This window comes from Bifidobacterium cebidarum, from assembly GCF_009193305.1.
Classification (GTDB): Bacteria; Actinomycetota; Actinomycetes; order Actinomycetales; family Bifidobacteriaceae; genus Bifidobacterium; species Bifidobacterium cebidarum.
This window is the reverse complement of record NZ_WBVS01000008.1, coordinates 1-57,671: the sequence shown is the minus strand read 5'-3', so window position 1 is coordinate 57,671 and position 57,671 is coordinate 1. Positions and strand designations below refer to the sequence as shown.

The 57,671-nt window shown below is 57.5% G+C and carries 33 protein-coding genes and 3 pseudogenes (1 of these 36 running past the window's edge); 27 read left to right on the top strand and 9 right to left on the bottom strand.

Annotation, left to right across the window (positions count from 1 at the left end):
- A protein-coding gene (rpoB, locus tag F7D08_RS07910; RefSeq protein ID WP_152210103.1) for a DNA-directed RNA polymerase subunit beta crosses the window boundary here: on the top strand, positions 1-1,641 show its 3' portion. 1,923 nt of this gene lie to the left of the window's left edge; only the last 1,641 of its 3,564 coding nucleotides appear in the window; its start codon lies off the left edge, out of view; it ends in the stop codon at positions 1,639-1,641.
- A gap of 158 nt (positions 1,642-1,799) precedes the next feature.
- Complete coding sequence (locus tag F7D08_RS07905; RefSeq protein ID WP_152210102.1) at positions 1,800-5,843, top strand: DNA-directed RNA polymerase subunit beta'; 4,044 nt, start codon at positions 1,800-1,802, stop codon at positions 5,841-5,843.
- A gap of 102 nt (positions 5,844-5,945) precedes the next feature.
- Here F7D08_RS07905 and F7D08_RS07900 read toward each other — a convergent pair whose 3' ends face one another.
- The 8 genes and pseudogenes from F7D08_RS07900 to F7D08_RS07865 all read right to left on the bottom strand — a co-directional run bounded on the left by F7D08_RS07900 (position 5,946) and on the right by F7D08_RS07865 (position 20,467).
- A complete protein-coding gene (locus F7D08_RS07900; protein ID WP_152210101.1) occupies positions 5,946-6,560 on the bottom strand; it encodes an FHA domain-containing protein in 615 nt (204 codons plus the stop codon).
- Between the two features lie 24 nt (positions 6,561-6,584).
- Positions 6,585-7,184 carry a variant leucine-rich repeat-containing protein gene (locus F7D08_RS07895; protein WP_152210100.1) on the bottom strand — a complete coding sequence of 200 codons (600 nt, stop codon included), beginning with the start codon at positions 7,182-7,184 and terminating at the stop codon, positions 6,585-6,587.
- Between the two features lie 39 nt (positions 7,185-7,223).
- Positions 7,224-8,162 (bottom strand): PP2C family protein-serine/threonine phosphatase, encoded by a 939-nt coding sequence (locus tag F7D08_RS07890; RefSeq protein ID WP_152210099.1) that lies wholly within the window; start codon positions 8,160-8,162, stop codon positions 7,224-7,226.
- Complete coding sequence (locus tag F7D08_RS07885; RefSeq protein ID WP_152210098.1) at positions 8,159-10,633, bottom strand: transglutaminase family protein; 2,475 nt, start codon at positions 10,631-10,633, stop codon at positions 8,159-8,161. The genes F7D08_RS07890 and F7D08_RS07885 overlap by 4 nt, the downstream gene beginning before the upstream one ends.
- Positions 10,630-11,856 carry a DUF58 domain-containing protein gene (locus tag F7D08_RS07880; protein ID WP_152210097.1) on the bottom strand — a complete coding sequence of 409 codons (1,227 nt, stop codon included), beginning with the start codon at positions 11,854-11,856 and terminating at the stop codon, positions 10,630-10,632. Before F7D08_RS07880 ends, F7D08_RS07885 begins: the two co-directional genes overlap by 4 nt.
- A 13-nt stretch (positions 11,857-11,869) precedes the next feature.
- Positions 11,870-12,985, bottom strand: a pseudogene (locus F7D08_RS09975) (AAA family ATPase).
- Positions 12,986-13,050: 65 nt separating this feature from the next.
- A pseudogene (locus F7D08_RS07870) lies at positions 13,051-19,003 on the bottom strand (Ig-like domain-containing protein).
- Positions 19,004-19,051: 48 nt separating this feature from the next.
- Complete coding sequence (locus tag F7D08_RS07865; RefSeq protein WP_404979665.1) at positions 19,052-20,467, bottom strand: serine/threonine-protein kinase; 1,416 nt, start codon at positions 20,465-20,467, stop codon at positions 19,052-19,054.
- 122 nt (positions 20,468-20,589) lie between these two features.
- Here F7D08_RS07865 and F7D08_RS07860 point away from each other — a divergent pair, with 122 nt between their 5' ends.
- The 24 genes from F7D08_RS07860 (at position 20,590) to F7D08_RS07750 (ending at position 56,271) form a co-directional block, all read left to right on the top strand.
- Entirely contained in the window at positions 20,590-24,771 is a 4,182-nt protein-coding gene (locus F7D08_RS07860; RefSeq protein ID WP_152210096.1) for a PD-(D/E)XK nuclease family protein, read from the top strand.
- Positions 24,768-28,781: an ATP-dependent DNA helicase gene (locus F7D08_RS07855; RefSeq protein WP_152210095.1), complete on the top strand. Its 4,014-nt coding sequence runs from the start codon at positions 24,768-24,770 to the stop codon at positions 28,779-28,781. Before F7D08_RS07860 ends, F7D08_RS07855 begins: the two co-directional genes overlap by 4 nt.
- A 203-nt stretch (positions 28,782-28,984) precedes the next feature.
- Positions 28,985-30,337 carry an MFS transporter gene (locus F7D08_RS07850; protein WP_152210094.1) on the top strand — a complete coding sequence of 451 codons (1,353 nt, stop codon included), beginning with the start codon at positions 28,985-28,987 and terminating at the stop codon, positions 30,335-30,337.
- Positions 30,338-30,479: 142 nt separating this feature from the next.
- Complete coding sequence (gene dapB, locus F7D08_RS07845; RefSeq protein ID WP_152210093.1) at positions 30,480-31,235, top strand: 4-hydroxy-tetrahydrodipicolinate reductase; 756 nt, start codon at positions 30,480-30,482, stop codon at positions 31,233-31,235.
- Between the two features lie 121 nt (positions 31,236-31,356).
- Entirely contained in the window at positions 31,357-32,262 is a 906-nt protein-coding gene (dapA, locus tag F7D08_RS07840; protein WP_152210092.1) for a 4-hydroxy-tetrahydrodipicolinate synthase, read from the top strand.
- Between the two features lie 81 nt (positions 32,263-32,343).
- Entirely contained in the window at positions 32,344-34,188 is a 1,845-nt protein-coding gene (locus F7D08_RS07835; protein WP_152210091.1) for a ribonuclease J, read from the top strand.
- A gap of 149 nt (positions 34,189-34,337) precedes the next feature.
- Positions 34,338-36,947 carry an aminopeptidase N gene (gene pepN, locus F7D08_RS07830; protein ID WP_152210090.1) on the top strand — a complete coding sequence of 870 codons (2,610 nt, stop codon included), beginning with the start codon at positions 34,338-34,340 and terminating at the stop codon, positions 36,945-36,947.
- A 99-nt stretch (positions 36,948-37,046) separates the two neighbouring features.
- Positions 37,047-37,940, top strand: coding sequence for a sulfite exporter TauE/SafE family protein (locus F7D08_RS07825; protein WP_152210089.1), 894 nt, complete (start codon positions 37,047-37,049; stop codon positions 37,938-37,940).
- A gap of 308 nt (positions 37,941-38,248) precedes the next feature.
- Positions 38,249-39,637, top strand: a complete 1,389-nt coding sequence (gene glmM / locus F7D08_RS07820) for a phosphoglucosamine mutase (RefSeq protein WP_152210088.1) — start codon at positions 38,249-38,251, stop codon at positions 39,635-39,637.
- A gap of 36 nt (positions 39,638-39,673) precedes the next feature.
- Positions 39,674-40,327, top strand: coding sequence for a peptide deformylase (locus tag F7D08_RS07815; protein WP_152210087.1), 654 nt, complete (start codon positions 39,674-39,676; stop codon positions 40,325-40,327).
- A 293-nt stretch (positions 40,328-40,620) separates the two neighbouring features.
- Complete coding sequence (locus tag F7D08_RS09900) at positions 40,621-40,752, top strand: hypothetical protein (protein WP_264371455.1); 132 nt, start codon at positions 40,621-40,623, stop codon at positions 40,750-40,752.
- A 253-nt stretch (positions 40,753-41,005) separates the two neighbouring features.
- Positions 41,006-42,130, top strand: a complete 1,125-nt coding sequence (prfB, locus tag F7D08_RS07810; RefSeq protein ID WP_152210086.1) for a peptide chain release factor 2 — start codon at positions 41,006-41,008, stop codon at positions 42,128-42,130.
- Between the two features lie 90 nt (positions 42,131-42,220).
- Positions 42,221-43,432, top strand: a complete 1,212-nt coding sequence (gene ftsE / locus F7D08_RS07805; protein ID WP_152210085.1) for a cell division ATP-binding protein FtsE — start codon at positions 42,221-42,223, stop codon at positions 43,430-43,432.
- A gap of 6 nt (positions 43,433-43,438) precedes the next feature.
- Positions 43,439-44,362 carry a permease-like cell division protein FtsX gene (ftsX, locus tag F7D08_RS07800; protein WP_152210084.1) on the top strand — a complete coding sequence of 308 codons (924 nt, stop codon included), beginning with the start codon at positions 43,439-43,441 and terminating at the stop codon, positions 44,360-44,362.
- A gap of 79 nt (positions 44,363-44,441) precedes the next feature.
- Positions 44,442-45,788, top strand: a complete 1,347-nt coding sequence (locus F7D08_RS07795) for a CHAP domain-containing protein (protein WP_152210083.1) — start codon at positions 44,442-44,444, stop codon at positions 45,786-45,788.
- A gap of 107 nt (positions 45,789-45,895) precedes the next feature.
- Positions 45,896-46,372: an SsrA-binding protein SmpB gene (gene smpB / locus F7D08_RS07790; RefSeq protein WP_152210082.1), complete on the top strand. Its 477-nt coding sequence runs from the start codon at positions 45,896-45,898 to the stop codon at positions 46,370-46,372.
- Between the two features lie 207 nt (positions 46,373-46,579).
- Positions 46,580-47,533, top strand: coding sequence for an ABC transporter substrate-binding protein (locus tag F7D08_RS07785; protein ID WP_193316248.1), 954 nt, complete (start codon positions 46,580-46,582; stop codon positions 47,531-47,533).
- A 141-nt stretch (positions 47,534-47,674) separates the two neighbouring features.
- Positions 47,675-48,619: an ABC transporter substrate-binding protein gene (locus tag F7D08_RS07780; RefSeq protein ID WP_152210080.1), complete on the top strand. Its 945-nt coding sequence runs from the start codon at positions 47,675-47,677 to the stop codon at positions 48,617-48,619.
- 166 nt (positions 48,620-48,785) lie between these two features.
- Entirely contained in the window at positions 48,786-49,769 is a 984-nt protein-coding gene (locus F7D08_RS07775; RefSeq protein WP_152210079.1) for an amino acid ABC transporter permease, read from the top strand.
- A gap of 19 nt (positions 49,770-49,788) precedes the next feature.
- The gene (locus F7D08_RS07770) at positions 49,789-50,586 is read left to right on the top strand and encodes an amino acid ABC transporter ATP-binding protein (protein WP_152210078.1); all 798 of its coding nucleotides are present in this window, start codon (positions 49,789-49,791) and stop codon (positions 50,584-50,586) included.
- 312 nt (positions 50,587-50,898) lie between these two features.
- A complete protein-coding gene (locus F7D08_RS07765) occupies positions 50,899-52,248 on the top strand; it encodes a hypothetical protein (RefSeq protein WP_152210077.1) in 1,350 nt (449 codons plus the stop codon).
- Between the two features lie 2 nt (positions 52,249-52,250).
- Entirely contained in the window at positions 52,251-53,399 is a 1,149-nt protein-coding gene (locus F7D08_RS07760) for a hypothetical protein (protein ID WP_152210076.1), read from the top strand.
- 120 nt (positions 53,400-53,519) lie between these two features.
- Entirely contained in the window at positions 53,520-55,412 is a 1,893-nt protein-coding gene (gene glmS / locus F7D08_RS07755) for a glutamine--fructose-6-phosphate transaminase (isomerizing) (protein ID WP_152210075.1), read from the top strand.
- A gap of 133 nt (positions 55,413-55,545) precedes the next feature.
- Positions 55,546-56,271 (top strand): pseudouridine synthase, encoded by a 726-nt coding sequence (locus F7D08_RS07750; protein ID WP_193316247.1) that lies wholly within the window; start codon positions 55,546-55,548, stop codon positions 56,269-56,271.
- Here the strand turns inward: F7D08_RS07750 and F7D08_RS07745 are convergent.
- Positions 56,264-57,250, bottom strand: coding sequence for a LacI family DNA-binding transcriptional regulator (locus tag F7D08_RS07745; RefSeq protein WP_193316253.1), 987 nt, complete (start codon positions 57,248-57,250; stop codon positions 56,264-56,266). The genes F7D08_RS07750 and F7D08_RS07745 overlap by 8 nt on opposite strands.
- 240 nt (positions 57,251-57,490) lie before the next feature.
- On the opposite strand from F7D08_RS07745, the pseudogene F7D08_RS07740 reads away from it, so the two are divergent.
- Positions 57,491-57,671, top strand: a pseudogene (locus tag F7D08_RS07740) (carbohydrate ABC transporter permease); the annotation flags it as partial.

Genomic DNA, 57,671 nt, shown 5'->3' with positions numbered 1-57,671 from the left:
GAGAAGGACGGCGTGGTGACCTATGTCTCCGCCGACCTGATCCGCGTGATGAACGACGATGGCACCACCAGCTCCTACAAGCTGGCCAAGTTCCAGCGCTCCAACCAGACCACCTGCTACAACCAGCGCCCGATCGTGCACGACGGCGAGCGTGTGGAGGCCGGCTCGGTCATGGCTGACGGCCCCGCCATCCAGAACGGCGACCTGGCCCTGGGCAAGAACCTGCTCATCGCCTTCATGCCTTGGAACGGCTACAACTACGAGGATGCTGTGATCATCTCCCAGCGCCTCGTGCAGGACGACACCCTCTCCTCCATCCACATCGAGGAGTACGAGATCGACGCCCGCGAAACCAAGCTTGGCGCCGAGGAAATCACCCGCGACCTGCCGAACGTCGGCGAGGACGCTGTGGCCAACCTCGATGAGCGCGGCATCATCCGCATCGGTGCCGAAGTCGAAGCTGGCGACATCCTGGTCGGCAAGGTCACCCCGAAGGGCGAGACCGAGCTGACTCCGGAAGAGCGACTGCTGCGCGCCATCTTCGGCGAGAAGTCCCGTGAGGTGCGCGACACCTCCCTGCGTGTGCCCCATGGCGAGACCGGTACCGTCATCGGCGTCAAGGAAATCACCCGTGAGGATGCCGAGGAGGATGGTGACGAGCTGCCCAACGGCGTGAACCAGATGATTCGTGTCTACATCGCCCAGCACCGTAAGATCACCGTGGGCGATAAGCTCTCCGGCCGCCACGGCAACAAGGGCTGCATCTCCCGCATCCTGCCGGAAGAGGATATGCCGTTCCTCGCCGACGGTACCCCGGTTGACATCATGCTCAACCCGCTGGGCGTGCCTTCCCGAATGAACCTTGGTCAGGTGCTCGAACTGCACCTCGGCTGGATCGCCCACTCCGGTTGGGACATCTCCCTCGATCCGAACCTGGAAGCCGAGTGGAAGAGGCTGGTTCCGTCCGGCGCTGAGAAGGCCGAGCCGGGCACCCCGGTGGCAACCCCGGTGTTCGACGGCGTCAAGCCGGAGGTCTTGAAGGGCCTGCTGTCCACCACGCTGCCGAACCGCGATGGCGATCGTCTCGTGGGCCCCGACGGCAAGGCAACCCTGTTCGACGGCCGTACCGGCGAACCGTACACCAAGCCGATCTCCGTTGGCTACATGTACATGCTGAAGCTGCACCACCTGGTCGACGACAAGATCCACGCCCGCTCCACCGGTCCGTACTCCATGATCACCCAGCAGCCGCTCGGCGGTAAGGCCCAGTTCGGTGGCCAGCGCTTCGGCGAGATGGAGGTGTGGGCCCTCGAGGCCTACGGTGCCGCCTACACGCTGCACGAGATGATGACCACCAAGTCCGATGACGTCGACGGCCGCGTGCGCGTCTACGGCGCCATCGTGAAGGGCGAGAACCTGCCGCCGGCAGGCATCCCGGAGTCCTTCAAGGTGCTTCTCAAGGAAATGCAGTCCCTGTCCCTGAACGTCGAAGTGCTGAACGCCGAAGGCGTGGCCATCGACATGAAGGACGAGGAAGACGATCCGGTGAGCTCCGCCGACGATCTGGGCTTCAACATCGGTGCCCGCCCTGATGCGGCCGCCAAGGAAGACCAGAAGGCAGAAGAGCCCGAATACCAGTGATCCCACGGGTCGTAAGCCCATTTGATTGCGAGCCGGTCTCAAGTCTCAAGAAATGAGCTGTTGAGACCGGCCCCGATCAGGCACTATGCAAAGGCATACGAAGGCTTATGACTCCACACAGCGTGAACGAAATTTTTTCAATAGAAACGGATTAATAAGTGCTGGACGTCAACGCATTTGACAAGCTTCGCATCGGCCTGGCCACCGCGGATGACATTCGCGGCTGGAGCCACGGCGAAGTCAAGAAGCCCGAAACCATCAATTACCGTACTCTGAAGCCCGAGAAGGACGGTCTGTTCGGCGAGCAGATCTTCGGTCCGACCCGCGACTGGGAGTGCGCCTGCGGTAAGTACAAGCGTGTGCGCTTCAAGGGCATCGTCTGCGAGCGATGCGGCGTCGAAGTGACCCGTTCCCGCGTTCGTCGTGAGCGCATGGGCCACATCGAGCTGGCAGCTCCGGTCACCCACATCTGGTTCTTCAAGGGTGTGCCCTCCCGTCTGGGTTACCTGCTGAACGTCACCCCGAAGGACCTGGAGCGCGTCATCTACTTCGCCTCCTACATGGTCACCGAAGTCGACGATGAGCAGCGCCACAACGATCTGCCCGGCCTGCAGGACGAGTTCGATTCCGAGATCTCCCGCCTCGAGCAGCGCCGTGACTCCGACATCGAAGCCCGTGCCAAGAAGGTGGAAGAGGACCTCGCCGCGCTCGAAGAGGCCGGCGAAGCCAAGGGCCCGGCCCGCGCCAAGCTGCGCAACGGCGCCGAGCGCGATATGGCTGCCATCCGTACCCGCTACAACGACCAGATCGCCCGCGTGGACGCCGTCTTCGATAAGTTCAAGAAGCTCAAGCCCGGCGACATGGTCGACGATGTGGACCTGTGGCGTGAGATGCAGGATCGCTACGGCGACTACTTCGACGGCTGCATGGGTGCCGAGGCCATCAAGAAGCGCCTGCAGTCCCTCGACCTCGAAGCCATCTCCAAGGAACTGCGCGAAGAGATCAAGGATGCTTCCGAGCAGCGCAAGACCAAGGCTTTGAAGCGTCTGAAGGTCGTCAACGCCTTCCTGACCACCGGCAACAAGCCGGAGGCCATGGTGCTCGATGTGATTCCGGTCATCCCGCCGGACCTGCGCCCGATGGTTCAGCTCGACGGTGGCCGTTTCGCCACCTCCGATCTCAACGATCTGTACCGTCGTGTGATCAACCGTAACAACCGTTTGAAGCGACTGATCGAGCTCGGCGCTCCGGAGATCATGCTCAACAACGAAAAGCGCATGCTCCAGGAAGCCGTCGACTCCCTGTTCGATAACGGTCGTCGTGGACGCCCGGTCACCGGTGCCTCCAACCGTCCGCTCAAGTCCCTGTCCGACATGCTCAAGGGTAAGCAGGGTCGTTTCCGCCAGAACCTGCTCGGTAAGCGAGTTGATTACTCCGGCCGTTCCGTGATCGTCGTCGGCCCGTCCCTGCGCATGCACCAGTGCGGTCTGCCGAAGCCGATGGCCCTTGAGCTGTTCAAGCCGTTCGTCATCAAGCGTCTTGTGGACCTGAACTACGCTCAGAACATGAAGTCCGCCAAGCGTCTTGTGGACCGTGGCGACTCCGAGGTGTGGGGCGTGCTCGAAGAGGTCATTTCCGAGCATCCGGTGCTCCTCAACCGTGCACCTACGCTGCACCGTCTGGGTATTCAGGCCTTCGAGCCGATTCTGGTGGAAGGCAAGGCCATCCACCTGCCGCCGCTGGCCTGCGCCGCATTCAACGCCGACTTCGATGGCGACCAGATGGCAGTCCACCTGCCGCTGTCCGCCGAAGCCCAGGCCGAAGCCCGCTCCCTGATGATGGCTTCCGACAACATCCTGAAGCCGGCAGATGGCCACACCGTGACCATGCCTTCCCAGGATATGATCCTCGGTCTGTACTACCTGTCCACCGTGCTGGAAGGCGCCAAGGGTCAGGGCCGCGTGTTCTCCTCCCTCGAGGAAGCCGAAATGGCTCTCGATCTCCACGAGATCGACATGCAGGCCAAGGTGCTCATCCGTCTGCCGGAGAGCTTCGTGCTGCCGAAGGACTGGGAGCCGGGCGAAGTCAAGGTGCTCGACCCGCGCGAAGGCGAGAGCGATGTCGCCAAGGAAGAGCGCTTCCACGACGGTAGCGTGCTGTTCGCCACCTCCTACGGCCGCATCCTGTTCAACCAGACCCTGCCGACCGACTACCCGTTCGTCAACGATCAGGTGGCCAAGGGCCGTCTGTCCAAGATCGTCGATGACATCGCTATGCGCTACTCCACCCAGCAGGTGGCCGTGACGCTGGACGCCCTGAAGGATCTCGGCTTCACCCGCGCACCGTGGTCCGGTGTGTCCTTCGCCTTCTCCGACGTGAACGAACCGCCGGAGCGTGACCAGAAGATCGCCGAGTATGAGGCCAAGGCCGACAAGGTCAACGCCAACTACGAGATGGGTCTTCTGACCGAGGAAGCTCGTCGTCAGGAACTCATCGACCTGTGGACCGAGTGCACCGCTGAGGTCTCCAAGGAAGTCGAGGATAAGTTCGATCCGACCTCCAACCTGGCCATCATCGTGCAGTCTGGTGCACGAGGCAACATGATGCAGATCAACCAGATCGCAGGTATGCGAGGCCTCGTGGCAAACCCGAAGGGTGAGATCATTCCTCGTCCTGTGAAGTCCAACTACCGCGACGGCCTGTCCGTGCTGGAGTACTTCATCTCCCAGCACGGTGCACGTAAGGGTCTGGCAGATACCGCACTGCGTACCGCAGAATCCGGTTACCTGACCCGTCGTCTGGTCGACGTCTCCCAGGATGTGATTGTCCGTGAGGAAGACTGCGGCACCAAGGCCGGCCTGATGATTCGCGTGGCCGATCGCGACGCCGACGGCAACCTGACTCTCGTCAAGGCCGCTGATGGTGGCCCGTACTCCCGTCTGCTCGCCGCCGACGTCATCGACCCGGCCGATGGCCAGACCGTGCTGTACAAGCGTGACGACGCCCTGTCCATGGACGTGCTGCACGACCTTGTTGCCCACGGTGTCGAGGAAGTCAAGTGCCGTTCCGTGCTGACCTGCGAGTCCAAGCGCGGCGTGTGCGCCAAGTGCTACGGCTGGTCCCTGGCCACCAACACCTTGGTCGATGTTGGCGAGACCGTCGGTATCGTCGCCGCCCAGTCCATCGGTGAGCCTGGTACCCAGCTGACGCTGCGTTCCTTCCACTCCGGTGGTGTGGCCGCCGCATCCGATATCACCCAGGGTCTTCCTCGTGTTACCGAGCTTTTCGAGGCTCGTACCCCGAAGGGCGAGGCTCCGATTACCGAATTCGCCGGCACCATCAAGATCGTGGAGAACGATCGCGGCCGCCAGATCATCCTGACCCCGGACGCCGATTCCGGCGCCCCGAAGGAGGACGGCGTCATCAAGCCGATCACCTACCAGGTGTCCAAGCGCGTGCCGCTGAAGGTTGCCGATGGCGACCACATCAAGGTCGGCACCCAGCTGGTCGAAGGTTCCGTGGATCCGAAGAAGATCCTCACCATCCTCGGCAAGCGCGCCGCCCAGGTGAACATCGTGGAGGAAGTGCACACCGTGTACCGCTCCCAGGGTGTGGACATCCACGACAAGCACATCGAGGTCATCGTGCACCAGATGACCCGCCGCGTCACCATCATCGACTCCGGCGACACCGATCTGCTGCCTGGCGAACTGGTGGACAACGCACGCTTCCGCGAGATCAACCGCAACGTGGTCAAGAACGGCGGCAAGCCTGCCGTCGGCCGTCCGGCGCTGATGGGTATCACCAAGGCCTCCCTGGCCACCGATTCCTGGCTGTCCGCCGCATCCTTCCAGGAGACCACCCGCGTGCTCACCGAAGCTGCGCTCTCCGAGAAGGTCGATGACCTCAAGGGTCTCAAGGAGAACGTCATCATCGGTAAGCTCATCCCGGCTGGTACCGGCCTCGCCCGTTACCGCAACGCTGTGGTGGAGCCCGACAAGGCCATCCGCGACACCATCTACCCGAACTTCGGCCTGGGCGGTGACGGTGATCTTGGCGATGCGAACTTCTCCGACGCCGACCTGTCTGACCTGAACTTCTCGAACCTCGAGTTCGGTGATCTGAAGCTCGGCGACGACTTCAACCCTGACGACTTCTACTCCGATCAGGGCGGTCTGACCGACGGCGACGACCAGCAGTGAGCTGGCGGTAGCCCAATAGCGTAAGAGGCTTGGAACGTATATCGTTCCAAGCCTCTTTTCGTTTACTGCTGCCGGTTATTTCCTGCCGGCTACTGCATTGATTTACTGCATGCGCGTCAGCTCGAAGAACAAATCTCCCAATCGTATCGTTGCAGGGACAGTAACCTTTACCGGCGTGCCTTTATGTACTTGGGTTTCCTGACCATCATGAAGCATATAGGTGCCGTTGAGCGAGCCATAATCCTCAATCCACAGTATTCCATTGGCATCGATGCTGATGGCTGCATGATTGCGCGACGTGGTGCGCGTGGGATCGTCGATGCGTGCGGCCTTGGCCCCTTCGGGCACATCCATCGAAGGTTTGCGGCCAAGGAGCGTGCTGGCGTCGATGACGATATCCTGACCGGTCACATCATTATGCAGCCGATAGATGGTGCGGGGTGCTTTGGCGATGAACGATGATGACAGTACGGTGCTGTCCCAGTCTTGAACAGTGGCATCCTGCCAGTCCTGATCATCGTCTGATGCTGAGGACGATTCCGAGGAAAGACTGGAGTCATATCCCGGGAAGGAGAGAAACTCCGGGAATCCGGAACTGGCATGTTCCAGGGATGCCGTTTCCTGTGCGAAGACCTCTGATTGTTTGGCGTTATCCGCCTGAGAATCATCGGCATACCAGCCGGGATCCGGAGCTGGAGGATATGGCACAACAGACATTACTGCTCCTATCGTTGCTTGCCGTTATTGGCGTGATTGACGAGTGGCCAATGCGGCGTCGATGGCCGGATCGCCGAGCTGACGCAGCCAATCCACCAGAGCCGGGTAGGTGTTGGGGTTCCGGGCAATGCAGACACGCAGCTCCGGAGCATATTGGGCGATTTGAGCGATCTGCATTTGATCGGTTGTGGTCAGTGCTTGCTCAACGGTGAATCCGTACGGGTTGGTTGGCGTGGGCTCCTGGAATATCGGTGTCTGCGATGTGGTCCGAGAATCAGCCTGTGCGTTGGCGGGCGCATCGGCGGTTTGTTGGGTCGGCGTATGGCGCTGTTGGGCGGCTTGCTCCTGCTGTTCAACGGTGTAAACCGGCTGGGTGTCAGGCCGTACGGTTTGCGGCTGGATTGGGCCGCCAATCGCATCGGCGGTGAAACCGATTTGCGCCAACGTCTCACGGGCGCGCGCGTCGCCGAATTCAGCCAGCCAACGTTTCAATCCAGGGTAGCAGCGAGGATGCACGGCAACGTTGGCGCCGAATTCCGGATTCTCGTAGGCGATTTTCGCGAGCAGAATAGGATCTGCATTCGGGTCCTGCACTGCGGCTACGGCAGTATCGTAATCAACCATGAGCTTGTCTCCTTGTGTGGTCTGTGATCTATAGCGCGTCTATGCCTGCATGGAACGAATAGTGCGTAATGTCTGCAATGTGGTGTCGTCGAAGGTTCCCAAATCTTCACCATCACCGAGCCGGAACACGTTGAAATCATGCTGTGCCGGTTCGTTTGCAGGCATATCCACCACGATTATGGTGATGTTGTCTCTGCCGCCGGCGTCCAGTGCCGTCTGTACCAATGCGCGTACCGCGTCTTGCGGATCTGCATACGCGGCGGCGATGCCGGCGATTGCCCGGTCGGGGACCTCTCCATACAGGCCATCGGAACAGATGATGTATCGGCCGGCAAGATCGGCGATATAGACATCGGCACTGATGCCGGCCGGATCCCCCAGACATTGCGTGATGATATTGCGTGGTATCAGGGCTTCGGCAGCATGAGGGGTGAGGAGCCCCGCATCAATGGCCTCCTGCCGTCGCGAATGGTCCCGGGTGATGCGGATGAGCGAGGTCGCGTCCCATGATGGGGCAGCGGGGTCAATATCCGCCTCGGAAGTGTTGCCGGGATTGTGGCGTTGCTGGCTGTGATGCCGTACGCGATGTTGCGGGCTGAGATGATAGGTGCGGGAATCGCCGATATTCACCACGTAGGTGTGTCGGTCGGCATTCGCAATGCCGGTAGGCATACTGGGCAGCACCAGACCACTGATCGTGGTTCCCGCCACACCGCCCAGCTGCTGACCTAGATTCAGAATCCGCTGATGCGCGTCCTGCAACGCATATTGAATGTCATGGCGGTTGCGAACCGGCATATCAGACAGGGAGGCGAACCGTTGAACGGCGAGTTGACTTGCCTGCTCGCCTCCGAGACCTCCGCCCATGCCATCGCATACCACGAAGACGCCGTGACGTGCCAAACAGGAGTCCTGGTTGTTCTTGCGCTTGAGACCGGGGTCACTGGTCATCGCTACGCGAATGGAACCGGTGATCATGATGTCTTCCCCTTATTGCGGCGGTCTAGGGCTGCGTTGAATGACGTGTTGCGCGGCATTGCTGCATGCGACTTGGTGCGTTTGTGTGCAAGTATACGCATGCCGCGCAAGGAAAGGCGCGTTTTCACCCGTCTCAAGCGGGGGAGTGCGTGCAGGAGCGTGTGACGGGTCTCGTCGATGCGGGACCAATATTGACTCGCCTGCTGCGAGTCAATTGGCTGACCGGAGAATGTTGCATAATCGGCTTCCCTGCTGAGATCGCGCAATGCGTCGGCTGAAGTAGTGAGCTGATTCGCGATTGCTTCAGCTTGATCGCGGCGAGTGCCAGCCATCGTTATGCCGCTTTGCACAGCCAGTGCACAGAGCGCGTTCCAGCCTGAAGCCACTCTGATTTGCGGTGCTCCATACCGGCGGGCGCGCGCCAGTAATATTGCCTTGCCTGCCAGTATGATGCCGCAGGCAATCATGATTGCCCAGAGCGGACTGCCATAGAGGGCCACGGCTTTGGCCGTACGCCAGAATCGAAGCCAGAGCAGATTGGGCACTTGGTCGTTGGCATCAGTACCGGAGAGTGAGCTTTGGCTTTTCGCCTGCGCCTGGTCACGCAACGGGTCGGTGAGCGGCACCGGTGGCTGCCGGACCAATGTTTGCGGATTCGGCGGCGTGAGATTCTGGTTATCGTCCGGAAGCTTGGTTTCTTTGGGGGTGGGGTAGAAGGCTACCCAGCCGAGATGCTCAAGCTTGATTTCCACCCAGGCGGCGATGTCGTTACCGGTGAATTCGATTGCGGTGGTATGCCCGGCCATAGTGGTTGTGCGCGCATCGGAAATGCTGCCATCGGCATCTTTGGGCAGGAATCCCATGACCACGCGGGAAGGCAGACCAAGCTCTCGCGCCATCAGCGCCATGGCCGAAGCGTATTGTTCGGAGTCTCCCACCATCGCAGTGCTGGCCAGCAGCTTGTTGATCCGGTAATTGCCATGCCCGGCTTGAGAGGGGTAATCCCCTTGCAAACCGTGGGAGAACCAGCCTGAATCCTTCAGGGTGCTGGCCAAAGCCTGTGCGGCGGCACCGCCGGTTGTCTGGCCGCCGGCGATTGCAGTGGCGAGTTTGCTTGCGGAATCGGGCACATCCTGTGCTGGAGGCTGGCTGATGTGCGCGACCGTCGTTTTGCTGATGGTTACGTCGCTGGGAGTTACGGGGATGACGCCGGATTCGGTGTATGTCATGCCATTGCGCATGCCAGCCGAGAAAATCGCCGAATCGGTGTCACTGTTGTAGTAGAACGTGTCGGCGTCGTTATGTTCGGTGAACCGTACGCTTGTCGCCGCTCCGGCCAGAGGCAGCCAAGTGTCGTTCAACCCCTGATGCACGATGAACACCGCGGTGAAATCCTTACCGTGTTCATTGGTGGCGATTGACGTGCCGACTCTGCGATAGTCCGAGGAATCCGCGGCCTCGGTGGAATCGGAAAGATTCCAGACCGAACCATCAAAGCGGTCCATAACCGCCAATCTGACTGGGGTGCCGGCGGGAAGGTTCTTGACGGTGAGCAGTACATCGTCCTTATGATCTTTGATGTAGGAGCGCATACCGCTTAAGGGACTGGTATAGTCATACGGACTGATTGGCGGATCATACCAATCTCGCAACACCAAGCGATGCTGCGGAATGAATACGGTTCCGGTGAAAGCCATCGCGGCGGCAAGCAGCACGATGAGAAGAGCGGACAGCCAACGTCCCCATTCCATGCATTTCAAGCGCCATGACATCCACACGATCAGCAATATCGTGAACACGATGCTGCTGACGACTCGGTGCCATCCGATATTCGTACCCAGCAATGCGCATACGGCCATCGCGGTGGCGAGCGGCAACGTGCTGAGCAATGGGATCCAGGCGTGCGCACTCACGGCGAACAGTCCGGCAAGGAACGAAAGCCATAGGCCTATGGTCCATACTGCCATGAGGCTGCCGTCTGCGGCACCGGTGGGAGGGTCGATGGAAATGAGGTATTTAAAGGATCCGAACGTCGCCTCCCACCCCTGATTCAAGGTTTCGATGGTGGGAATGCTGTGTGCGATGGTGGTGGAGTTCAGCGTTAGTACCGGTCCGATGATGAATTGCGACGCGGCGAGGAAAACAAGCTGCCACCACAAGGTGAGCGCTGGCTGAAGCCCGGCAAGGGCGATCAGCGTTCCCAAAACGGTAGAAGGGATTGCTGCCGCCATCCATGGGATCGGTGTGCCATACACATCAATAAGGTTGGATTGGGCGATCCACATAAGCAGTAGGATGACCATCATGCTGCTTATGTGTCTGATCCAAGATTGCTGAGTGTCTTTGAACTGATGCGGCATGCCTCCTTGCGTCATCCAGATTACCGAATGCGTGGAATCGGCCCATGAGCCGGTGCGCTGTTGCGCAATGTGCCGTGGACTGACGGCAGCCGCCGGAAAGGTCTTGGTCATGCGAGCACCCCCATGATAATGGGCAGATCGTCAAGTTCTCCAATGGTGGCCAGCGTAAAGTTGCTGAACTGTCTGATGGCACGATTGGCCCCGGAACGAACCTGTACAACAACGCATCGTGCTGAACGAGGAAGCGCCTTGACCATGCGTTTGATAGGGTCGATGGTTTTCAACGCGCCCACGGTGAAGTAATAGAATGAAGCATCAGGCGTATGCCTCAGTGTGCTGTCGGCAAGATTTGGAAGGTCCGTTCGACTAGGGCCAATGCCGCTGGCTTCATCGAGCAATTCCATGGCATTGCGAGGACGGTCATGCGATTGCCCCGCATGCATGCATACCGGTCTGTGCTGGATTAGGCATGCGACGCCGATTGAGGCATGGACGGATACGGCCATTTCGAATTCTTCGGCCGAGCCATAATCATCAGGATTGATGTCGATGGTCAACGATGTATCGGTACGCTTGGTGGCCTCGTATTGGCGAATCATCAGTGCACCGGTTTTTGCAGAGCTTAACCAATGCACATTGCGTACATCGTCGCCTGGCATGTATTCACGGAGTCCATAGAAATCGAGGTCGTCATCAACGATTTGACCTGATGGATGCCCTTCCAGATCTCTTGGAATGCCGGCGTTCAGCGTGCTGAGCCGAACGGTTTTAGGGTGAATGAACACGGTGAGTCGTTCGGCCAGCTGTTTTTCATGGCGAATCAGGCCGAATGGGTCGCCTTTGCGAATGCGTAGCGGGCCAATGGAAAGCACCGCTCTCGAGACCGTGCGGAACGTCAGTTTGGTTTGCTTGGCCTGCCCGGGGGCCAACATCGGAATGTTGAATCGCTCATGGTGCACTCCGATGGGAAGGTCGCCGTGGGCGCTGGTTGTTGCGGATTTGCCGGTGTTGCTGATATCGACGTCGATGTTGACGCAGTCGCCAACGGTTACGCGATGCTTTGAAGCGCTGATACGCGCTTCAAAGCGAGTGTTGCCCACGGACAATACGATGGCTGCGATTATCATGACTGCAGCCATGATGCCGAAGACCAGTAGTCCATGCCAGCCCAGAAGCGGGAACAACACAAAACAGGCCATTGATGCTACCGTGACCACCCATCCCCAAGGGGAGATGTATTCGCCGAAGGCATGCTTGGCGCGTTCGACGAAACGACTGAGCCCATGGTCATGCCGATGGCGTAGCCGTGACGGTACTACGGATGGAGTAGCCATATGCCTATACCTTTCAGGCTCCCATGGTGGGCGTGGGAACGTCTTCGAGGATTTGTTCGATAAGGTGTTCGGCGGTGGTACCGTCGAATGTGGCCTCAGGGGTGAGCATGATGCGATGGGCAAGAACCGCTACGGCAAGATCCTTGACATCGTCCGGGATCACATAGGCTCGACCATCCGCGGCCGCCCAAATTCTGGCGCAACGGGTGAGCGCCAGTGCTCCACGCATCGAAGCGCCTACGGTGATCCGTTCGTTATGCCGTGTTGCTTCGATGATGCGCACAATGTATTCGCGGATTGAGTCATCCACATATACGATGGCGGCGGTTTGGCGCAAGCGGAGCACATCATTGCCCGACAGCACGGGAGAAACGGTCTGTGCACGATCGGTGATATCCACCTGTTTGAGAATGTCCACTGACGCGTCGTGGCTCGGGTAGCCGATAGAGGTTTTTATGAGGAATCGGTCCATCTACGCTTCAGGCAACGCGTAGGTGCCAAGCTGCTCGATGGGATTCTGGGTCGCGATCACGATGAACGGTTGGGGTACATCATGTGTCTGGCCATCCACCGTAACCTTCTGCTCCTCCATGACTTCCAGCAGCGCGGACTGTGTTTTTGGCGAGGCTCGGTTGATTTCATCGGCCAGGACGATGGATGCGAATATCGGGCCATCGCGGAATTCGAATTCACCGCGCTTCTGGTCGTAATACGTGACTCCCACCACATCGGAAGGCAGCAGATCCGGAGTGAACTGAATGCGTTTGAAACTGGCGGCGATGGAATTTGCCAGGCCTCGGGCCAGCTGCGTCTTGCCGGTACCCGGATTGTCTTCGAGCAGCACATGCCCGCCGACCATCAACGCGGTGACGCATTGCTTGATGGGAACCGATTTGCCGATGACCACTTGCGAGATATTACGCACCAGGTTGCTGAAGGCTTGTTGGAACTCTTCTATCTGTGGTGAGGCTTGCGGTATGAAGCCGGCGTTGGTCGTTGCGGAGGCTGTGGGGGATATGGCTTCGCTGGCATGGTCGAGTGGTCCATGAGGCAGATGCGACAGAAGGGTGCTGTCTGACAATTGGGTGGCGTCGGACAGCTGCGTTGCGTCATCGATGTGCTCGCTCATATGTGCTCCTATGGTGTGATTCATAACAACTGAGGTGGATTGCTGTTGTGTCGCTTCGTTTGCGTTCATTGCGGTGTATTGGCCAGACCGAGTATCCAAGGATGTTCGGTGAGCGTGTCGACATTGGTCGATGATCTGAACGACATCGGAGCCGCTGATTGTGTGGAGGATCGCGCTCCCTGGACAGTACCGCCTTGCGCTGTGCTGTCGAGGGCTTGCAAGCCGCTATTGCCGGTTACTTTGACGCTCCAGGTATAGGACTCGGCGCTCGGCAATCCGGTAACATCCAATGATTGTCCGGGAATCCAGGTGAACGGCCTGTCGTTGATGATGATCTGAATGGTCGCATCCTTGCCATAGGTGTTGATCGATCCGCCGGTGACATTGATAACGTGCTCGTTGTCTGACCAGCGCAGTTCATTCGGTGCGATGATGTCCGCCGGCACTTCATACACGTATGGTTGTCCTGAGACTGGGCTGCCTATCCCTGGTGCACTGGACGTTCCATTGAACGTCTGCGTGACCGAGGCTCTATTGCATGTGGCCCAAGGAATCATGGTGAATGTGTGCGATGTCTCATCGCCGGGTACGGTGGTGGTGCCGATGCCATTTGCGTTTACTTTGAATGATTGTGCACGTCCTTGCTTGGACCAGCGGACGATACATTGGCCCGCATTACCAGAGGTGCTGACATTCGAAGGGGCTTTGACGCTGTACGTCGGCCTGATTTGTGCCTGTGCCGATTCCGGGGTGGCGTTACGCTCCGGTTGCACTGTGGCTTTTACGGTGAATTCATCCGTATTGAGCGCGCTTTCCGGCACCGTGAACGTGGTGGTACCGTTCGTGCATGCGACGTTGTCGCTCACCGCTCCGGTAATGGCTATGCTCGTGCATCCGGCATTGCGATTGTCATTGGACGTCGCGATGATCGTGACCGTGGTGTCGTCATTGGTCATCGTCATAGTAGGGGCATCAGGGTCTCCCCAAATGATTTGCGGATTGGATGCGGCGGATTCCGGACCCCAATTGGCCTTGTTATGTGCTTTTACCGTTGCCGTCACGGATGTGCCATCGGTAATGTCGTTGTTATTGAATACGAAGGTGGCCTGCGTGTCTGTTCCGCCTGTTTCCTTGCTTTGTGTGGATCCAGCGCCAGCAATGGTGACGGTGTAATTATCGACTGCGCTGAAATTTCCTTCAGGAGGATTCCACGTCACTGTTGCCTGCTTGTTGCCTCCTTCCACCTGAACATTGGTGGGAGCGGAAGGCGCGTTATCCGGCGTTGCGTTGACGGCGCTGGATGCTTTGGACCATCCGACCTCGTTTTTGGCGCTTACGGTAAAGGAATAGTTTTTACCATTGGCAAGTCCCGTGATTTGACATGCGGTCACCGCTCCACAGGACTTTTCCCCTCTTCCGGCACCGGTCCACTGCACTTTGTAATCAGTGATGGGGCTGCCATTGGCGGATCCTGGAGTCCAACTGAGATTCACCGCGCCATCTTGCGGGTCGCCGGCGACCGGGGATAGCAGTGGGGGCTCGGGCCTGTCTATGACGGAGACGGTAAGGTTTCCGGTGACTTCACGCTCTTTGGCTTTTGTGCCGTCCGATACATTTACCAACACCGTGTTGGAGGACGCGCCGATATCAGAGGCGGCGGCTATGACGATGATGCCTGATGATGCGCAACTGGTAACGGATAGTTTGGATGCATCATCGGTGCGGCAATTGGTAACATTTAAGGCCGATTCAGGGAATGGATTGTATGCGTCGGCTAGCATATTCACCGTTGCAGTGGAACCGGCTTTGACGGTAACCGATTGGTTGCCGATGCGCGCGAGCGGACGCGTGGATACCGTCACGCGCACGGTTATACCCGCATTCACGGTGCCTTTGCTGTATTTGATTGCTATGGGTATGGACGCGGTGGTGCCCGGTGCCGCATCGACTCGTGCCGACACCTTCAGGAGGCCGGCGGATGACAGGCTCGAGGCGATAGGACCGGAGGAATCCCCACCGGAATAGGAGTAATGCTTCTCATCGTCATACAAGCCGTTGGGGGAGTGGGTCAGCGCCGTTACATCAATGGTCTTGGCTTCAGCACCCGCCTCTATGTCGATGGTGGGCGAGGAGAATGTGGGAGGTGGCACATCTCGTCCGACAATCGTGATTTGGAGTGTGATGACCGCGGAATTGATGATTTTGGTTTTGAACGATTCAGGCTTGCCGTCCACCGCGGTAAAGGTGATTGATGCCGGTCCGGCGTAATCCTTATCTGCTGTGAACTTCAGCGTGGTGCTGTTCACGTAAAGGTCTGAGTTCGATGCTTTGGTGGCGCTCACTGAGCCAGCGCTTTCGATATAGGGCTCCTTTCCCGCACCGACACGAACATAATCATTGATATTGATCTGAATGGTTTCACGGGCGTTGACCTTGAGCTCAGGTGTCTTGGGACGCAGTGTTGGAGGGAACACGCCATAGGCTGGCACTTGGATGAACGCCGTGGACGTGCTGTGGTACGTCGTGTTCGTCACGGTATAGGGCACGGCTCGTGCCTGCGCGGTGAGATCCACGGTAATGATGGTCGAATGCTTTCCGCCTTTGACTCGCGCATGATCAGCGGCGGAGGGGTGCACGGCTACGCTGAGTTCGTCGGTTGTGCCGGAAGGATTGGCGATCCATGGGGATACATCAACGTCTACGGACTGCTTGTCGATGGTGGCGGCCGAAGGCACTCGATAGTCGTATGCCGTAGGAGGTTCGATTGGGGCATTGGGATCCACATTCACGCTGAGCGTGGCGGTGTCGGAAAGCCCGGCCCTGTCCTGAACGGTGTAGGCGATGTACGCGGTGGTGGCTTTTGGGGGAGTGGTGAACGCGATCATGTTGTCTTTTACGCTGACGCCATCGATGCCTTGAACCTCAACATGTTCGCCGACTGTGAGATCGGTGTTGTCCCCGGAAATATCGTTTTGTGTTACCGGCACAGTGGCCACTGTGTTTGGTCGTAATGTGATGGTGTCATCGCGCGCGTATACGCCGGAATCGGATGCGCCTTGGAAAACGCCGACACGTATCTGTGCCTGGGCTCGCTGGCCTGTCCAATCCTCCACTGCATAGGAGAATGTATCCGTACCGGAGGAATCCGGGTAAGCCTCATAGATGAGATAGTCCGCTCCCACTTCGACGATACGTCCCAGTAAAGGCGCCCTATTGCCGAGACCGAGCAGCTGATCGTCATCGCCATCCGTATCAATGCCTGTTAACGTGATGGGAATACGGACCTTTTGCCCTGCGGCGACCTGAGCTTCCGTGTTATGCGGGGTAGGTGGGGCTTTGCTCGCCGCATTGCTTGCATGGACGGTGATGGTGATGGTGGCGGACGCCACATTGCCGAGGTTGTCTTCCACCGTGTATGTGATAGGGAAGACACCCACTTCTTGCGAAGCCTGATAGCGTACTGTATCCGCAGAGACGAATATCAGTCCTTTGAATGTGCTCTTGTCGTATTGCAGGTTGTCTTTCAGTCGCACCGTGGTGCCATCGGAATAATCCACATGGTCCAGCACATCCACGGATGCGATGCCGCCTGTGCGCACTTGGGCGTTGACGTTGCTCGCTTTGGGGGCTGAATTGGCAGCGGTCAGTGCCGGTGGCTGTAGCACTATGGTTCCGGTGGATGTGCCTGCGGCATTGGCCACGGTGTAGCTGATTGGTGTTGGACTTGTTGGAATTTGGCGTGCGGTGATATACACGCGTTTGTGGCTCACCAGACCAACTTTGATGCCGGAATCAGCCGCGGTGCTTACGGTGGTTACGGACAGGATACCGCCCATTGGATCGACGTCATTGGTCAGAGGCTCCACAATCGCCGTGTTATCCGCTCCCAGAAGAGCGACATCGTTGGCGGCTATCGGTTTGGCGGATTCGCCGGTGACCGGCTGCACTTCGACCCGGGCCAGGCCGGTTGCGGGAATGGTGCCCTGGGTGATGGTGTATGGCACATAATAGGTGCCTGGTTTTGTGGCTTTGAACGATATCGACATATCTGTCGCGTTCGTTGTGATAACCACGCCGTTTGGCGTATCGACTTGGCTGAGCTGCGCCGGCTGCATGGAAGTGCCATGAACATAGGGCGCAAGATCGATGATGGTGTCCGTAGCCGGTGTTGTGGTTTTGGCGACTGGATCGATAGTCGCCGCCAGGGTATTGGCCGGCTTCACCGAAAAATAAAGCACACCGGTGCCGGTCGCTTCACCATCCGATACGATGACCTGCACGCTGACTCGTCCTGAAGTTTGGGAACCGGTATTGAACGTGAGCTGACCGTCCGCCCGTGTGGAGACCTGGACCTGATCGGTGTTTTGCGCCGCGGCGGAAACGAGCGTCAATGGGTCACCGTCCGGATCGGTGAAACTGCCAAGCACATTGGCTGTGTAGCTGGCGCCTTGCTCGACGTTGTATTCAGGCGGGATATCCGACTGTACGGGCGCATGATTGCTCTGCTCGGTCAACGTTACGGTTACCGTGGCGGTGGAGGTTTGCCCGCGCCCATCCGAAATGTCATAGGAGAACGTCGCAGTGCCCGCTGATGCCGTCGATGCATCCATCTGCAGGTATCGGCCGTCATAGATTGGGGCCACCGTGATATTGGCGCCATTAACGGCGCTGACCTTGGTGATGGTCAACACGGAACAGTCGGTCTGTTCATCGTTGCGTAGCACGTCAAGAATCTGTTCGGATCCGGCCCGCGCGCCTATCTGATCGTCCTCGGCTTGGATTTGCCCTGACTTTGCGGAACAGGTTTTTGAAAAGTCATGCTGATTGTTCGCCGAGTCGCTGTTGTCCTGTTGCTGCTCGTTTCGTTCGGTCTGTATGGTGTTCCATTGGATTTTGATGACCTTGGTGTTGCTGTTGGGGTTCCATACATTGCCATTGGTCACATCATTGAGCACTACCAGCCTATGGTTGGTGCGGAACACCAATTGCGAGGTGGCGTTTACCGATTCCAAGGTCGTAAAATCATCCGCCGAAGCGTCCTCGCCGCATATGCGAATGTAATTGTGGGATTCCTGACTCCAAGCTGCATACACGCAGCCATTGGTGGAGACTGGTTGAGCTGGATCGCCCTTGCCTCCTGTGACGAAGAATTGTGTTTTGCCGTTGGACTTCAACTGAACTATTGCAACGCCGCGCGGCGATGACGCAACCACCCATCCGGCTTGTCTGCCGTCTGTCGAGGGGGCTTGGAGCGTCAGTGTGCCAGCAGCGTCGACCGTGACCTTCCTCTTGATGGACATCACGGTATTTCCTGACGTGATTACTGGTATATCGCCGATGACGGTAAAACTATCTGCTGCTTGTTGTCGCCCGTCGGAAAGGGAGCCTAGTTCCTGCGTGGTGGAGGAACCGGAATCCTGCAGCATGAGAATCATGCCATCGGATGGCCGATACCCGTAGACTGTCCCCGTTATGGGTTACCGCGATACGGCCACCTGAACCAAGTTTCATCTGAGGCGCGGTGGTGGTTGGCGATAGCGCATCGAGCTGATTGGCTCGGCCTGTCCATACGTTTCCTGTGTTCTGGTTGATGAATGCGAGGGTGTCGCCTCCAGTGAGTGCCGTGGTATTGGCTTTGACATTGGTTTGTGCATCGGTGCCGACCGTGGAGGCTTTGATTGAAGTGGCTTGGCCGGGTTCGGTCAATATCGTATTGCCGTTGTGCTGTGCAATATCGAATTGTGGTGCTGCCGAAGCGATGCCAGCGTCGGCTTCCTGATTCTTGACGTTGAATCGTGCTGCTTTCTGATGGTTGAGTGATGTGACCCATACGGTGCCGTCGTCCAATTGCACGTGCTGCTTGGTGACTGAACTGATAATCACTGCTCCGGCGAGCAACGCCAATAGTGCAAGAAGCGCCAGTATCGGCATCAGCCGGCTACGGCGTTCTAATGGCAGCAAACGGCGTGCGAAGGCGTTGCATCTGTGCCGATTATGTGCGTGTGATGAGTTTGCCATTGGATTTTCACCGAACTTCCCTGTTCTTCACGTCAGTCTAGACCGGACTCATGGTTTTGTGGCACATGAGATGGCGGGATTGGCGGACATTTGCCGATTGGCTCGCACGAGCGATACCTGAATGCAGGTTTGAGAACCTTCCTGAGGGCTAACGGCGACGGATGTCCGTTCGGTGGTGCTGGTTTGGGTGCTTTGGTCAGCGGCATCCGACTGGATCAACGACCATGCATAGGAGTCGCCATCGCGCGGATCGGGATTCGTCCATGTGAAGGTAACCGATGCGCCATCCGTTGAATATTGGCCGGATAGATTTTCCGGCGATGGCACTTGGCCGTTCGAAGTGTCGGTGACGGTATCGTCGTTCGGGCTCGTTTTGCTGTGTTTTGATTCACCGCTTTTGGAAATATCTACCTGAGAGATGCCGGAAGTCGGTGAAGTGTCCATTCTGGGGAAAATCACGATAATGAACACCAGACACACGGCGGCGATGACCGCCATGGCGGATACGACCATCAGCAAAGGTTGAAGCCAGTGGCGTGCGTTATTCGTCGGCCGCGGAGCTTTTGCGATGGTGCCACTCCGACGTGGCGAGTCCTTTGGGTAAGCGGGAACCCCATCGGCAACTACTGGAGTGATATGACCGTAATCGGCTGATTGTGCCCGTTGCATGGCCCGTGCAAATTCCAATGCGGAGTAATACCGTTGATCGGGGTCTTTGGCCAAGGCCTTGCTCAGCACGGATTCCACGTTTGCGGGTACATCGGGCCTGCCGATGTGGGGAAGCGGGTGATTGACGATTAGATCCGCCAATTCTGATTGCGTGAGTGGATGATAGCCATGCTGATATGGAGAACTGCCTGCTAGCAGTGCATAGAGTGTGGCCGCCAACGAATACACGTCTGCTGTTTCTGCTCCATTGGCGTGGTGTTCGAGAACCTCGGGAGGGGCCCAAGGTAATGAAAACCCGGTGGCGCTCCGGTCATACGCATCAGAGGATATGCCGAAGTCGCTTAAGACAGGTAGCCCCTGAGCGGTAATAAGGATATTGCTGGGCTTGATGTCGTGATGAATGATGTTGTTGCGATGTGCGGTATACAGAGCTCCTGCGAGTTTGATGCCGAGATCCAGTACCTGCTCGCAGGTTAAGGACTGTGCCTTCATCGCATTGTCGTATGATCCGCCCGGGGCATATGCAACCACCATGAATCCGCGGCCGTCCGAGGTAATGCCGGCATCGTAAACCGGCAAAATATAAGGATTCGCTGAGAGCTTCGCCATGAAATTCGCTTCACGGTTGAAGGAGGCGGCAGCCTGCGGATTGAGCGCGGTATTGCTGACTTTTACCGCAACCGGTCGTTGCGGCATGCGTTGGTTATAGAGGAAGACCGTGGCAGCTGCGCCAGAGCCCAATTGCTGCACGAAATCATAGCCCGGCAATTGCGGCGGTGCAATGGTAACGGACATGATCTCCCCCTTGATTGAATCATCAATGCCACCCCTGTGGTTCAGGATACTGCCAGCATAAAGGCTGTATTGAGACGCGGTAAAATTTTTCCCTCTTAGAATTTGGGGCTTAGTCTTGAACCATGAACGAGAACAGGAACCTTTCATTGCTGCTGGACGGCATCGAACGCGATGGCGCGTCGAGGCTGGTAGTCGGTGTGCCCGGTTCAGGGAAAACGGAGTATGCAATGGCTGTGCTGCTCGAAGGGCTTCGTCGATACGGCGACAGTCAAGCGGTAATGACCGTATCGGGCCGCGTTGCCGCGGATCAGTTGGGCAATCGCGTAATACGCGAGCTGGGATCTTCAAGTCAGGCAAGGCCGGTCACCACATTGGGCGCTGTGGCATTTCGTGTGATCGCGGCATCGCGTGCCGAATTGGGAATGGTCGAGCCACGTTTGCTGAATGGTGCTGAACAGGATGCACTGCTCAGACGTGTCATGGCCGTGCATATGACTCATGCCATTGCCGGTGATGAATGCCGGACATGCCTGCTATTGCGCGAGTATTTTGCGCAATCCCAGTGGGCGTCACTGATTATGGATTCCAGCGAGACCGTGGTTGGCGGTTCCACCAGCGCAGAAATCATGGCACGCGGTATTTCAGATGCATTCATCAGCCAATTGAGAGATATGCTTGCCCGCCTGGATGAGCTTGGTGTCAGCCGGCATGACGAGCCGGAGTTGCTGCATGCTGTCCAAATGGATGCGCGTCTGTTAGTGCAATGGAAGCTGGCATTTGCATTGCGCGCGGAATACATCCATGCCCAATCGGAAGCATTTCCGCAGCAATATCGCCTGGATGCGTCATATTTACTGGTGGCTGGCGCGCGTGAGGTGCGAGACATTCGAATCCGTCAGTCCGCTGGAGGGGATAGCGGCGAATCTTGCCGGCCTAGTGCTCAGACGGATTCCGGTTTGTGGCATTCAGCTATTCCACGGCTCGTAGTGGTGGATGACGTGCAGGACATAACCCTGGCCGGTCTGAGATTCCTGGAAGAGCTGCATCAGTCCGGCGCGGCCATCGTATTGGTCGGCAATCCGGATGAAGCGGTGCAGACATTTCGCGGGTCATACCCCGAATATCTTATGCGCCGTGCTTGTTCAGGGCAATTGCATGCCGTCGTGGTTCCTCTACAATCCCCAAGCGCACATGGCGGGTCGGTATCGGAACCGAATTATGCACACGTGGTGGCATCGCGGGTATCGTTGTCCATTCCATCGGAGGAAGAGGAGCAGCTGCCCCTTGCCAAGCGCCCCGGCAAGCTGACTGAGGCGTTAACCGCTGGTGCAAGGGATATGTCGGATGATCATTCGCTGTTGACGGGGCTGTATCGCTCCTCGCGTGAAGAACTGGATGATGTGGTGTGGCGTATCAAGCGCACGCACCTTGACCGTCATATTCGTTGGAACGATATGGCGGTCATCGCGCATGATAATGCCACCGTGCGCGTGTTCGGAGAACGTCTGCGGCGCGATGGCGTGCCGGTTCGGTACTCCTCGGTCACAAGACCTCTTAAGGATGAGCCGTTCGTCCAGGGATTATTCGCCCTTGTCGAGCTTGCTCGTCTTCGGGCGGATGGTGTGCGACACTGCGCCATGACCCTGGCTCAGATAGCTGCTTTTACCCGTGCACGGGTCAACACCCTGATGCATGGTCCGCTCATTACCACCGGAAAAAAGCCGGGGCAAGGAAGAAGCGCGCGCCTTTCGCCAATCGAATCGGCTATGGACGCCTTGGAATCATTGGCATCAGTGGTCGGTGAGGAAGGTTCGCTCGCCGCATTGGTGAATGGTTGGCATACGCTCAGCGGCAGTGTAGAAGCCCTCCGCGCGACTGTCCTGGCAACGGACTCGGATGTGGAACATATCAAACCGCCCATTATCATTGATGACACCATTATGGACAGTGCTGCGCATTCCGATCTTGCGTTTGGCGTCGATGCGTTGTACGTCATGCTTGCTTTGGATGATGAATCTGTTCCGACACAACAAGTGCTCGCTGCGGTAAACGCGGTATTAGGCAATGATCCCCAGGCACAGGCATTCATGAATCTGTGGAATCTGGTCGATCGCGTCAGTGCGCAATTGCGTGCTCTTCCGGAAGATCAGCGGGATGTGCCTATCAATGTCTTGTCCATTGCATGGCATGCAGCAGGTGTGGCATCGTCATGGCAGAAGACGGCCTTGACGAATACGCCGGATGGACGGTCGGCGAATGACCGGTTGGACGCAGCCATGCGATTGTTCCAATTCGCCGAAAACTCCGCAGTCAGCGCCAATATCACAGGGTTCATAGCCCAAGTGTGCAATATGCAGGTGCAGGCGGATTCCCTGGCGCGCGTCGGCCCGGTCGAAGACGCGGTGAGTCTTGCCACGCCGGCGGGCGCAGCAGGTCGGCATTGGCCATATGTGTGGATTCCTGCAGTCGAACAGGATGTGTGGCCGAATCTCGCTAGCCGTAACACCATGTTTGGCGGAGAAGAGCTTGCGGAACTCGTGCTGCGCGGCACTCGGGCCGGTACTGACGCTCAGGGTCACGATCCACGATTCATATCGGTGCTATCCAGCGAGAAGAAAAGCTTCCTCGTCTCGTTGACCAGAGCATCCGAGCAGGTATTCGTCAGTGCCGTGTGGAGTGATGACACCAGTCCCTCGGACTTCCTGTTCGGATACCTTCCGGAACGGTATCCAAGAGATAGTAAGGAAGTGGTATTCACTGCAGTGGGTTCCTGTGCTGATCATGCCGATCATGTGGGCGATGACGAACATGCCAACGAGACTGCTGATGAACTGTTTGCTGGGCTGGACGGCAACCCGCGCGATCTCGTAGCTGCCGCGCGCGTCGCGCTCGCGGAAACGCATGACTTTCCCCGTCGGGAACGAGATGCGGCGGCCGCTTTAGGCATACTCGCTGCTCATGGGATTGATGCAGCGAATCCAATGCATTGGTACTTCGCCCAGTGTGATGGCCAAACATTTGACCAGCAGGGCAGCGAAACGCCGCGGAAGAAACCTGACGAGCAGCCTATTATTACGCTTTCTCCGTCGGCGGTGGACGGATTATGGGCCTGCCCGGTGTGTTGGCTACTGGAACATCAATTCGCCGGGCCTCAGCCAGGATCGGTGAACGCGGGATTCGGCACGCTGATTCACGCTGTGGCGCAGCAGGGTAGCGAAGAACATCTGGATCGGCTTGATACTGATGCCCATGCACTTGCCGCATTGGGATTGGATGCCGCCGCCGGTAAGGAACAACGTATTCAGGCGGTAGCCGACAGACTCATGGCCATATATGAGGAAAAACGACCTGATCCGACCATGGTGGCCGACATCCGAGAACGGTACTGGGCAGTACGCAAAGATGATGCCGCCAAGGATATGCTGCATAATATCGCCAGTTACTTTGTGCTGTCTACGGAGGAGTCATATCTGGGGCAGAACTTCGGTAAATTCAATATCGGCACATTGCAGGACGTCGCTTGCGAGTTGCAATTCACGGCTCGATTCGATTTGAACGACATTCTTGCTGCCTACAATGCCGTCCCAGGCATGGATTGCATCGACCGACACACGTTGCTGGAGCTCATGGGAATATTGGTAGGCGGCTGGCCGGAAGGCATGAGCGAGGACCTGGTGGTGCGACTTTCCGGCCGTATGGACCGGGTGGAAAGACGCGTGCTTGCTGACGGTGCCGGCAATATTCGTCTGATTGACTATAAGACCGGTGCGTTGCCGGTTGGCAAGCAAGTATTCAATGATCTTCAGCTGGTGTGCTATCAGTTGGGGTTGGTGTTTCCGGAACATGGTCCGCGTGGTGCGGCTGCGTTGCGTGAAGCGCCGAGAATAGGGCAAAGCGCTCTGTTCCATGTGGGGCATAACGCCGCTCCTGCACAAAGCCGCGCACCGGAAGGAACATTCCAACCTCCGTTATTCACGGGTGGAAGCCTGAACGCGGAACCGTTTGCTCAACGGACCGGCTTCCCGTCGTTGGATAAATTCCGTGACGTGCCTACGCCGTCAGCAGAGCAACGACCCCTCGGTGTGAGCGAGGGAACGTGGCAGCAGTTTCTGAGCCTGGCCAGTACACAAGCCATGTGGTCGCTCACCATGATTTCGCGTGTGTTCTATGCTGCGGCGGCGAGCCGGTCGACAAAGCTGGATGCACATCCGCAGAGTGCGCATATTGAACATTGCCGCATGAAGAACGTTTGCCCGGCCTGCGCAGGCCAGGTGGACACCGTATTTGAAACGAGGCAAGCATGAGTGCGTTTACCCCAAGCCCCGAGCAGTCGGCCATCATCAATGCGCCCGCCAATGACGATGTACTCGTGGTCGCCGGTGCAGGCTCCGGCAAGACCTTCACCATGACCCAACGCATCATCGCCTTGATCCGAGGAGGCGTTGCTCCTGAACGTATTCTTGGCCTTACCTTTACGCGCAAAGCCGCCGGGGAACTGCTCGAACGAGTGTCGGCTGCAGTGAGCGCTGCGGGTGGGCAAAGGATCCAGGGGAATAAGAGCGGCCAGAATGCCGAGAACTCCCAGAACACCCACAACGGTCACAATGCGTTTGATACGCCCAACGCATCAATAGAGATCGCCGATGTGAACATTGCCTCATCGTGGGATCGCGCATTTTTGAAGCCGTCGATATTCACCTATGATGCGTTCTTCCAAACGCTGGTGAGACAATACGGTTTGCTCGTGGGATTCGATCAGAATACTCAGCCATTAAGCGAGGCCAGCGCCCTGCAGCTTGCCATCGAAGTCATTGACCGGCACATGGAGTTGATGTCTGGCGAAGATTTCGGCGCGCTCGCCAAGGTAGCCCAGCAGGTCATCGATCTATCATCCGCGATAGGTAGTGCCATGATCGGTGCTGGGTGCACGGATTTCGAAGAAGCCATGGATCGGGTAAGTCGATGGGATACAGCTTTCATCGACGTGTTGAATAAGAATCTTGCGGGGGAATCGATTTCTGATACCGAGCCTAAAGTCCATAAAATCAGTAAGGCAAAAAAAGATACTGATGCCAGATGGCAAGCCAAGCTGGACACTCGAGCTGCGGAAATGCACTCATTATGTGTTTACCGATGCGGCGAATTGCTCGCGGCAACACGCAAACGTGAGGTGCTGCTTCAGCTGGTGCGGGCATATGCCAAAGCCAAGCGAGAACGCAATATGGCGGAATTCTCCGATTTCACCATTGCGGCTTATCAACTTATTGAACGATTCCCCTCCATAGGTGAGCAAACACGTCGCCGATACAGCCATGTGCTGCTGGACGAATATCAGGACACGTCAACTACACAGGCGGCGTTGATTGCGGCGTTGTTCCATCCGGATAACACTCACCGGTGTGCGGTCAATGCCGTGGGCGACCCATTCCAATCCATTTACGCCTGGCGCGGTGCCAGTCCGGGCGCGTTTCGCATGTTTCAGCATGACTTCCATATGCCGCAGGATTCCAAGCCGTTCCCTCTATCCGTCACGCGGCGTAACAGCCGAATCGTGCTTGAAGCCGCCAACGATTTGACCCTGCCGTTGCGCTCCCTCCCGGCACGTCCCTCAAGCTCGTTGATGCGCGAAGTCGGTGTTGCCCCATTACGTGCATTGGATAACGCTCCGGAAGGTACCCTCGGGGTTCTCGGATATGCGACGATTGGTCAGGAAATCGATGCTGTGGTGCGGTTCTGCAGGCATGCGGTCGAAAAATACCGCAAGCGTGATTCAGATTCGGCCCATGTAGCGGTGCTATTTCGCGGCAAACCACGCATGCCCCTCTATCAGGAGGCGCTGGAACGAGCAGGGCTCACTACATTTGTCGTGGGATATTCCGCATTGCTGGAACGCCCCGAAGTTCGCGATATCATGGCGTTGCTGCATGTGGCATCCGACCGTACCGATACCAAGTCTTTGATGCGATTGTTGGCCACGCCGCGATTCAACCTGTCCTCAGCCGATTTGACCGCTCTGGCGTCGATTGCCGAAGAACTCAATACGCAACAACGCTTTAGGGCATTGGCGGAAGCTGGATTGGTGCCTGCCGACACTCCTGCTGCACAACGAGCGGCGGTGGTGCGCGAGCACCGTGACCAAGTGGCCAATATGGTGTTCGTTTCGGACCTGTTGTCCCAGGAGGACATTTCCTCATATGAGCACAAGCTCAGTGAGCATGGGCGGCGCGGCATCGCACAAGCCATGCAAGCGGTGCGACGGGTGCAGCATGCCGTTGGGCGTCCGTTGGGGGAAGTGATTCGTGCGGCAATTGAGGCATTGGATCTTGATATCGATGCTGTAGTGGCTCATACTGTGCGCGGAGAAGGGAGTCTCAATCCTACGGTTGCTCGAATGCCAATGCATGCCATCGTGGATTTGGTCGATACGTATACCCAGGAACTCGATATCGACCAGACACCGACATTGCGAGGCTTCATTACATGGGTCGATTATCTGAGCAACGTGAAAGATGAAGCAGCCAACCTGCCGGATGCTCCGGTGGATGTGGAACTCATGACCGTGCACCAATCCAAAGGTTTGGAATGGGACGCCGTAGCGGTCGTCGGCATGACGCAAGGCGGATTCCCCAGCAATCAAGGGGAGCATCTGTCCATAACGCTCGAGGAAGGTCATGAAGGAGGCGTGGAGCAAGGACAATGGAAAGCCCCGGAATATCATGAGACAGCGCATTCCTGGCTCACTGATCCGGTGGCGGTACCAGTGCCGATGCGGGCTGATGCCGCCATACTGCCGCGTTTCCCGCATGATGCTGATGTGAACGCCGACCCCGTCGCCACGCTGCAAACCTTGGAAGGTGTGGAACTCATCGACGATGAGGCATTCGGTTCCATCCGTGATTGGGGGGACGGCGTTGAAGACGCAGACCGCAGCGGTTGGTATTTGACGCAGATGGAGGAATATGGCCGCAGATTGCATGCCGACGAACGCCGACTGGCTTACGTGGCATTGACCAGGGCGCGTAACGACGCGTTAATGACCTACTGCATGTACACCAATGCATCCAGCAGGGACCCCTCTACGGTGAAGAAAGGGGCGAAGAAGTCCTCGCCCTCCAACTTTTGGCTGGAAGTCCATGATGCCTTGCATGCTCATTCGCACGCGGTAAGCGCGGAGCAATGCGTGGCTCAACTATCGGGCGAGGTGGTGTTTACCACTCAGGAAGGTGAACCTATTGCGCCGCCTCAAGGATTCTTTGTGGGAGACGCGGCAGGTGAATATGGCAAAGCCGTGATTGCTGATGCTTGGTGTACGCCGCTGGAGCGGGTATCCGAAATCGATGGCTTATATTGGCCGGCGCATCTGAGTTCGGGCATACAACAGCGGTTGAATCAGGGTCTCCCTTCCGTGCTCCAGGCCATCGACGAAGCCAAGCAAGTAGTAGCTTCCAGTGGTGGGACTGCGCAGCTGATATGCGGGCCCCTTTCTCGGCGTGCACAATTGCTGGCTGATGACGCCGATTTGATGAGCGGCGGCGAGAACAAGGAATCGCTTGACGAGACGGTGAAAGACAAAGCACGGCGTATCCTCGCCGCAGGCCGGCAGAACGTCACCAGTCTGCAAGCTCGTGTTGGCGGCATGAGCGAACGCCAAGAGCATGACTATTGGCGTTCTGTGATTCGTCCGGTGCCACGTATCTCCTCTCCTGCGGCGCAGGAGGGTACTCGTTTCCATGATTGGGCGGAACGATTCATGAACGCCGGCAATCCGACCGAGCAGTTGCGTCGGGAACTGCTCATCGAATCGGACCAATATACAGGCCAGTGCCCCAATCCATGCATGGATTGGAACGCCGATCAGTACAGAGGCGTTCCTGTTCCCGCGGATGGCAACATACCGGTGTGGGCCGAACGCCTGATCCAATCCGCTTGGGCCAAGCGCACGCCGGTGTGGGCCGAGCGGTCGATTGTGGTTGACGTGCCCGGTATCGGCCTCGTCAATGGCAAGCTTGATGCGGTCTTTGCCGGAGGTCTGGACGCCAACGATACCTCCAAGCGGTTCACCGTCGTTGATTGGAAAACCGGTAGGCGACCAGTCAAGGCCGCGGACATCGAGCGTAAGCTGGCTCAGCTCGACATGTATCGACTGCTACTTGCCGTAGTGGAGGATGTGGAGTTGGAGAGTATCGACGCTACCCTCTACTATGTCAGTGAGCCTGATGAAAGCTTGCGTGAGCTTCAGGCTCATACCAAAACCAAACAGGAAATCCTTACCGAGTTGAGCTCCGGGATCCCCGAACAATCTGACAACGACTAGGTTGTAATGCCTATGACATGGTGAAGGCGCCGCCGAGTGCTGGGGCTCCTTAAGGCGATAAACCAGCGTGATTATTGCGCTGAATGCCATCATGTCCGCGGGAGAAACGCACCGCGTGACGTTGCTCGAGGACCGCTACCCTCGGAAGGCGCGTGTGGGCGGGCGCACGTGCCGGACGAACCCACCAGTAAGGAGTAAGTGCATTGTCTACGACTCGCGTTGCCATCAAGTCGTGTCCCACTCCATCGCCCTACAAGCGGCTTTTCGCATTGCCGGGAGCGAAAGCGTTCTGTGTATCCGGTGCCGTGGCCCGTTTGCCGATCTCCATGATGAGTCTTGGTATCGTGCTGGCGCTGAACCACCTGTATGACAATTGGACCGTGGCCGGCACGATGAGTGCTGTATACGTACTTGCCATGTCGTGTGTCACACCGTTCTACGCCAGGGCATTCGACCGATTCGGCCAGGCACGTGTCGGGCGTATCGCGCTCGCGGTGCAGATCGTCGCCATGCTGTCGTTCGCCTGCGCGGCTCTGATTCGCGTGCCAATAGCGGTGCTGTTCGTACTGGCCATCATCATGGGCCTTACGCAGTTTTCGTTCGGCGCATTGGTCAGAACACGTTGGGCATATGCATTGCGCGGGGCGCAAGACGGTGATCAGTTGCTCAATACCGCCTACGCCATGGAAGCGGCCATCGACGAAATCGTGTTCATTCTAGGGCCAATCATGGCTGCATGGCTCGCCACCTCGGTGCATCCGGTATCGCAGCTTTTCGTACCTACACTGGCCTGCGGCATCGGCGGCACCATATTCTTCTCGCTCAAATCCACGCAACCGAACATCATCGTGGAGCCCATCGCTGTTCCCGCGTCTGAACATACCGAGCGAATCAACGCGTCCGCTGCGCCTATGAATGACCCATCGGATGCATCGGTCGCGGATCGGCTCACGCTACGTCAGTTGAAAGCGCAAGCCCCCAAGCCTAAAAGCGTACTGCTCTATGCGGGCGTGTTGCCGCTGCTGGCGGTATTCATCGTATTCAATATGAGCTTCACCTCGTTCGATGTCTCTATCACCGCGACGATGAAAGCCATGGGATTGGAACCTTTCCTGGGCGTTCAGTTGGCCATGTTCGCCGTCGGCTCATGTGTGGGCGCCCTAGTATTCGGATCACGCCAGCTCAAAGGCTCGCATTGGGGCCATATGGTGATGTTCCTCGTGCTGCTCACTGTGGGATATGTGTTCTTCCGTATCACCATGGATAACCTCATCCTGCTGGGCATCATCGAGATTCTGACGGGCCTGACTGTTTCCCCGTTGTTCGCGACCGGCAACCTGATCGTCAAAGATCTTGTGCCGGCCGAATCGTTGACGGAAGGCCTCAGCTGGGTGACGACAGCCGGTACCGTAGGCACGTCGATCGGATCCTCGGCAGCTGGAGTCGCCCTGGATTCAGCAGGGCCCCATGTTGGCATGATGCTGCCGTTCCTCTTCACTTTGGCTGCAGTGCCCCTCGCTTTGTGCGGGTGGTGGCTGGCCAAGAGACGGACCTGATTTTGCTGTTCCCGCTGTTTCCGCGCTGCATCGGCAGCCCCATTCCGTGGACATTTCATCGGTTTCCATTACTGCTGGTGATAGGCTGATTGCCGATTCAGAGGCGTACAACGTACAACACAACGATATATAGGGGAACAGCATGATCAAGGTTTCAGTAGTCGGCGCCAAGGGCCGTATGGGTTCGCATGTGGTCGCTGCGGTGAACAATGCGTCGGATACCGAACTGTCGCTGGCATTGGATGCCGGTGATGACCTGACTCAGATTACTCCCGACAACACCGATGTGGTGGTGGAGTTCACCGTGCCGAGCGTGAGCCTCAACAATGTGCTCACGCTGATCGGTCAAGGCGTTGACGTGGTGGTCGGCACCACTGGCTGGACCGACGAGAAGCTCGCTCAGGTCAAGGAAGCCATCGCCCAAGGCCCGAGGCCGGAAACCCAGAAGGTATTCATCGCGCCGAACTTCGCCATCTCCGCAGTGCTGGCCGACTACTTTGCCACCAAGGCCGCTCAGTACTTCGAATCCGTCGAGGTCATCGAATTGCATCACCCAACCAAGGTGGATGCGCCATCAGGCACCGCCATCCACACCGCCCGAGGCATCGCCGAAGCGCGTAAGGCCGCAGGTATGGCTCCTGTGCCGGACGCCACCGAAACCGATGGCGGTTCCCGTGGCCAGGTGATCGACGGCATCCATGTACATGCCGTACGTCTACGTGGCCTGAACGCCCATGAAGAAGTGCTGTTTGGCAATGCCGGAGAGCAGCTGACCATTCGTGCCGATAGCTTTGATCGCACCAGTTTCATGCCGGGCGTGCTGCTTGCCGTGCGTAAGCTCGCCGGCGACGCTCCTGCCGGCCTGACCGTTGGCCTCGATCATTTCCTCGACCTGTGAACTCCTGTACCACAGGCGAAACCCAGACATACAAACGAATCACAATCATCACAACAACGGACTCCTCGCACGTGCAAGCATCATTGCATAGGAGTCCACAATGGGAAGTACGGTGAACACTATGAGCGAGCATGACATGCATCTTCTTGACCCTGCGCCTTTCGGCCGAATCCTGCCGGCAATGGTTACCCCTATGAAGGCAGATGGCAGCGTTGATTTCGACGCTGCGGTCGAGCTCGCCAAGCACCTCGTGGCCGATGGGGCGGACGGTCTGGTGGTCAATGGCACCACCGGTGAATCGCCTGTGACCCACATGGAAGAAAAGGTCGAGCTGGTCAAGGCCGTCAAGGAAGCAGTCGATGTGCCGGTGATTTCCGGAGCTGGTTCCAATGACACCGCACATACCGTGCGTATGGTCGAGCAGACTCAGGAAGCCGGCGCAGATGCAGTGCTGGTGGTCATGCCGTATTATTCCCGCCCCTCCCAGGATGGTATCGTCGGCCACTACAAGGCCGTCGACGAATCCGCGGAAAAGCCGATCATCGTTTACGATGTCCCCGGCCGTACTGGTCTGAAGGTCAAGATTGAAACCTATGACCGTCTGGCCGAACTTGAACACGTCAAGGCCGTCAAGGACGCCACCGGCGATCTTGCAGCCGCAGTGGAGAAGCAGCAGCGCACTGGTCTCGCCTGGTATTCCGGCGATGATGGTCTGTTCCTGCCGTTCCTCTCCATCGGTGCCGTTGGCATCATTTCAGTGATTGCCCACGTCGCCTCCAACCCCATGCAGCAGCTTGTCCAGGCATTCGATCGTGGCGATATCACCACAGCCCGTCGTCTTGCCAATCAGCTCGCACCTCTCGTCCACGCGCTCAATGGCGATGGCTACCAGGCCGTTATGGCCAAGGCTGCGCTCAAGGTCAAGGGATACATCCCTTCCACCACCATGCGCCTGCCGAACATCGGCCCGGATGCCGCTCAGCTTGATAAGGCAGAAGAGGGCATGCGCGCCGCTGGACTGCTGTAAGCAGCTGCTGTATACGGGTTGCCAGCCCGCCGCTTCCGCATGACAGAGCGAAAGCACAAACAACAGAAAAATCCAAAAGATATGGCACAAGAACAAAAGAAGACAACAAAGAACAGCAATTCGCGTCGCCGTGGCTCAGGTCGCAAGGGCGGCAAGAGCCAGACCAGCCGTAACAACCAGTCCCGCAAGATCAATCAGGCGCCTACTGCGCCTCAGCAGGATGCGGTGCTGATTGCCCCACCGAAGTACCGTAAGGGCTCCATGCGCATCACGCCGCTTGGTGGCCTTGGTGAAATCGGCCGCAACATGAACGTGATCGAATACAACGGTCACCTGTTGCTCATCGACTGCGGCGTGCTCTTCCCGGAGGAGGAGCAGCCGGGCGTCGACCTGATCCTGCCGGACTTCAGCTACATCAAGGATCGTCTCGACAAGGTTGATGCACTGGTACTGACCCACGGTCATGAAGACCATATCGGTGGAGTGCCCTACCTGCTGAAGCTGCGTCCGGACATTCCGCTGATCGGCTCCAAGCTGACCCTCGCGTTTGTGGATGCCAAGTGCAAGGAACACCATCAGAACCCCACCAAGGTGGAGGTTGCCGGCCGTGAGAAGCTCAAGGTAGGTCCATTCGAACTTGAGTTCGTCACGGTGACCCACTCCATTCCGGATGCTCTGGCCGTTTACGTCAAGACCCCGGCAGGCTCCCTGATCGATACCGGTGACATCAAGCTTGATCAGCTGCCGCTCGATCACAAGATCACCGATTTGGTGGAATTCGGCAAGATCGGCGAAAAGGGCGTGGACCTGCTGATGATGGATTCCACCAACGCTGAGGTTCCTGGCTTCGTGAAGCCTGAAACCTCCATTGGCCCGGCTCTCGATCAGGCATTCGCGCAGGCGACCCGCAAGATCATCGTAGCCAGCTTCTCCTCCCACGTGCACCGTGTGCAGCAGGTGGTGGATGCCGCCCATAAGTACGGCCGCAAGGTGGTGTTCGTCGGTCGTTCGATGGTGCGCAACATGTCCATCGCCGCCGATCTCGGCTACCTGCACATTCCTGAAGGCACCGTCGTGGATCTGAAGCAGGCCAACGACATTCAGGACGACAAACTCGTCTACATGTGCACCGGTTCCCAAGGCGAACCTATGGCCGCTCTCGGCCGCATCGCCGATGGCAACCATCGTGACATTCACATCAACGAGTTTGATACGGTGATTCTCGCCAGCTCCCTGATCCCGGGCAACGAGCACGGTGTATATAAGGTGATCAACAAACTCGTGCAGCTTGGCGCCAAGGTGGTCAACCGCGATAACGCAGCCGTGCACGTCTCCGGCCACTGCAACGAGGGCGAGCTGCTGTACATGTACAACATCGTCAAGCCCAAGTGCGCCATGCCTATCCACGGTGAGAACCGTCACCTGGTGGCCAACGGCCTGATTGCCGTCAAGACCGGCGTCGACCCGCAGAACGTGGTGCTCGCGGAAGACGGCGATGTGGTGGACCTCTACCACGGCAAGGCCGCGGTCGTGGGCTCCGTGCCGTGCGGTTATGTATACGTCGATGGTGATTCCGTCGGCGAACTGACCGACGACGAACTGGAGAAGCGCCGCATCCTGGGCACCGAAGGCTTCGTCTCCGCATTCGTGGTGGTGGATACCGACAACCGTGAAGTGGTCACCGGCCCGAAGATCTATCTGAACGCCGTGGCGGAGGATGAAAGCGAATTCGACAAGGTTCGCTACCAGATCGTCGAACAGCTCAACGACGCGATGATGCAGGGCACTCGCGACACCTACAAGCTGCAGCAGATCATGCGCCGCACGCTGGGTGGCTGGGTTGCCCGTCAGCTGCATCGCAAGCCGATGATCGTGCCGGTCGTAGCGGATATCGCCCAGGATGTTGAAATCGTAGATCAGCACTGAGCAACGCCGACAGTAGCGGGTCAGGTGGAGTAATACCCCTGACCCGCTACAGTCGTAATTAACCTTTACTTCAAAAAAATTCGTTATGCCATTCCGGCGCACTGCGCCACCTCCCGCCAACCGGGAGGTTTTTGCATGAAAGGAACACTATGCCCGGATCGAATCTGACCCGTGTTGAGGCCGAAGAACGTAAGGCCGTAGTCGAAGCGCCGATTCACTACCATGTCGATCTTGATCTGACCGTGGGCCCGAAGAACTTCGGTTCCAAAGCCCTCATCTGCTTCAACGCCGAGGAAGGCTCTTCCACTTTCCTTGATTTGATTGCGGATGAAGTCACCGCCATCGAACTCAACGGTGAATCACTCGACCCTGCCGTGGCCTACAAGGATAGCCGTATTGAGCTGACCCATCTGAAGACCAAGAACGAGGTCACCGTCACCGCTCTGTGCCGTTACTCCAACACCGGTGAGGGTCTGCACCGCTCGGTCGATCCCTCCGATGGCAACGTGTACCTCTACTCCCAGTTCGAAGTGCCGGACGCTCGCCGCGTATATGCCGTGTTCGACCAGCCTGATCTGAAGGCCACGTTCGATTTCAAGGTGCTCGCCCCGAAGAGCTGGATCGTCACCTCCAACATGCCGGCCGCCAAGGTCGAGGACGATGCTCGTGAAACCCTCGACGGTACGTTGGAAGAAAAGCCGAACGAATCCAGCCGCCTGTGGACTTTCGAGCCGACCCCGGTCATGAGCTCCTACCTGACCGCCATCTGCGCCGGTCCGTATGCCGAATGGCACACCGAATATCACAACGAAGATGGACGCATCGTGCCGATGGCCCAGTACTGCCGTCAGTCCCTGGCCGATGCCTTCGCCAAGGATGTGGACTATCTGTTCGACATCACCAAGAAGGGATTCGCCTTCTACGCCAAGACCTGGGGCGTACCGTACCCGTACGCCAAGTACGATCAGATTTATGTGCCGGAATACAACGCCGGCGCCATGGAGAACATCGGCATGGTCACCATCCGCGACTCCTACGTGTTCGAATCCAAGGTGACCGACGCCCTGGCCGAGCGCCGCGTGGTGACCGTGCTGCACGAGCTCGCCCACATGTGGTTCGGCGACTACGTGACCATGAAGTGGTGGAACGACCTGTGGCTCAACGAGTCCTTCGCCGAATTCACCTCCACGCTGGCCACCGCCGAAGCCACCGAATGGCATGACGCCTGGGCCACCTTCTGCTCCGGTGAGAAGAGCTGGGCACTGCGTCAGGACCAGCTGCCAACCACGCACCCGATCGTCGCTCCGATCAACGACCTCAACGACACCTACGTCAACTTCGACGGCATCACCTACGCCAAGGGCGCTTCCGTGCTGAAGCAGCTGGCCTTCTACGTGGGTCGCGAGCAGTTCTTCAGGGGCATCAACAGCTACCTCAACCGCCATGCCTACTCCAACGCCACCTTGGCAGACCTGCTGGGCGAACTGGAGAAGACATCTGGCCGCGATCTGAAGGCTTGGAGCGCCAAATGGCTGGAGGAATCCGGCATCAACACCATCGCCGCCTCCGTGAACGTTGCCGAAGACGGCACCATCGCCGAACTCAAGCTCACCCAGACCGCCCCCGAAGAGCACCCGGTGCTGCGCCCGCATCGTCTGGCCATCGGCTTCTACAACGAAGACAAGGCCACCGGCAAGATCGTGCGCACCGAACAGTTCGAGCTCGACGTGGACGGCGAGACCACCGTTGTGGAAGCCGCAGCCGGCAAGCAGCGCCCGGCTCTCATCCTGGTGAACGACGATGATCTGACCTACACGAAGATTCGCTTTGACGCCGAATCCCAGGCCTTCGCCGAAGCCAACCTGCACCGCTTCGACGATGCGCTGGCCCGCGCCGTGACCTGGCTGGCCTTCTGGGATATGACCCGTGACGGCGAATTCCCGGCCGAGCGCTTCGTCGACATGACCTTGCGCCTCCTGGCCACGGAAACCGAATCCACCACCTTCCGTTATGCGCTGGCCTGCATGAGCACCACCGCACACCATTACGTGGCACCTGCTCGCCGTGAAGCGGTGCTGCGCCACGTGGCCGCCGAACTGTGGAAGCTGGCCAACGCCGCCGAAGCCGGTTCCGACAACCAGTTCCAGCTCATCACCGCCTACCTCGGCTACGGTGAGGAAGGCGACGAGGCATTCGCCGCCAACGCTCGTGGTCTGCTGGACGGCACGGTGAGGCTGCCGGGCCTTGAGATCGACAACAACTTCACCTGGACCATCATCCAGTCCCTCACTTCCGTCAACGCGCTGAGCGATGACGAGGTTGAAGCCCAGCTGGCCAAGAAGGATTCAATCGTCAACCGTGAGTTCGCACTCGGCGCCCGCGCCGCACGCCCGACTGTTGACGCCAAGGAATGGGCTTGGGATCAGACACTCAATAACGCTGAGTTGACCAACTCTCAGCTCGAGGCCGTGGCCCGTGGCTTCTCCGCCACACCCAACACTGAGCTTGCCGAGCCGTTCGCCGCCAAGTACTTCGAGACCGTGGACTGGATTTGGGCCAACAAGACCTACCACATGGCCGAAGCCCTGCTCAACGGTCTGTACCCGGGCTATGCCGATCCTGCCACCCTCACCAAGCTCGGTGACGCATGGCTGGAAGAGCACTTTGCCGCCGACAACGCTCTGAAGCGCCTGATTGTGGAGAACGTGGCCTCCTCGCACCGCACCCTCAAGGTCCGCGACTACAACGCCGCCCTGTAAAAGTCCACATACCAAAAGAAAACCCGCAACCAATCCTCAACAGCGTATCCTCGCTCAAGGCTGGCAATACACCGGCCTTGACAAGCGAAGGATACGAGGATGATTGCGGGTTTTTCCATACTCTCACTGCTGCTGATTCTGCTAGCCGGCGTTGGCGCCGGATTCGTAGGATATGCAGTCGGCGCATCCTCTCTGGTCTCCTACCCGGCGCTGCTCGCCTTCGGCATTCCGCCGGTGCTTGCTAACGCTTCGAACACCGTCGGTGTGGTCGGCACCGGAATCGGTGGCGTGATGGGCGCGCATCGCGAGCTCGAAGGCCAGACCCTGCGCGTCATCACCTATGTGGCCATCGGCGCCATCGGCGGTGTGATCGGCGCGTATCTGCTCTTGGAGCTCGATCCCAAGGTATTCGAGTTCGCGGCTCCTGCGCTGATTCTGTTCAGTTCGCTCATCATCGCCGTCAATCCGCGCGGGCGTATGCAAGCCAAACAGGCCGCCGCCGATGCCGCGGCTCAACTGAATCACATCAATGCCGCCGAACAAGCCACAGCATCGAAACCGGTTGCCGAACAGCACAAGGCCGAAGACCGTGCGGCCAAACTCTCGATCGACCAGCCGGTGCAGCCGATGAACAAAGACTCATGGTGGGTGTGGATCGGCGTGTGGGCCGTGGCAATCTACTCCGGTTATTTTGGCGCCGGTGCAGGCACGTGTGCGCTCGCCGTGCTCGACGCTGCCAAAATCGGTCCGTTCCATAAAATCAACGCGTTGAAAACCCTGATTGGTACCGGTGCGAATATCACCGCATCCGTCGTGTTCATCGTGCGTGGCGCAGTCGACTGGCCGGCCGCCATCATGCTGTGCATCGGCTGCTTCATCGGCGGCTACATCGCTCCGCCCATCACCCGCAAGATTCCTGCGAATATCATGCGTGCCGCTGCCGTGATCGCCGGCATCGTGCTCACCATTGATTTGGCGATGAAGACCTACTAAAGAACATCCGCGTCCCGAAATACGGGCTCAAATGGACGATTCGGGCAATTCGAAGCATCAAATAGGATGTTGAGGACGCTCAAAACGTCCATTTGACACGCTGAATTGTCGGGAACGTCCATTCCGGACCGCAAATTTGGTGGAATCAGCGGGCATGAGGCAGGAGGCTCACAGTCAGGCGACGGCAAATGCAACCGAATTGAGCAGTAATACGCGAATCAGTATGACATCGTGCGCCCCGCCGATTACCATGGTGCACGTTATAGAACGAGACGGCTGAAAGCCGCTCAAGTGAAGGATGCAATAGTATGCCGAAGATGTTTGGAACCGATGGTGTTCGAGGACTTGCCAACAAGGATTTGACCGCACGTCTGGCCCTTGATCTGGGAGATGCCGCCGTGCGTGTGCTGGGCGATGCCGGCACGAAGGACGATCAGCCTGAAGGCCGCCGCCGCGCGCTTGTGGGCCGCGACACTCGCGTTTCCGGTGATTTCCTGGCATCGGCACTGTCTGCAGGCATGTCCGCAGGCGGCTTCGACGTAATCGACGCCGGCATCATCCCCACCCCGGGTGTGGCCTACCTGACCAGCGTGCTCAACGTGGAAATGGGCGCCGTGATTTCCGCATCCCATAACCCGATGCCTGACAACGGCATCAAGTTCTTCGCCCGTGGCGGCTTCAAGCTTCCCGATCAGAAGGAAGACGAGATCGAGGCTGTGCTCGGCCAGGATTGGGAGCGTCCGACCGGAGCTGGCGTGGGCCGCGTGAGCCACGACCAGACCACCGCCACCAACCTGTACATCGATCACCTGGTTTCCACCATCGCTCCGCTCAACGACGATCAGACCCAGCCGAAGCCGCTGAAGGGCCTGAAGATCGTGGCTGACTGCGCCAATGGCGCCACCTCCGTGGTGGCTCCTGAGGCTCTGCGCCGCGCTGGTGCGGATGTGATTGTGATCAACGCATCCCCGGACGGTTACAACATCAACAAGAACGCCGGCTCCACCCACCCCGAACAGCTGCAGGCCATGGTCAAGGCCACCGATGCCGTGATGGGTGTGGCCTTCGATGGCGACGCCGACCGTTGCCTGGCTGTGGACGAAGACGGCAACATGGTCAACGGCGATCAGATTATGGGCATCCTGGCCCGTGCCAAGAAGCGCGAGGGCAAGCTCAACCACGACACGCTCGTCGTCACCGTGATGAGCAACCTCGGCCTGAAGCTTGCCCTGAAAGACATGGGCATCAAGACCGTGGAGACTTCCGTGGGCGATCGCTACGTGCTCGAGGAAATGCTCAAGGGCGACTACTCGCTCGGCGGCGAACAGTCCGGCCACGTGATCAACCGCGAATTCGCCACCACCGGCGACGGCACCCTGACTGCACTGACCCTGTGCAACGAGGTCGTCAAGTCCGGCAAGAGCTTGAAGGAGCTCGCTGCCGACTTCCCGCAGCTGCCGCAGACTCTGATCAACGTGCCGAACGTGGATAAGAAGGCCGCCTCCACCAACAAGCGCATTCAGGATGCCGTGGCCCACGAGGAGGAGCTGCTCGGCGATTCCGGCCGTGTGCTGCTGCGTCCGTCCGGCACCGAACCGCTGGTGCGCGTGATGGCCGAGGCCGCCACCCAGGCCTACGCCGACGAGGTGTGCACCCGCCTGGCCAAGATCGTTGCCGAAGAGCTCGCCCTGAAGTAGTCCCTCCCGCACAGGAACGCCCACAAAGGAACCTCAATGTTTGGAAAGAACACCAAAGTCGACCTTGAGCTCAATCGCATTGTTGAGCAACTCATCAAAACCGGCGGCAAGGAGAAGATCCTGCCGATCGTGCAGGCTGGTGAGCCGGTGCTGCGCCAGCAGACCATGGCCTACAATGGCCAGCTTTCCAAGCGCACGTTGGCCAAACTCATCGATACGATGCGTACCACAATGCTCGAAGCCCCGGGCGTAGGCCTGGCGGCCACCCAGATTGGTCTTGGCCTGGCACTCGCCGTGGTCGAAGACCATGTGCGCGACGATGAGGATGATCCTCGTGAGATCGCCGAATTCCCCTTCCATGCGATCATCAATCCGAAGTACACGCCTGCAGGAGATGCGACGGCATCCTTCTATGAAGGGTGTCTGAGCTTCGACGGCTATCAGGCCGTGCGCAAGCGTTGGCTCGACATCACTGCCGAATGGGACGATGAAGACGGCAAGCACCATACCGAAAAGCTGCATGGCTGGCCTGCGCGCATCTTCCAGCACGAAACCGATCATCTGAGCGGCGAGCTCTATATCGATCGCGCTGAGATCAGGTCGTTGACCACGTACGAAAACCTCGAAGACTACTGGTGCAACGATCCGGTGCCTACCGAGGCCGCCGAAGAGCTCGGTTTCGCACTGTAAACCGATTCGCCTCACTCCAACGTCACCGTGATCGCCATGACTGTAGGTTTTTCAACGTTGACTGTAGGAATTTGAACGTTGACTGTAGGTTTTTCAACGTTTTTCGTCCAAATTCCTACAGTCAGTGTCAAAAAACCTACAGTCAAGGGTGAAGGGGATGCCGGCACGGAGTTGTGCGCGACTGAGGTCGTGAATACTTTGTACCTCTGTACGCAAAGCCGCACAAATATGCGTTGATAGGGCGATGTTGGGTTTCTTTACAGGTCTGAGGATTCGTCTATACTTCTGACCTCGTGAGTGAGTATCAGGACAGCCGTCAGCAGCGTGAGAACCGCCGCCGCACCATGGTGCGCGTGGTGTGCGTTGTCATAGCTGTGGCCAGGCTTGGCTCCCTGGTCATCCCGGCAATCTACGCCGGACTTTGACGCTGCCTGTGCGCATTCGTGTCTGCGGTTTGCACGTCCTGTTGCAAGTTGTAACACTTCCGAATTGCGCGGTCAGCGAAACATCATGAGCATCACTGGCCGATGCCGGACGATTACTAACATTCAGGCAATTACCGCGACAAGAAGTCGGCAATCGGCATTAATGCAGGATCCAGCGACGGAATGTGCACAGGCTGTCAACAAGGACGTGGCACTAAGGAACTTTCAAGAATACACAGTAAGGTAAAACACGATGGCAGAATTTGACTTTACCCAGGCAATCGGCGAGGCCCGTGCCAAGTATGATTCCATCGCCAAGGCGCTGGACGTGGACCGACTCAAGGCCGAAATCAAGGAACTCGAGGCTCAGGCTGCGGCTCCAGGTCTGTGGGACGATCCTGAAAACGCCCAGAAGGTGACCAGCAAGCTTTCCGCTACTGAGTCCCAGCTCAAGCGACTGAACTCCGCATCCCAGCGCATCGACGATGTGGAGACGCTTGTGGAGCTCGGTCGCGAGGAAGGCGATCAGGATTCCCTCGATGACGCCCAGAACGAAATCGGTGAGATTCAGAAGGATCTCGACCAGATGGAGATTCAGACCCTGCTCGACGGCGAATACGACGAGCGTTCCGCCGTGGTGACCATTCGCTCCGGCGCTGGCGGTGTGGATGCCGCCGATTTCGCCCAGATGCTGCTGCGCATGTACCTACGCTACTGCGAGCGTAACGGATTCAAGGCCAAGGTGATGGACACCTCCTACGCCGAAGAGGCCGGCATCAAGTCCGCCACCTTCCAGGTGGATGCCCCGTACGCATACGGTCGCCTTTCCGTGGAGGGCGGCACCCACCGTCTGGTGCGCATCTCCCCGTTCGATAACCAGGGCCGCCGCCAGACCAGCTTCGCTGCGGTCGAAGTGGTGCCACTGGTCGAGGCCACCGATCACATCGACATTCCGGATACCGATATCCGCGTGGACACCTACTGCTCCTCCGGCCCCGGCGGCCAGGGTGTGAACACCACCTACTCCGCTGTGCGCATCACCCATTTGCCCACCGGCATCGTGGTTACCATGCAGGATGAGCGCTCCCAGATTCAGAACCGTGCCTCCGCCATGGCCGTGCTCCAGTCCCGACTGCTGGTGCTGCGCCACGAGGAAGAAGCCAAAAAGAAGAAGGAGCTCGCCGGCGACATCAAGGCCAGCTGGGGCGACCAGATGCGCTCCTACGTGCTGCACCCGTATCAGATGGTCAAGGATCTTCGCACCGGTTACGAAACCAGCCAGACGCAGGCCGTGTTCGACGGCGATATCAACGGCTTCATCGAAGCCGGTATCCGCTGGCGCCACGAGCAGCGTCGTCAGGCCGAATCCGAGGAGTAACGGCTGGCTGAGGGCTTGGGCCTGCAGGTCTGCGTACTTTGTTTACACACACCACCCACCAAAAACACAATCTGACAAAAGGAAACGGATATGGCATTGATCTCATTGGACAAAGTGTCCAAGATCTACCCCAAGGGTACGCGTCCGGCACTTGACAATATCGATCTTGATATTGAACGCGGTGATTTCGTGTTTTTGGTGGGCGCGTCTGGCTCCGGCAAAACCACGCTGCTCAGCCTGCTGCTGCGCGAAGAGGAAGCCACCAGCGGTGAGATCCGCGTGGCGGGCAACGATCTGCGCCGCATCTCCAACCGTCAGGTGCCGCAGTATCGTCGTTCCTTGGGCTTCGTGTTCCAGGACTACAAGCTGCTGAACAACAAGACGGTGTGGGAGAATGTGGCGTTCGCGCTCGAGGTGATCGGCACCCGCCGCTCGACCATCAAGTCGTTGGTCCCCAAGGTGCTTGATACGGTTGGCTTGACCGGTAAGGAAAAGAATTATCCGCATGAGCTCTCCGGTGGTGAGCAGCAGCGCGTGGCTATCGCCCGCGCGTATGTGAACCATCCGCAGATTCTGCTGGCCGATGAGCCCACCGGCAACCTTGACCCGACCACGTCGCTGGGCATTATGGAGGTGTTGGACTCCATCAACCGTACCGGTACCACCGTGGTGATGGCTACGCATAACGAGGAGATCGTCAATTCCATGCGCAAGCGCGTGGTGGAACTCCACAATGGCAAAATCGTGCGTGACGAAGCCCATGGTTCCTATGATTCCGCGCTGTTCTTCCCGGATGCCGAAGTCGAAGCTCGCTCGGACAAGGCCAACCATATCGCCGTGCCGGCTCGTGCCGCGATCGAAGTAGGCGAGGGCCAGTCTGAAGGTATTGCTCGTCTGGCCAATTCCGTGCATTCCGGACGCACCGGCCGCTATGGCGAGACGTTCGCTCCCATTGAAGACACGTTGACCTGGGGCAAGGGACTGCCGCTCGACGAGCAGGCCGCTGCGTTGGAGGAAACGCAGGCGTTCGACCCATTGAAGGATACGGCTGATGAGGCGATGCCTCCTGCCGATGCCCGTGACGATTCCCGATTCGCGCCTCCCCGCGTACCCGCGCCATCATCACCGTCGGACTCCACCGAAGTCGCCGGTCAAACTGCAACGCATGTGCACAGTGCTGAGACTGGAAGTTCGACAGCCGAGGCCTCTCCGCTTGCTCCTCCTCCGGCGCCGCCCGCGCCCCCTATGCCGCCTGCACCATCCGACGAACAGAACGCTGACGCTGACAAGAAGGGGGAGTAGCTAGCTATGCGTGCGCAATTCATTTTGTCTGAAACCTGGACCAATCTGAGACGAAACCTGGCCATGTTGCTTTCGCTGATGTTGGTCACGTTCATCTCATTCCTGTTCATCGGCGCATCGGTGCTGACCCAGGCGCAGATCACCAAGGCCAAAGGCGATTGGTATGACAAGGTCGAGGTCGTGGTCTGGCTGTGCCCGGACGGCACCAGTCAGTCCGCTAACTGCGCCTCGGGCAAGTCGCCTTCCGCCCAGGAGATCACCGATCTGCAGAAGACCATTCGCGACGAGCTCAATGACGTAGTGGCCAAAATCGATTACGTCAGCAAGCAGGATTTCTATAACAACACGTTCACCAAGCAGTATCCGAACGGCGAATTCCAGGGGCGCACCCTGACCGCCGATGACATGCAGGATTCGTTGTGGCTGAAGCTCAAGGATCCCACCAAATACCAGGTGGTGGCCGAAGTGCTTTCCGGTAAGGAAGGCGTGGAGGACGTGACCGATCAGCGGCAGATCTTCGACCCGGTCTTCGCCGTGCTGAACCGTGCCACCGCAGTTACGGCGGTGCTGGCAGGCGTGATGGTATTGGTCGCCATTCTGCTAACCGGAACCACGATTCGTATGTCCGCAGCATCAAGACGCACGGAAACCGAGATCATGCGCTATGTGGGCGCCTCCAACTGGACCATTCGATTGCCGTTCATCCTAGAGGGCGCCATCGCATCCCTGTTGGGGTCTGTGCTCTCCTGCCTGATGCTTTCGATGATCGTGCGTGTGTTCATCACCGGTTGGTTGGCCCAGTCCGTCACTTGGATTCCATATGTGAATCAACTTACAGTACTGATGATCTCGCCGTTCCTGGTGCTAGGCGCGATATTGCTGTCGGTTATTGCCTCCACCATCTCGCTGAGGCGTTATCTGAGAGCGTAAGTTTGCCGGAGTGCCACTGGCATTCTCAGATTCGCATGTTATGGTGTGCACTTGTATGGCAAGAAAGGATCATTCGTCCATGAATAAGACGACGAACACAATAAAGCCCGCATTGGCAGCGTTGACTGCGGGCGTGTGCTGCGTGGCCGGATTTGTGCTGGCTCCCGTGCAGCCCGCCGAGGCGAACACCTATTCCAATCTGGTCAATGCGCAGAACCAGCATGCGGCATCCGTGGCGCGAGAGGCACAGTTGAAAGCGCAGTTGGCCGGTGTCAGCACTGAGCTTGCCAACAAGATCGTCGAGCTCGACGATCTGACCAACAACAAGATCGTCGCCGCTCAGGATAAGGTCACACAGGCCAATGCCGATGCGGCTACGGCCCAGGAGGAAGCCGAGGCGGCGGCGCAGCGCCTCGAGGCTGCGCAGAAGGACAAGGAAAACCTCGAAAAGCAGATCGAGCAGACCGGCAAAGACTATGACGATGCTCATGCCGCCGTCGCCCAGATTGCCCGAGACAGCATGCATGGCTCGAATACGTCCGAGGTCATGAGCGTGGTCACCGGTGCCAGCAGCACGCAGGACTTCGTGAATTCCATGCAGTCCCGCGATGCATTGTCTCGCAATGAGGCCAACGCCGCATCGTCGGCCGCGAGCAATCTCAACACATCCAAAAACCGTGGAGAGCGTCTTGCCGCCATCGAGAAGCAGATCGCCACGCTGAAAACCCAGGCCGATCAGAAGTCTGCCGCGGCACAGACCGCTGCCGAAAACGCGCAGAATGAACGTGACGCTCTTGAACAGCTGCGTCAGGAAGGCGAGCAGCGCCGCAACGAGTTGACCTCCATGGTCTCCGACTTGAAGGATCAGCAGGCAGCTCAGGCAGCGCAGAGCGTGCTGCTGGCGTCACGAGTGGATTCCTATAACCAGCAGTATATTCAGGAACAGGCTGCTGCTGGTGGCCAGGTAAGCAATGGGCAGCAGCAAAGCAGCGGCGGCACTGTTTCTGGCGGCAGTACCGGTGGCACTGTTTCTGGCGGCGGCAGCAGTTCTGCGGGTAGTAGCACCGGCCAAGGCACATCCAATGGCGATGTTGGCAATATGTATGTTGCCGGTCAGTGCACATGGTACGCATACAACCGACGCAAGGCGATGGGTATTGGCACCCCTTCCTACCTTCATAACGGTGGCGAATGGTATCTCAATGCGCCTCGATATGGTCTGCGTGTGGATCACGTTCCTCAGGTGGGTGCAGCATTGTCCTTCCCGCCAGGGGTCGCAGGTGCAGACGGCACATATGGCCATGTGGCTGTGGTGGAAGCGGTATCAGGCAACACGGTGACGATCTCTGAGATGAATGTCATGGGCCCATTTGTTGTGAGTTCGCGCGTCCTGTCAAATGCCAGTGCTTACTGGTACGTGCACTGACGCCCATACTGCGCGTATGACCCCTTCCATTGACATGGAGGGGGTCATACGCTTTATTTGCTTACGCGTCAATCAACAAACGACATAAGGTAATGAGAGGAGGGATCATGGCCAAGGAAACCGGCGAAAAACTCATTGTGCAGAATAAGAAGGCGCGGCATGACTACGCCATCGAAGACAAGTACGAGGCGGGAATCGCATTGACCGGCACTGAAGTGAAGTCGCTTCGTGAAGGTCGCGCCTCGCTGTCCGAGGCGTTCATATCCATTGACCGCCGAGGCGAGATGTGGCTGGAAGGAGCCAATATCCCCGAATACCTGAACGGTACGTGGAACAACCATGCGCCGAAGCGCAAGCGCAAACTGTTGCTGCATCGTCAGCAGATCACCAAACTGTCCCGGGGCATCGAAGCCAAAGGATACACGATTGTGCCGTTGAGTCTGTATTTCAAAGACGGTCGGGTCAAGGCTTCCATCGCACTGGCTCGAGGCAAGAAGGAATTCGACAAACGCCAGGCGTTGCGCGAGGAGCAGGACAAGCGCGAAGCATTGCGTGCGATGCGTTACGCCAATATGCGTCACTGAATACTACGGGCGTCGCGCTGAACGCTGGAGTGGCTCTTCTCAATGATTATCGAGAAGAGCCTTTTTGTAGATGATGACACCGCCAAGATGTCCATAACGTGAGCATTATCTCGCAATATTAACCGCTCTGTAGCATTGCAAACCTACGCTCTGGAGCCAACTGGGAAATATACCCGCCCGGTTGACTATACGGAGAGAGGAAATCCAATGTCTTTAAGCAAGGGAATGCAATCTGTGGCCGCTGCTACGTTGAGCGCGGCAATGCTTATCGCTATGGCTGCCTGTGGCACCAGTGACAATGCCGGCAATGCTTCGGCAAGCGCTGATTCCGGTTCGTCCAGCAATTCGAGCACCAAAGGTTTCGATACCAGCAGCATCAAGAAAGATGATGCCATCGCCGCTTTGCTGCCTGATTCGGTAGCGGGCGACGGTACGCTTACTGTCGGTACTGATACCTCGTATGCTCCGGCTGAATTCCTGGCTGAGGATGGCAAGACTCCGGTCGGCTTCGATGTCGATTTGTCCAAGGCTCTGGCTGCTGTGTTCGGTCTGAAAGAGAAGACCGTCTCCTCGACATTTGATTCGATTATTCCGTCCGTCGGCTCCAAATACGACATCGGTATCTCGTCGTTCACCGTGACCAAGGAACGCTTGGATGCCGTTGATTTCGTTACGTACTTCAAGGCCGGCTCCACGTGGGTGACCAAGAAGGGCAATCCCGACAAGGTGGATACCGCCAACCTGTGCGGCGTCAAGGTGGCTGTGCAGACCGGCACCACCCAGGAGGAGGAAATCAACGCCGCCAACGATCAGTGCAAGGCTGACGGCAAGCCTGAAATCGACATCCAGTCCTCCAAGTTGCAGACCGATGTGACCACGGCAGTGGCTTCCGGCAAGGCGTCCATCTTCTATGCCGATTCTCCGGTGGCCGGTTATGCCATCGAACAGACCGGCGATACACTGGCTGCTTTGGGCGATGACACCGGTGTGACTCCTGAGGCCGTGGCCATCAAGAAAGGTGATTCCGCCACCGCCGAGGCCGTGCAGAAGGCCATCCAGAAGCTGATGGATGACGGCACCTATAAGAAGATCCTCGATACGTGGGGTGTCTCCTCCGGCGCTGTCGACAAGGCTGAAATCAACCCCGCTGTATCGGAATGATACAGACGGGTGATATGGTGTCAGGGTTCTGTATCGCGCCAACCAAATTGTATATGTATGCACGTTAGTGTATAACTATACTTAATGATTGATGACGGCCGGCCGATCAATGCCGGCCGCCCAAGAGAAGAAGAGAAAGATATGCAGTTCAAGAAGCTGAAGACCCTCGCAGCTGCCGCTCTGAGCGCGGCAATGTTGTTCACCGCTGCCGCCTGCGGCACCACCGATGAAGCCACTTCCGGCTCTGGTTCCGATTCCGGTTCCGGTGAGGCCAAGACCATCACCAGCTATGATGTGAGCTCCGTCAAGAAGGATGACGCTATCGCCGCGCTGCTGCCGGAATCCGTCACCAAGGATAACAAGCTCACCATCGGCACCAACCCGTCTTACGCTCCGGCTGAGTTCCTGGATGCTGACGGTAAGACCCAGATCGGCTATGATATGGATCTGGCTCATGCTCTGGGCAACGTGTTCGGCCTCAAGACCGAGATCGTCTCCTCCAACTTCGATACCATCATCCCGGCCATCGGCTCCAAATACGATCTGGGCATCGCGGCATTCACCATCACCAAGGAACGTATGGAATCGGTTGATTTCGTCTCCTACTTCACCTCCGGTATGGCCTATGCGGTGGCCAAGGGCAACCCGAACAAGGTTGACGCCAACGATCTGTGCGGTCTGAACGTCGCCGTGGAAACCGGCACTGTGGAAGAGGATGCCATCAACGAAACCGCCAAGCAGTGCAAGGCGGACGGCAAGAAGGACATCACCATCCAGTCCTCCAAGCAGCAGACCGATGCTACCACCGCTGTGGTGACCGGCAAGGCCGATGTGTTCTTCGCCGACTCCCCGGTGGTCGGCTACGCCATCGCGCAGACTGACGGCCAGCTCGAGCAGCTCGGCAAGGACTTCGATTCCGTGCCGAACGCCATCGCCATCAAGAAGGGTGACGCTGGCACCACCGAGGCTGTGCAGAAGGCCATGCAGAAGCTGATGGATGACGGCACCTACAGCAAGATCCTGCAGCACTGGGGTGTCGAATCCGGTGCGCTGACCAAGGCCGAAGTCAACCCTGACGTTGAGTGATTGATAAGCGGTTCGCTAGCTGAGGTGGTTCACTCGGCATAACCGCTACACGAATGGGACGCTTATGTTGCACGTCGTAACACAGGCGCCCCATTCATGCGTTAAGGTGCAACGTTAGTTCTTATGGTCGTATGCAGCGACCTCAATACACACAAGGAAATCAACAATGGCGAAAAAAGTAGTTGACGGCGAAGGATTGGATATCCCTAACCGCATCAAGGCTCTGCCGGTGAAGCGTCCGGGCCCGATTGTTGCCGCGGTGATTGTGGCGCTGCTCGCCGCAATGCTCATCCAAGGCATGATCACCAATCCGCGACTGGATTGGCCCACGGTCTGGAAATATCTGTTCAACGAGAATGTGCTTGAAGGCATTCGCTACACGCTTGAGCTCACCGTAATCTCCATGGTGGTGGCCATCATCCTCTCCGTGATCCTGGCCATCATGCGCAAATCCATCAACCCCGTGCTGCGCGGCGTCAGCTGGTTCTTCATCTGGTTCTTCCGTGGCACCCCTGTATACACGCAGCTGATTTTCTGGGGTCTGTTCTCCGTGCTGATTCCCAAGCTCAGCCTTGGCATTCCGTTCACCTCAGTGGAATTCTGGAGCATCGACTCCAATGTGGTGGTCACCGCGTTCAACGCCGCATGGATTGGTTTGGCGCTCAACGAAGCCGCCTACCTGTCCGAGATCGTGCGTGCCGGTCTTGAGGCCGTTGACCCCGGCCAGACCGAAGCCGCAGAGGCCTTGGGCATGAACCGTACGCTGATCATGCGCCGTATCGTGCTGCCTCAGGCCATGCGCATCATCATCCCACCCACCGGCAACGAGACCATCGGCATGTTGAAGACCACCTCTTTGGTCACCGCCGTGCCGTTCACGTTGGAACTGCAGTTCGCCACCAACGCCATCGCCAATCGCATCTACAAGCCGATTCCGCTGCTTTTGGTGGCCTGCTTCTGGTACCTGCTGATCACTTCCATTCTGATGGTGTTCCAGTCCCGCTTGGAAAAGCACTTCGGCAAGGGTTTCGACGCACGTGCCATGGGCACTCGTGGCAAGCAGCCGCCGCTGCCGGGTAAAACCGAAGGCGAACCTAAGGATGATGTGAACAAGCTCAACGAAGCCGCATTCACCGGCATGACCGCGTGAGCAGGAAGGCGAATCGATTATGACTGAAACTCTTCATAGCTCCGCTGTTGTTCCCGCCATCAAGGCCACGCAGGTGCATAAGGCCTTCGGTACGTTGCACGTGCTCAAAGGCGTTGACCTGACCGTAATGCCCGGCACGGTGACCGTGATCCTCGGCCCCTCGGGTTCCGGCAAGTCCACGTTCCTGCGCCTGATCAACCAGCTGGAAACCCTGACCGGCGGTTCCATTGAAGTCAATGGAGAGCTCATCGGCTACAAGCATGTCGAGAAGAACGGGCAGGACATGCTGCAGACCTTGAATGACAAGGAAATCGCCGCGCAGCGTTCCAAACTGGGTATGGTGTTCCAGCGCTTCAACCTGTTCCCGCATATGACCGCTATCGAAAACGTGATGGAGGCGCCGGTGCATGTGCAGCACAAGTCCAAGAAGGAGGCTCATGATCTGGCAGTCGCTGAGCTGGAACGCGTGGGTCTGGGCGAGCGACTCGATTATTACCCGTCCCAGCTGTCCGGCGGTCAGCAGCAGCGTGTGGCCATCGCCCGTGCACTGGCCATGAAACCAGAAATCATGCTGTTTGACGAGCCGACCTCCGCGCTCGACCCTGAGTTGGTGGGTGAAGTGCTGAGCGTCATGCGTTCCCTGGCCAAGGAAGGCATGACGATGGTGTGCGTGACCCATGAGATCGGATTCGCACGCGAAGTTGCTGATCAGGTGGTGTTCATGGATGGGGGAGTCGTCGTGGAAAAGGGCGGCCCCGAAATCATCGACAACCCCACCGAGCCGCGCTTCAAGGACTTCTTGCAGCACGTGTTGTAGTCCGTAGGGATGCTGTTGTCTTTGCTCCCTCTGGCGGGCCGAGTCGTCAAGCGGATAGACCTGTGGGCTATCCGTAGGCAAGGTGCCTGACGGTAGTCAGACCAGTGTATTGCGGACGTAGTCTGTCAGCAATTACAGGATGAGCTGCCAGTGAAGCTAATACATTTTTCTATATGCCGCAGTTCTCGATAACTGCGGCATTGTTATTGCGGCTGCCATATCACTGTGGCACCGTATGATGAGTGAACAATACTGGTTTCTGTTCAATGGTGCGGGACCTCGTATATGCGGTGTGGCACGGATGGAGAACGTATGAGCGAGAAGAAACGAGTAAGGGCGTCGAAGGGGGCTGCGAGTTCATGGTGGAATCGAACGGTTTCGCCCATAGTCTTGATGCTCACAGTATTGTGTGTAGCCTTACCATGTGTAGTTCCTGTCCATCTTGCGGCCGCGAATGAGACAGCGGAAGAGCGTCATTATTTGGGACAAGTGGTCAATGCTGGCAAAGATGATGGCTATGCAAAAGATGATGCAATAACGGCTGACGATCCTCATTTCGGATGGACTTTGGGTGACTTTTTCGTCGAAGGATTCACATCTATTGCGGACAAGGACTCCAAAGTTCCTGTGCTGCTCAAAAATGCAGGAGATGAAGTATCCTTATGGTTCAACTTGTCTCAAGATATCAACAAACTCAATGGTGATGACAAGCTCTCAATCGCACAAGATGAGAACGGATACGATGAACGACTTGGCATTGAGAAGATGGATTTCAAACGAGGAACGTTGATCGTCCGCTACACGGATTATCAGAATAAACAGCATAAGCCGGTTATCTATACGGATTTTCTTACGGCACGAGCGGAAAAAGGCGCTGATACAAAAATCGACCTTTTTGAAGAAGGCGATTATGAGGTGGCGTTGGACTATGAGATAAGCAATGCACGCATTCGCGCTTTTGGAAAGAATCTGCTGCCCAGATACACCGATTACCGTATTGCATTCCGTTTCTCGGTACGGAACGGTAACAGCATGGTGTTCCCATTTGATGTGAAAACCGGGGATGAATTAGCGAATACGGCGTTCACTGAGAATGGGTTTGTATTGGATTTTGCCAAATCACGATATCTAGATATCAATGTCAAATATGCGGCAGCGCATGAGACCGCCGATGATGTGACTGAGGACGTTCGATATAATCGTCCAGCCAAAGATGGCAATCGATACGTTGACGAAGGCATTTACATCATTACGGCTAGGAACCGGTATACCGACCAGACAACGGTGAAGAAGATCTACGTGGGTACGAATGACGTGCTCAAGGCCTATACCGCTACCGGATTACCTGTGAAAACAATAAAAGCGCAATTGTCTCGAGGGCTTGTCGTGGCACGAGACGGATCTTTGGTTTCTCCGGAAGAGTTGATTCGGGAAAACCACAATAGCGCTGCCGACCATAATGATTCTGCTGATACGCAAGCGAACGACACTCAAATAGACGCCGCAAGTGAGAATACTTCGGATACCAATCAACGCTCCACAATCTTGGTGAGTGTCGGTGCTCTTGCCGCGCTGATGATAGTTGTCGCTGGATTCATATGTTTCAGATTGAAAAGACAACGGCATCATGTGAAAGCCATCGATAGCGGCAAGGAGCATTGACGATGAAGCGATTAATCGCTGGCATTTTGACATCCGCGCTGTTGCTCATCAGTTGTGGATGCACGTCCCCGTCAGTCGAGCAGACTGCAGGCGCTTCTTCCTCCAAAGAAGCCAACAGTCAAACATCGTCTCAGCCGCGATTTTCCTCGCTGAATGATGATGCTTTGCAACAGTATGTAGAGGATGATCTTTACGCATCGTTGGAAGGGAAATTCGCTAGCGATGACTATGTCATCGACAATATTGCAACGTCATATGTTTCCAAAGAATATTTGGAAGAGATAACCTACAATTCTCGATCGAATGTATTCTTTGGATATTCTCTGGACGAGCTTGACAAACAATTTCACGGTCAACGATATGTCTTCACAGTTGACAACAACAGGACTGTTGTACGTTCTTTCGAGCAATACGATGATACATTCAATACTGTCATGCGCAATGTCGCGGTTGGTTCAGGAATCATTCTTGTATTTGCCGCAGTGACTATGGCCACTTCCGGTAGCGGAGGCGCCTTGGCTACGGTCAATATAATCGCTGCGGCATCGGCGAAAACCGGAACCGAATTTGCGCTATCTTCAGCTGTACTGGAGAGCGCGATTGTCGGAGCCGTGACCGGATATCAAACCGGCGACATGAGACGGGCGATGAAGTCGGCGGCAAAGGCCGGTAGCGAAGGCTTTGCGTGGGGCGCCCTCACCGGTGTGACTTTAGGTGGCGCCAGTAAGGCTATACAGGTCAGTCGCGCTGCTAAAAATGGCATACCTTCCCCTTGGCAGTCTGAACAATATGCCTTGAAGCGGTATCACGGCAAAGGTCAAGTTTCTTATATCGGTGGTGAAGAGGTTACTTACGGTACCAAGGAATCCACACGTCCTGATGTCATCAGAACAGTACGAGGCCACACGGAGGCCATTGAAGTAAAAAACTATGATCTCGAAAACACGGCTAGCGTAGGAGTTTTGCTCAGGGAACTGAAACGACAGGTTACACAGCGTATAAAAGATTTGCCAAAAGGCTCCACGCAACGAATTGTATTGGACACACGGAATCGGCAGTACAGTTCAGTCCTGATAAGCGACATCAAAAAGCAGATTCATCAGGCTTGTGATGCCGCATATCCAGACATTCCCATTGATGTATTGCGGTGAAGCGAAATGCGGATGAAGCATGGTTCGCTGCCTCTGCAAATACAGCACGTTGCGCTGATAATGCGAAAACGTCTGGCTTGGTTCGACTTAGGACATATCCGTCCGCTAGGGTAGTGGACTATGTGTGGAATTGTTGGATATGCAGGAAATGTTGAAACCGCTTGCGGCAAGCCGCTTGAGGTGTGCCTTCAGGGTCTGGCCCGTCTTGAATATCGCGGTTATGACTCAGCCGGTGTGGCGCTGAGCGCGCCGGGCATGGATAAGGTGGCCGTGCGCAAGAAGGCCGGCCGCTTGAAGAACCTGGTCGAAGACATTGAGCGCAAGCCAATGCCATTGGCCACGGTGGGCATCGGCCACACCCGTTGGGCCACCAACGGCGAGCCGAGCGACGTGAATGCCCACCCGCACACCAGCATGGATGGTAAGGTCGCCATCATCCACAATGGCATCATTGAAAACGCCTCCCAGCTGCGCCTCGATCTGCAGGCCGAAGGCTACCGTTTCGCTTCCGCCACCGATACCGAAGTGGCCGCCAAACTGCTGGGCAAGATCGTCGATAAGGTCATCGAGGAAGACGGTCACCCGGACCTGTTCAAGGCGATGCGTCGCATGGCTCGCATGCTCGACGGTGCATTCACCATTCTTGCCACCGACTGCCGTCAGCCCGATATCATGGTCGGCGCTCGCCATGATTCCCCGCTGGTCGTGGGTCTTGGCGAGGATGAGAACTTCCTCGGCTCGGACGTGGCTGCCTTCGTGGCTTATACGAAACGCGCCATGGAAATCGATCAGGACCAGGCTGTGTGCGTGTCCGCCAACTCCGTGGTCGTGACCGATTTCGATGGCAACGTCATCGAGGACCCGAAGACCTACACCGTGGATTGGGATGCTTCCGCAGCGGAAAAGGGCGGCTGGGATTCCTTCATGGACAAGGAAATCCACGAGGATCCGGCTGCCGTGCAGCGCACGCTGCTTGGTCGCTTCGATAAGAACGGCGACATCACCCTTGATGAAGTGCGCATCGACGAACATGACTTCAAGTCCATCGACAAGATCATCGTTGTGGCTTGCGGCACCGCGAGCTATGCCGGCCAGGTGGCCAAGTACGCCATCGAACACTGGGTGCGTATCCCGGTGGAAATCGAGCTGGCGCATGAATTCCGTTACCGCGACCCGATTCTGACCCCGCGTACGTTGGTGGTGGCCATCTCCCAGTCCGGTGAGACGATGGATACTCTGATGGCACTGCGTCATGCCCGCGAGCAAGGCTCCAAGGTGCTGGCCATCTGCAATACGCAGGGCGCTTCCATCCCGCGTGAATCCGATGCCGTGCTCTACACGCACGCTGGCCCGGAAGTGGCTGTGGCCTCCACGAAGGCGTTCGTGGCGCAAATTACCGCCGCTTACCTGTTGGGCCTGTACTTGGCTCAGGTCAAGGGCGCTATGTTCCGCGACGAGATTCATCAGGTGCTGGATTCTCTGAAGGAGATGCCCCGCAAGATCCAGTGGGTGCTCGATACGCAGCCTAAGACCATTCAGGCTGCCGCCGAGCACATGGTGAACGCGAACTCCTTCCTGTTCCTCGGCCGCCATGTGGGCTATCCGGTGGCGCTGGAAGGCGCGTTGAAGCTCAAGGAAATCGCCTACACCTTCACCGAGGGCTTCGCGGCCGGCGAATTGAAGCATGGTCCGATTGCTTTGGTGGATGAAGGCGAGCCGGTTGTGTTCATCGTGCCGCCCGCGCGTGGACGCAATGTGCTGCATGCCAAGGTGATTTCCGGCATCGAGGAAGTCAAGGCCCGTGGTGCCTACATTATTGCGGTGGCCGAGCAGGGCGACCCGGATGTGGAGCGTTACGCGGACGTGGTGTTCTGGCGCCCGGCATGCCCGACGCTGATGAGCCCGCTCGTGGACGTGGTACCGCTGCAGCTCTTCGCCATGGATATGGCCAAGCTCAAGGGCTACGACGTGGACAAGCCGCGCAATCTCGCCAAGTCCGTCACCGTGGAATAAGTCTGACCGCCGGCGGGGTGGGATGCATGTTGTCCGACGCGCTCCGGGCCGCTCTGGCCAGGTCTTTACGGTCTGACAACACGCATCCAACCCCGCCGCCTACCGAAGGAAGCCGGTTAGAGAGGAAGCGCTAATGCCGAGGCCACATCGATTTGTGACTGAGGAGCCGCATATTCCATTTGATTTGGAAGTGCTGTATGAGGATGAGCGGCTTATCGTGATTGATAAGCCGCATTTCCTGGCTACGATGCCGCGCGGCATGTGGTATCGCGAAACTGCCTTGATTCGGCTGCGTGAGCAGTATGGGGAGCCGGATATCATCCCGGCGCATCGTCTGGATCGTATGACAGCCGGCGTACTGGTGTTTGTGCGAGATAAGGCCTGCCGCGGCGCCTATCAGACGCTGTTTCAAAACAAGCATGCGGTCAAGGTGTATGAATGCTTGGCGCCATGCCAACCAATCAGGCGCCCGCGGTTCGGCACGGCGACTCCACTGGAGTCACCGCGCCCATTCCCGTTGCTGCGACGTTCGCATATCACCAAAGTGCGTGGCATTATGACCGCCTATGAAGAACCAGGTCTGGTCAACGCTGAAACGCTGATCGAGCGTGGCCCACTTGTGGCTGATAGGATTTGCCGCTACACACTGCATCCGCGCACCGGCAAAACGCATCAGCTGAGAGTCCACATGAATTCGTTGGGACTGCCCATCGTTGGCGACAATTACTATCCGCGCATCCAGAACCTTCCATACGACGATTTCAGCCAGCCGTTGGCATTGGTCGCGCGCATATTGAGATTCACCGATCCCATCACCGGCGATGTGCGCGAGTATACGTCTCGTATGCCACTCAGCTGATATCGCGCACGGAGCCACGTTCGATGAGCTCGGTGGGAATCACGGTTTTGATGCCGGTCGGCACTTTCTCGCCTTCGCACTGACGGCGAATCATGGAGAAGGCGGTTGCGCCGATATCATCAAAGCGCATGCGCATGGTGGTGAGATTCAGTCGCGGCACCATATCCACCAGTGAATCATCCACGCCCACTACGCTCACATCTTCCGGCACGCGTTTGCCTGCGGATTGCAAGCCAAGAATCGCCCCGTACGCCATCTGATCATTGGCGGCATAAATCGCTGTGCAATCAGGATTGTGGGCCAATGCCACGCCTGCTTGATAGCCGGAATCAGCGCACCAATCGCCGATATACATGCTTGGCACGGGCGCTCCCATCTGCTCCAGGGCCTCACGCCAGCCGCGGGCGCGGGATTCGGCGGCACGGGATGTGGCGGGGCCGGCGATATGGTAGACGGTTTTGTGTCCCTTGCTCATCAAATAGTCCACGATGGCGGTAGAGCAGCCGTATTGATCGGCATCAACGGTGGGGCAATAATCGGCTGCGGCCTCGCAGATGAGCACCACAGGCAATTCCTTCGGTGGCTTGTAACCGATGAAATCAGAGATACGCTCCTCAAGCACTACGATGACGCCGTCCACCGGTTGCTTCTGCATGCGTTCGATTGCCGCAGCCAGGGTTCGCTCGGAGCCGTGGCGCATGGTTTGGATGGTTACGGAGTAATCGTCATCTGCAGCAGAGGAGATGATGGCGTCAAGAATACGGGAGTTGCCGAAGGACGCGGTGTTGAACATCACCACACCGATATCTTGGAATTTGCCGCGCTTCAAAGCACGTGCCGCATAGTTCGGGCGATATCCGAGCTTTTGCATGGCGGCTTCCACACGTTGACGGGTATCTGGTTTGACGGCGTCGCTTCCGTTGGCGACGCGGGATACGGTTTGGGGGGATACTCCTGCCGCTTTAGCGACATCCTGCATGGAAACTTGCGATGCTCTCGACATGGTAACCCCCGGTCGACACTTCAACTACAACTATGCTCTCTCGAATAATGCCATTCATCATCGAACAAGACGGTAACGATAACATCATTGTTTTCGTGACCATTGTATCAAACATGACGAGAATCCCTGAATTAAGACACGAATGGACAATGTGATAAACAGTGTTATGATGATAACGCAAACATTTTTATCAACCTTCGAAGGAGAGGGGTTGGAATGGCTTCAGCTAATATCACTGCTGAACCTGTGAAGGCAGGCGAGGTGCGTGTGAACAAGCATAAGGCGGATTGGCGTGGGTGGAAGTTCATGTGGCCTTTTGCGGTGGTGTTCGTGTTCGTGTTCATCATTCCGATCGTGTATGCGGTCTATATCAGTTTCTTTAAGAAGCAGATGATTG

Coding starts and splice junctions, on each gene's coding strand:
- F7D08_RS07900 (WP_152210101.1), bottom strand. CDS start 6,560: ATGTCTGTTGTGCCATATCCTCCAGCTCCGGATCCCGGCTGGTATGCC.
- F7D08_RS07895 (WP_152210100.1), bottom strand. CDS start 7,184: ATGGTTGATTACGATACTGCCGTAGCCGCAGTGCAGGACCCGAATGCA.
- F7D08_RS07890 (WP_152210099.1), bottom strand. CDS start 8,162: ATGATCACCGGTTCCATTCGCGTAGCGATGACCAGTGACCCCGGTCTC.
- F7D08_RS07885 (WP_152210098.1), bottom strand. CDS start 10,633: ATGACCAAGACCTTTCCGGCGGCTGCCGTCAGTCCACGGCACATTGCG.
- F7D08_RS07880 (WP_152210097.1), bottom strand. CDS start 11,856: ATGGCTACTCCATCCGTAGTACCGTCACGGCTACGCCATCGGCATGAC.
- F7D08_RS07865 (WP_404979665.1), bottom strand. CDS start 20,467: ATGTCCGTTACCATTGCACCGCCGCAATTGCCGGGCTATGATTTCGTG.
- F7D08_RS07860 (WP_152210096.1), top strand. CDS start 20,590: ATGAACGAGAACAGGAACCTTTCATTGCTGCTGGACGGCATCGAACGC.
- F7D08_RS07855 (WP_152210095.1), top strand. CDS start 24,768: ATGAGTGCGTTTACCCCAAGCCCCGAGCAGTCGGCCATCATCAATGCG.
- dapB (WP_152210093.1), top strand. CDS start 30,480: ATGATCAAGGTTTCAGTAGTCGGCGCCAAGGGCCGTATGGGTTCGCAT.
- dapA (WP_152210092.1), top strand. CDS start 31,357: ATGAGCGAGCATGACATGCATCTTCTTGACCCTGCGCCTTTCGGCCGA.
- F7D08_RS07835 (WP_152210091.1), top strand. CDS start 32,344: ATGGCACAAGAACAAAAGAAGACAACAAAGAACAGCAATTCGCGTCGC.
- pepN (WP_152210090.1), top strand. CDS start 34,338: ATGCCCGGATCGAATCTGACCCGTGTTGAGGCCGAAGAACGTAAGGCC.
- F7D08_RS07825 (WP_152210089.1), top strand. CDS start 37,047: ATGATTGCGGGTTTTTCCATACTCTCACTGCTGCTGATTCTGCTAGCC.
- glmM (WP_152210088.1), top strand. CDS start 38,249: ATGCCGAAGATGTTTGGAACCGATGGTGTTCGAGGACTTGCCAACAAG.
- F7D08_RS07815 (WP_152210087.1), top strand. CDS start 39,674: ATGTTTGGAAAGAACACCAAAGTCGACCTTGAGCTCAATCGCATTGTT.
- prfB (WP_152210086.1), top strand. CDS start 41,006: ATGGCAGAATTTGACTTTACCCAGGCAATCGGCGAGGCCCGTGCCAAG.
- ftsE (WP_152210085.1), top strand. CDS start 42,221: ATGGCATTGATCTCATTGGACAAAGTGTCCAAGATCTACCCCAAGGGT.
- ftsX (WP_152210084.1), top strand. CDS start 43,439: ATGCGTGCGCAATTCATTTTGTCTGAAACCTGGACCAATCTGAGACGA.
- F7D08_RS07795 (WP_152210083.1), top strand. CDS start 44,442: ATGAATAAGACGACGAACACAATAAAGCCCGCATTGGCAGCGTTGACT.
- smpB (WP_152210082.1), top strand. CDS start 45,896: ATGGCCAAGGAAACCGGCGAAAAACTCATTGTGCAGAATAAGAAGGCG.
- F7D08_RS07785 (WP_193316248.1), top strand. CDS start 46,580: ATGTCTTTAAGCAAGGGAATGCAATCTGTGGCCGCTGCTACGTTGAGC.
- F7D08_RS07780 (WP_152210080.1), top strand. CDS start 47,675: ATGCAGTTCAAGAAGCTGAAGACCCTCGCAGCTGCCGCTCTGAGCGCG.
- F7D08_RS07775 (WP_152210079.1), top strand. CDS start 48,786: ATGGCGAAAAAAGTAGTTGACGGCGAAGGATTGGATATCCCTAACCGC.
- F7D08_RS07770 (WP_152210078.1), top strand. CDS start 49,789: ATGACTGAAACTCTTCATAGCTCCGCTGTTGTTCCCGCCATCAAGGCC.
- F7D08_RS07765 (WP_152210077.1), top strand. CDS start 50,899: ATGAGCGAGAAGAAACGAGTAAGGGCGTCGAAGGGGGCTGCGAGTTCA.
- F7D08_RS07760 (WP_152210076.1), top strand. CDS start 52,251: ATGAAGCGATTAATCGCTGGCATTTTGACATCCGCGCTGTTGCTCATC.
- glmS (WP_152210075.1), top strand. CDS start 53,520: ATGTGTGGAATTGTTGGATATGCAGGAAATGTTGAAACCGCTTGCGGC.
- F7D08_RS07750 (WP_193316247.1), top strand. CDS start 55,546: ATGCCGAGGCCACATCGATTTGTGACTGAGGAGCCGCATATTCCATTT.
- F7D08_RS07745 (WP_193316253.1), bottom strand. CDS start 57,250: ATGCAGGATGTCGCTAAAGCGGCAGGAGTATCCCCCCAAACCGTATCC.